At 61.8% G+C, this 42,984-nt stretch carries 45 protein-coding genes and 1 pseudogene; 22 read left to right on the forward strand and 24 right to left on the reverse strand.

Annotation, left to right across the window (positions count from 1 at the left end; all coding sequences use genetic code 11):
* Window positions 1-107: 107 nt before the first annotated feature.
* From DJ74_RS15550 to DJ74_RS19715, 3 genes and pseudogenes are all read right to left on the reverse strand, one after another.
* On the reverse strand, window positions 108-344 hold the full coding sequence (locus tag DJ74_RS15550) for a hypothetical protein (protein ID WP_094524351.1): 237 nt from the start codon (window positions 342-344) through the stop codon (window positions 108-110).
* 376 nt (window positions 345-720) lie between these two features.
* Window positions 721-1,341 carry a bifunctional 2-polyprenyl-6-hydroxyphenol methylase/3-demethylubiquinol 3-O-methyltransferase UbiG gene (locus tag DJ74_RS15555; protein ID WP_094524352.1) on the reverse strand — a complete coding sequence of 207 codons (621 nt, stop codon included), beginning with the start codon at window positions 1,339-1,341 and terminating at the stop codon, window positions 721-723.
* 48 nt (window positions 1,342-1,389) lie between these two features.
* A pseudogene (locus tag DJ74_RS19715) lies at window positions 1,390-1,740 on the reverse strand (BlaI/MecI/CopY family transcriptional regulator); the annotation flags it as partial.
* Window positions 1,741-1,745: 5 nt separating this feature from the next.
* Here DJ74_RS19715 and DJ74_RS15565 point away from each other — a divergent pair.
* Entirely contained in the window at window positions 1,746-2,027 is a 282-nt protein-coding gene (locus DJ74_RS15565; protein ID WP_094527829.1) for a helix-turn-helix transcriptional regulator, read from the forward strand.
* Between the two features lie 518 nt (window positions 2,028-2,545).
* On the opposite strand, the gene DJ74_RS15575 is transcribed toward DJ74_RS15565, so the two are convergent.
* The 3 genes from DJ74_RS15575 to DJ74_RS15585 all read right to left on the reverse strand — a co-directional run bounded on the left by DJ74_RS15575 (window position 2,546) and on the right by DJ74_RS15585 (window position 6,215).
* Window positions 2,546-3,430 carry a ParA family protein gene (locus DJ74_RS15575; protein ID WP_094527831.1) on the reverse strand — a complete coding sequence of 295 codons (885 nt, stop codon included), beginning with the start codon at window positions 3,428-3,430 and terminating at the stop codon, window positions 2,546-2,548.
* A gap of 253 nt (window positions 3,431-3,683) precedes the next feature.
* On the reverse strand, window positions 3,684-4,985 hold the full coding sequence (locus DJ74_RS15580) for a site-specific recombinase (protein ID WP_094527832.1): 1,302 nt from the start codon (window positions 4,983-4,985) through the stop codon (window positions 3,684-3,686).
* A 603-nt stretch (window positions 4,986-5,588) separates the two neighbouring features.
* A complete protein-coding gene (locus tag DJ74_RS15585; protein ID WP_094527833.1) occupies window positions 5,589-6,215 on the reverse strand; it encodes an alpha/beta fold hydrolase in 627 nt (208 codons plus the stop codon).
* A 329-nt stretch (window positions 6,216-6,544) separates the two neighbouring features.
* On the opposite strand from DJ74_RS15585, the gene DJ74_RS15590 reads away from it, so the two are divergent.
* Window positions 6,545-6,856 carry a hypothetical protein gene (locus DJ74_RS15590; protein ID WP_141212727.1) on the forward strand — a complete coding sequence of 104 codons (312 nt, stop codon included), beginning with the start codon at window positions 6,545-6,547 and terminating at the stop codon, window positions 6,854-6,856.
* A gap of 418 nt (window positions 6,857-7,274) precedes the next feature.
* The gene (locus DJ74_RS15595) at window positions 7,275-8,450 is read left to right on the forward strand and encodes a serine hydrolase (protein WP_094527835.1); all 1,176 of its coding nucleotides are present in this window, start codon (window positions 7,275-7,277) and stop codon (window positions 8,448-8,450) included.
* Between the two features lie 86 nt (window positions 8,451-8,536).
* Here DJ74_RS15595 and DJ74_RS15600 read toward each other — a convergent pair whose 3' ends face one another.
* Window positions 8,537-9,337, reverse strand: a complete 801-nt coding sequence (locus DJ74_RS15600) for an alpha/beta fold hydrolase (RefSeq protein ID WP_094527836.1) — start codon at window positions 9,335-9,337, stop codon at window positions 8,537-8,539.
* 195 nt (window positions 9,338-9,532) lie between these two features.
* Between DJ74_RS15600 and DJ74_RS15605 the strand changes: the two genes are divergently transcribed.
* From DJ74_RS15605 to DJ74_RS15615, 3 genes are all read left to right on the forward strand, one after another.
* On the forward strand, window positions 9,533-10,429 hold the full coding sequence (locus tag DJ74_RS15605; protein WP_176451361.1) for a CPBP family intramembrane glutamic endopeptidase: 897 nt from the start codon (window positions 9,533-9,535) through the stop codon (window positions 10,427-10,429).
* A 152-nt stretch (window positions 10,430-10,581) separates the two neighbouring features.
* On the forward strand, window positions 10,582-11,163 hold the full coding sequence (locus DJ74_RS15610) for a flavodoxin domain-containing protein (protein WP_094527838.1): 582 nt from the start codon (window positions 10,582-10,584) through the stop codon (window positions 11,161-11,163).
* A gap of 50 nt (window positions 11,164-11,213) precedes the next feature.
* Window positions 11,214-12,026 carry a hypothetical protein gene (locus DJ74_RS15615; protein WP_254922184.1) on the forward strand — a complete coding sequence of 271 codons (813 nt, stop codon included), beginning with the start codon at window positions 11,214-11,216 and terminating at the stop codon, window positions 12,024-12,026.
* Between the two features lie 31 nt (window positions 12,027-12,057).
* Here the strand turns inward: DJ74_RS15615 and DJ74_RS15620 are convergent, their stop codons facing one another.
* Together DJ74_RS15620 and DJ74_RS15625 are read right to left on the reverse strand one after the other, a co-directional pair.
* The gene (locus DJ74_RS15620) at window positions 12,058-12,957 is read right to left on the reverse strand and encodes a DUF3267 domain-containing protein (protein ID WP_094527840.1); all 900 of its coding nucleotides are present in this window, start codon (window positions 12,955-12,957) and stop codon (window positions 12,058-12,060) included.
* A gap of 501 nt (window positions 12,958-13,458) precedes the next feature.
* Entirely contained in the window at window positions 13,459-14,118 is a 660-nt protein-coding gene (locus DJ74_RS15625; RefSeq protein ID WP_094527841.1) for a hypothetical protein, read from the reverse strand.
* A 663-nt stretch (window positions 14,119-14,781) separates the two neighbouring features.
* Between DJ74_RS15625 and DJ74_RS15630 the strand changes: the two genes are divergently transcribed.
* The 4 genes from DJ74_RS15630 to DJ74_RS19310 all read left to right on the forward strand — a co-directional run bounded on the left by DJ74_RS15630 (window position 14,782) and on the right by DJ74_RS19310 (window position 19,154).
* The gene (locus DJ74_RS15630) at window positions 14,782-15,774 is read left to right on the forward strand and encodes an AAA family ATPase (RefSeq protein WP_094527842.1); all 993 of its coding nucleotides are present in this window, start codon (window positions 14,782-14,784) and stop codon (window positions 15,772-15,774) included.
* A 297-nt stretch (window positions 15,775-16,071) separates the two neighbouring features.
* Window positions 16,072-16,926, forward strand: a complete 855-nt coding sequence (locus DJ74_RS15635; protein ID WP_094527843.1) for a hypothetical protein — start codon at window positions 16,072-16,074, stop codon at window positions 16,924-16,926.
* Between the two features lie 428 nt (window positions 16,927-17,354).
* A complete protein-coding gene (locus DJ74_RS15640; protein WP_176451362.1) occupies window positions 17,355-18,293 on the forward strand; it encodes an ABC transporter substrate-binding protein in 939 nt (312 codons plus the stop codon).
* Between the two features lie 171 nt (window positions 18,294-18,464).
* Window positions 18,465-19,154, forward strand: a complete 690-nt coding sequence (locus tag DJ74_RS19310; RefSeq protein WP_217900341.1) for an ABC transporter permease — start codon at window positions 18,465-18,467, stop codon at window positions 19,152-19,154.
* On the opposite strand, the gene DJ74_RS15650 is transcribed toward DJ74_RS19310, so the two are convergent.
* The 5 genes from DJ74_RS15650 to hypF form a co-directional block, all read right to left on the reverse strand.
* Window positions 19,151-19,387, reverse strand: coding sequence for a hypothetical protein (locus tag DJ74_RS15650; protein WP_094527846.1), 237 nt, complete (start codon window positions 19,385-19,387; stop codon window positions 19,151-19,153). The genes DJ74_RS19310 and DJ74_RS15650 overlap by 4 nt on opposite strands.
* On the reverse strand, window positions 19,350-19,898 hold the full coding sequence (locus tag DJ74_RS15655; RefSeq protein WP_176451364.1) for an ABC transporter ATP-binding protein: 549 nt from the start codon (window positions 19,896-19,898) through the stop codon (window positions 19,350-19,352). Before DJ74_RS15655 ends, DJ74_RS15650 begins: the two co-directional genes overlap by 38 nt.
* Window positions 19,899-19,942: 44 nt before the next feature.
* The gene (locus DJ74_RS15660; protein WP_094527848.1) at window positions 19,943-20,311 is read right to left on the reverse strand and encodes a helix-turn-helix domain-containing protein; all 369 of its coding nucleotides are present in this window, start codon (window positions 20,309-20,311) and stop codon (window positions 19,943-19,945) included.
* 46 nt (window positions 20,312-20,357) lie between these two features.
* A complete protein-coding gene (gene tsaA / locus DJ74_RS15665) occupies window positions 20,358-20,747 on the reverse strand; it encodes a tRNA (N6-threonylcarbamoyladenosine(37)-N6)-methyltransferase TrmO (RefSeq protein ID WP_217900342.1) in 390 nt (129 codons plus the stop codon).
* Between the two features lie 153 nt (window positions 20,748-20,900).
* Complete coding sequence (gene hypF, locus DJ74_RS15670; RefSeq protein WP_094527849.1) at window positions 20,901-23,261, reverse strand: carbamoyltransferase HypF; 2,361 nt, start codon at window positions 23,259-23,261, stop codon at window positions 20,901-20,903.
* A 57-nt stretch (window positions 23,262-23,318) separates the two neighbouring features.
* Between hypF and DJ74_RS15675 the strand changes: the two genes are divergently transcribed.
* From DJ74_RS15675 to DJ74_RS15695, 5 genes are all read left to right on the forward strand, one after another.
* On the forward strand, window positions 23,319-23,687 hold the full coding sequence (locus DJ74_RS15675) for a HypC/HybG/HupF family hydrogenase formation chaperone (RefSeq protein WP_094527850.1): 369 nt from the start codon (window positions 23,319-23,321) through the stop codon (window positions 23,685-23,687).
* Window positions 23,680-24,846: a hydrogenase formation protein HypD gene (hypD, locus tag DJ74_RS15680; RefSeq protein ID WP_094527851.1), complete on the forward strand. Its 1,167-nt coding sequence runs from the start codon at window positions 23,680-23,682 to the stop codon at window positions 24,844-24,846. The genes DJ74_RS15675 and hypD overlap by 8 nt, the downstream gene beginning before the upstream one ends.
* Window positions 24,847-24,872: 26 nt before the next feature.
* On the forward strand, window positions 24,873-25,880 hold the full coding sequence (gene hypE / locus DJ74_RS15685) for a hydrogenase expression/formation protein HypE (RefSeq protein WP_217900343.1): 1,008 nt from the start codon (window positions 24,873-24,875) through the stop codon (window positions 25,878-25,880).
* 136 nt (window positions 25,881-26,016) lie between these two features.
* Window positions 26,017-26,787: an AAA family ATPase gene (locus tag DJ74_RS15690; protein ID WP_176451365.1), complete on the forward strand. Its 771-nt coding sequence runs from the start codon at window positions 26,017-26,019 to the stop codon at window positions 26,785-26,787.
* A gap of 134 nt (window positions 26,788-26,921) precedes the next feature.
* Window positions 26,922-27,263, forward strand: a complete 342-nt coding sequence (locus DJ74_RS15695; RefSeq protein ID WP_217900344.1) for a hypothetical protein — start codon at window positions 26,922-26,924, stop codon at window positions 27,261-27,263.
* Here the strand turns inward: DJ74_RS15695 and DJ74_RS15700 are convergent.
* From DJ74_RS15700 to DJ74_RS15720, 5 genes are all read right to left on the reverse strand, one after another.
* A complete protein-coding gene (locus tag DJ74_RS15700) occupies window positions 27,248-27,925 on the reverse strand; it encodes a hypothetical protein (protein ID WP_094527855.1) in 678 nt (225 codons plus the stop codon). The two genes, DJ74_RS15695 and DJ74_RS15700, sit on opposite strands and share 16 nt — an antisense overlap.
* Before the next feature lie 2 nt (window positions 27,926-27,927).
* Window positions 27,928-29,907, reverse strand: coding sequence for a nickel-dependent hydrogenase large subunit (locus DJ74_RS15705; protein WP_217900345.1), 1,980 nt, complete (start codon window positions 29,905-29,907; stop codon window positions 27,928-27,930).
* 1 nt (window position 29,908) lies between these two features.
* The gene (locus DJ74_RS15710; RefSeq protein ID WP_094527856.1) at window positions 29,909-30,154 is read right to left on the reverse strand and encodes a hypothetical protein; all 246 of its coding nucleotides are present in this window, start codon (window positions 30,152-30,154) and stop codon (window positions 29,909-29,911) included.
* Between the two features lie 9 nt (window positions 30,155-30,163).
* Window positions 30,164-31,243 (reverse strand): hydrogenase small subunit, encoded by a 1,080-nt coding sequence (locus tag DJ74_RS15715; RefSeq protein WP_094527871.1) that lies wholly within the window; start codon window positions 31,241-31,243, stop codon window positions 30,164-30,166.
* Window positions 31,244-31,356: 113 nt separating this feature from the next.
* Window positions 31,357-31,911, reverse strand: a complete 555-nt coding sequence (locus DJ74_RS15720; protein ID WP_254922187.1) for a hydrogenase maturation protease — start codon at window positions 31,909-31,911, stop codon at window positions 31,357-31,359.
* A 102-nt stretch (window positions 31,912-32,013) separates the two neighbouring features.
* On the opposite strand from DJ74_RS15720, the gene DJ74_RS15725 reads away from it, so the two are divergent.
* Together DJ74_RS15725 and DJ74_RS15730 are read left to right on the forward strand one after the other, a co-directional pair.
* The gene (locus DJ74_RS15725; protein ID WP_094527858.1) at window positions 32,014-32,394 is read left to right on the forward strand and encodes a hypothetical protein; all 381 of its coding nucleotides are present in this window, start codon (window positions 32,014-32,016) and stop codon (window positions 32,392-32,394) included.
* 54 nt (window positions 32,395-32,448) lie between these two features.
* Window positions 32,449-33,033: a hypothetical protein gene (locus tag DJ74_RS15730; RefSeq protein WP_094527859.1), complete on the forward strand. Its 585-nt coding sequence runs from the start codon at window positions 32,449-32,451 to the stop codon at window positions 33,031-33,033.
* Between the two features lie 113 nt (window positions 33,034-33,146).
* Here DJ74_RS15730 and DJ74_RS15735 read toward each other — a convergent pair whose 3' ends face one another.
* A complete protein-coding gene (locus tag DJ74_RS15735) occupies window positions 33,147-33,719 on the reverse strand; it encodes a hypothetical protein (RefSeq protein WP_094527860.1) in 573 nt (190 codons plus the stop codon).
* A 429-nt stretch (window positions 33,720-34,148) separates the two neighbouring features.
* Between DJ74_RS15735 and DJ74_RS15740 the strand changes: the two genes are divergently transcribed.
* Window positions 34,149-34,973 (forward strand): IS5 family transposase, encoded by an 825-nt coding sequence (locus tag DJ74_RS15740; protein WP_094527861.1) that lies wholly within the window; start codon window positions 34,149-34,151, stop codon window positions 34,971-34,973.
* Between the two features lie 18 nt (window positions 34,974-34,991).
* On the opposite strand, the gene DJ74_RS15745 is transcribed toward DJ74_RS15740, so the two are convergent.
* Window positions 34,992-35,684 (reverse strand): CPBP family intramembrane glutamic endopeptidase, encoded by a 693-nt coding sequence (locus DJ74_RS15745; protein ID WP_094527862.1) that lies wholly within the window; start codon window positions 35,682-35,684, stop codon window positions 34,992-34,994.
* Window positions 35,685-35,926: 242 nt separating this feature from the next.
* On the opposite strand from DJ74_RS15745, the gene DJ74_RS15750 reads away from it, so the two are divergent.
* From DJ74_RS15750 to DJ74_RS15760, 3 genes are read left to right on the forward strand one after another with little or no spacing between them, the layout of a single operon-like run.
* Window positions 35,927-37,234 carry an MFS transporter gene (locus DJ74_RS15750; protein ID WP_094527863.1) on the forward strand — a complete coding sequence of 436 codons (1,308 nt, stop codon included), beginning with the start codon at window positions 35,927-35,929 and terminating at the stop codon, window positions 37,232-37,234.
* Window positions 37,231-38,103: a hypothetical protein gene (locus DJ74_RS15755; protein ID WP_094527864.1), complete on the forward strand. Its 873-nt coding sequence runs from the start codon at window positions 37,231-37,233 to the stop codon at window positions 38,101-38,103. Before DJ74_RS15750 ends, DJ74_RS15755 begins: the two co-directional genes overlap by 4 nt.
* A 52-nt stretch (window positions 38,104-38,155) precedes the next feature.
* Window positions 38,156-38,926 (forward strand): YqjF family protein, encoded by a 771-nt coding sequence (locus tag DJ74_RS15760; protein ID WP_254922185.1) that lies wholly within the window; start codon window positions 38,156-38,158, stop codon window positions 38,924-38,926.
* A 972-nt stretch (window positions 38,927-39,898) separates the two neighbouring features.
* Here DJ74_RS15760 and DJ74_RS15775 read toward each other — a convergent pair.
* Both DJ74_RS15775 and DJ74_RS15780 read right to left on the reverse strand, forming a co-directional pair.
* Entirely contained in the window at window positions 39,899-40,510 is a 612-nt protein-coding gene (locus DJ74_RS15775; protein WP_176451366.1) for a CPBP family intramembrane glutamic endopeptidase, read from the reverse strand.
* A gap of 171 nt (window positions 40,511-40,681) precedes the next feature.
* Complete coding sequence (locus tag DJ74_RS15780) at window positions 40,682-41,572, reverse strand: CPBP family intramembrane glutamic endopeptidase (protein ID WP_176451367.1); 891 nt, start codon at window positions 41,570-41,572, stop codon at window positions 40,682-40,684.
* Window positions 41,573-41,856: 284 nt separating this feature from the next.
* Between DJ74_RS15780 and DJ74_RS15785 the strand changes: the two genes are divergently transcribed.
* Window positions 41,857-42,660: a CPBP family intramembrane glutamic endopeptidase gene (locus DJ74_RS15785; RefSeq protein ID WP_176451368.1), complete on the forward strand. Its 804-nt coding sequence runs from the start codon at window positions 41,857-41,859 to the stop codon at window positions 42,658-42,660.
* A 94-nt stretch (window positions 42,661-42,754) separates the two neighbouring features.
* Here DJ74_RS15785 and DJ74_RS19455 read toward each other — a convergent pair.
* Window positions 42,755-42,984, reverse strand: a 230-nt coding sequence (locus DJ74_RS19455) for a CPBP family intramembrane metalloprotease (protein WP_141212731.1), incomplete at its 5' end; no start/stop codon positions are given.

A 42,984-nucleotide genomic window follows, 5' to 3' on the forward strand; every position in this document is an offset into this window, starting at 1 on the left:
TCGAGCGTCTAAACAAGGCCCAGGGCGCGAATGTGGCACGTCGCAGTGACGAAATCAGCATAGTTCGATTCGGTCAGTACAGGGAAATCACAAATTACTTGATAAACTTAGTTCGCTGAGTCTGGGTTCCCGTTCGGTCGAAGCACCGTATTAAAGAGAAGCACAAGTCCTGTAAGTACGACTACGCCCCCAATTGAGCGAGCAGCAGTCGATATCCCTGTCGTGTAACCACGTACCGCAACAGCGATATCACCGAGTGCCGCAACTCCAAGCCCGAGCAAAAATACAATTATGAAGAGTAGATAGCGAATCGATTCAAGTAGTTCATCTGTTTTGGAGGGCATCAAAACCAGTTCGAGTGGTGTTTGTGATAACTTTTTTGAAATCGTAAACGACTGATCAGTTCGCAGGCAAGTTCTATCGGTTGGTTCAGGATTCATTTTGAGAAAATAACGCAGTCCCCGTGCTGACTACATCCTCTGTATCTCTCACGCCGATCTTATCAGTTCTTCAGGATTTCAACAGAGCGAAATAATCCAACAAACGCCAACCCGAACTCTGCCACCGGATTTTCGTCACTGGTCGGCTGATTCCAAGACGGTTTCCGCGGTCGCCGTCACCCCGTCTTCTAGTTAACCAACAATTTGGGATAGTCCGGCAAGTTGTTGGTTAAGTTCGGCCATCATCACGGTACATACTCTCTTCTACGGAAATCAGCAGTCAGTTCGACACGCGGAAGGTCCGAGTAGTGTCTCGATTGCCGTGGACGACGTCGACCTCCACGAGATCTAACGAGGTGAAGATGTGATTCCAGTCTCGGTAGTACAGGGGAGTGCCCTCGTCGACGTAGTTCACATCTGGGTCAGACGACGATGAATCACGTATTGGAGCCTCGACCTCCGCTGTAACCAAGATGTTATTCGTCACTCGAGCTACGTCCTCGAAGGCCCACTCAACATCGGGATGGAGGTGTTGGAGCGTTTCGACCGAATACACCGCATCGAACTGTCCGTCGTCGAAGTCTCCGATGATGTCTTCTATCGGCCCGCAGTGAAACGTTCCGTCGGCGGCGAGTGTGGGGTAGGTCTTCCGCATCGTGTCGAATGCCTCGGCGTTGATGTCGACGCCAGAGAGGTTTTCGAAGCCGCCGTTGGCGAGGTGTTTGAGATGACGGCCAGACCCACACCCGAGTTCGAGAACCGTTGCGTCACGAGGGAGGTGTCCGCTGAGAATATCGCGAATTACCGTGCTCGTCTCATTCGGACCGTAATGTGCGTAGTACGCTGGTGAGTATTCGCCCGCCCGGTCTGTCCACGTGTTTCGGACGGAATGAAGATCCACGTGTATCAACACGGGCAACGGTGTAAAACGCCGTCGGACAACGCCTGACTACAGAACGGGCGTATTCCGACCCTCACTATCGATTTGTGAGATCGGCGACGCAGCTACCGAATCGACGAGTGAGTACTCGCGGTCACGACTCGTGCCTTCTGTTTCGAGGAGGTTGTAGTCGGCCATCTTCGAAAGGTAGGTCCGAACGGTGTGCTTCGTCGGCGGGTCGTCGACCGCCTCAGTATAGCGGTCGTGGATCTCGCTTGGTCCGAGCGGGCCGTGGTCGCAAACGATATTGTAGACGACGCGCTGGTATGGGGTAAGTGAATCGAGGCTTTTCTGCTTAATTTGTGCCCGAGCGTCTTCGGCTGCATCGAGGAGGATGTCGTTGGTGATTTCCTCGTGATTAGGACATGTATGATCTTACGGGCTTTCAGCGGGACTTATTGTACGTAATCGCTGGTCTGGATGATCCACATGGGCTTGCGATCAAAGACGAGCTCGAGGACTACTACGAAAAAGAGATCCACCACGGCCGTCTCTATCCGAATCTCGACACGCTTGTTGAGAAAGGGCTCGTGGAAAAGAGTCAGCGCGATCGACGAACCAACGAGCACACGACTACTCGTCGAGGCACCAGAGAGATCGAGGCACGAGCTGAATGGGAAGCCGAGTATATCGACTACGACGGCTGAAACGTCGCTATCGAGAACAACCTGTGCCTGCTACTTTTCCAGAATTGAGTCGAGCTTACTCTTTCTCAAAGAGGCGCCGAAGGCGGCGGGTAGCAGGGTAGTTCACTCCAAGTCGTACCCCCATTCCCGGAGCGTCGCAACGATTTCATCTGTGTGTTGAAGTCCGACAAGTAGCGCAGCTTCACGCAGATCGGCCTTTTTGACTGACTCTCCGAGCTCTGACTCTAGCGTTCGTGTCGTCTCACGCTGGGTGTTGACCGTCGATTGCTGGAGATGAAGTTGGACAGTCTGCTCACGGCCGTCGGTAATACTGCTTCGGGTAAGTACCCAGGGGAGCTCTTGTCGAGACGATCGAGGCTTACTGTCTCTCGTAGTTTGTATCGCAGTATCTGATGTATCACTTTCTGTTGGTTCTGTCGTTCTGTCGGTAGGATCAGCTTCTGAGGTAGCGTCAGCCTCGTTGGTTGTCTCTGTGCTCCCCCAGTCGTCGTCAGCAGCTCCGCTTTTAAATCCCCCCATCACGCGGTCACCTCTTGTTCGTCCTCATCAAGAGCTCCTGGCTCAGGTGGATTCGGCGCCTCAATTCCGCCTTCGCCTTCGATGAATCGGCCAATACGGTCAAACTGCGCAAGCGTCTCTACCTCGTAGTCACGTCGACGATTACGGTGAGTCTGAACGTAGTTGAACGCGGAACACTGCTGACGCCAACAACCCTCCATCAACGACGTTCGGTCTCCGATGACTTCGGGGACCTCATACGGGATTGTTTCGAGCATCTCTTCCTGATCGCGTGTGCCCTTGAATCCGATCGGCACCGCACCTAACACGCCGACATCGATGTTGAGCTGGTCCGCAAAGTTCGTCGCGAGCTCTTCGAGTCCTTCGACGGCAGCTTTCCCCTTTGCCGATGGCTCAATCGGAAGCAGCAGATTCCGCGTTGCATAAATCGCGTTATAGAGATGCGATCCTTCGGTTGCCGGTGGATCGCAGATGAGTATATCGTATTTGTCGGGTACGCCCGCTTCGCCGAGAACCCGTCGCAACTGTGCGTGGACGTTGTATGCGTCACCAAAGTCTTCGGCCTTTTCTTGTTCTCTATCGAGGTGCTGGGTGAGATCAGACAGCGAGTTATGTTCTGGAATGATGTCAATTCCTTCCGCTGTTTCGATGAGATCCTCAAGTGGACCGCGTGGGCTTCCAACCATGTGACGGACTAAGCTATCCGCACTGGCGTCTGCTCGATTGGTGTCAACCCCAAGAAGGCGGCTTAAATCGCCATCTTGTGGGTCAAGAGGGACCACAAGTACGTCGAGGCCCGCTCGTTGGTGAGCAACTGCCGCATTCGCTGCGAGTGAAGTTTTACCGACCCCACCCGCTTCACTGTATACCGTATACGCGAGCATATAGCCATGATTCGGCTCTTAGCTAATGAATGTACGTCAGACACTCATCCAACTATCTAAGATAGCTTACTTAGACAACTAAGAAATCTAAGACACATATCTTAGACATGTGCCTAACTTACTAATCTTAGTTATCTTAGATTGTTTTCTCAGTTCTATGTCTTAGATATCTTTGTGAGACGGCTCAGAACAATATCAAGGCCACGAACAGCAGTTCTTGACTTATTTCTGGTCTTAGTCTCACTGCATACCGCTATCGATCGTTTACCCGCTGATCCGTCTGTGAGAACGCGTCGGTCGCCATGTCGGCGCGTTCAGCGGCCTCGATGTGCTGGTACGCCTCGCGGACCTGTTCCTCACTGTTGTCGAGATATCGCGCAGCAGCGGCGTATCCGAACTGTCGAACAAGCACTTCCCCGACCCCCCGTCGACCACCATGCAGTTCGAGATAATCGCCATCGAAGGAAAGATCGAGATCCGCACGGCGCTCAGCGAGCTCATCATGCGTCCAGAGTCGTTTCATGATGGACCGTGCCCCATCCGTCGTGAGGGGCTTCGGTTCGTTGAGATCGTACTCGGCGGCGGCGATCAGGTCAGGCGTCCCACTGCGGACGCGCTCGATCGCGTCGTCGTCGAGGCCGGCGTCGGCGAGCCCCTCGATGACGTGTGAGGCGAGCGACGGCCGGTGCAGCGTCGTGAACACCGGCCACGACTTGGGCACGTCCAACACCTCGGAGTATCGCTTCAACGGCGTGATGACGGGCTGAGGGAGTGAGGCCGCCTTCCACTCGCGACTCTTCCGGAACACCGTGACGCTGCTGTCCGCAAACGAAACGTCACGCCAGCGAACCCCGTTGCGGCCCTCGTGATCCTCTTTCGGCGCGGAGAGAAACTCCGCGCCGCGGAGGCCGGTGTAGGCGACGACGTACACGAGCGCCTGCTCGCGACAGCGCTGGTATGCCTCGAACCGAGCCCGCTGTTTGGCCTGCCACGCCTCGCTCTCCGGGTCGCCCCGGTCGGCGTGGGGCACCTCGATCGCGCCGAGCGCGTCGAATGCCTCGGAGACGCGACGATCGACGAACTGCGTAATCAGGTCGCGATGGACCGACTCCCACGCCTGCTGGTCACCTGGGCGGCGTCCGTCGTTCTCGGGGAGCGGGTCTTCGGCATCGGACTCGCGGGCGTAGTGCCGCGGGATGTAGCCCTGTGCGTGTGCCCATCCGCACCAAGACGCGACGTGGGCGTAGTAAGTAAGCACGGTCCCGGCGGCGTAGCCGGCGGTCGAGAGGTAGCGCGCGTAGTCTGAGAACACTGTGGTGTCGAGATCCGCGAACCGGATGGTGTCGCTGTCGACAACGCCAGCCCACGACTCGGGCGGGGAGGCGTTTACCGGGTCAGCCGTCTCACCAAGACACCAGCGCCGGAATCGATGCAGCTCGCGCTCGGCGTCGGCACGGTACGCGCCCTGCTCGCCGGCGTCACCCTTCCCCTTGTCCATGAGGTATTTCGTGAATGTGTCGTCGATCGCAGTCTCGACGGAGCGGCGACCCGTCATTGGACTTCCGGAGTGTGAGGGTTGTGTCGTCGGAACGCCGCTCCAGCAGCGGTCGGGCTGGAGCGTCCGTCAGTGGAAGCGTCGGCCATGATTCTGAATCTGCCTCGTTTGGGGCCACGGGTGAGGGTCACTAAGAACTTACTCTGTCTTACTCAACTAAGACAGGGTAAGTGATTTCGGGCGCTATGTGGTTTTGTGAGAGCTAATCCGGTGGTATTGGGTACGAGAGCCATTCTTAGCGGCATAGCTTCATTAGTAAATTGTATATCGCTATATGGATCTTCCGCGGTGGGAAAGTTCCGGAAGTATGCCAATGGAAACCTACAGACGAACTGTTCAATAGAGGTATGGGCGACGAGGCCGAACCACACTTCCGAAACAGTACGAACGTCCGACTCTAGTCCTGCTAGCGAATTTCGATCATACAGCGGCGTTGAATCGTACACCGGCCACTCAACCTGCGATTTTCGAGCAATCCGGCGAAAGACGGAACATCGGGTCTCACGAGTTGGTGCCACTGTGAGATGCTGAACGGAACCCGCTCAAAAACGTCCCTCTCTGTCGTGTAGTCAATCATCAGCAACAGCATCGCCGCAGTGAGTGTTATGCTTTGGACCCAGATTCGTCGGTCACATCGTCGTCACCTGCCCAGACGCGTTCGGTAGCGAACTCTCGGATGATCGCGGTGTACTTGTCGGGACGCTCGATACTACAGGTGCGTCCTGCGTCCGGAACCACGCTGGTCTCAGCCGCCGGGAGCTTCGGTTCGAGTGTTTCGGCGGCGTTGGGATTGAGGCGATCCTCTGCCCCATTGAGGAGGAGTACTGGGTCGTCGAAGCTTCGGAGCTTCGTCAGGAAGTCAAGGCCAGCCAGCGCCATCGCTCCCTGCCCGTAGCCAGCCAGCGAGATTCCACCATCGACGACGGTCGCAACGATATCTGGCGGGAGGGGCCCGTCGGCTCGGTCGGCGATCCGTTCCGTGAGCGCCTCGAGTAACCCCACCGAGGTGGCGAGCATCCCGACGAAGTTCTCCAGATCGCCCATCGCTCGGGCGTACTCTCGACTCGATCCGTCGTGAAACGGAGCCCTGACGGCAACGAGATTAACCGGCAGCTCCTCCTCCAGCCCGAGGAACAGTCGCCGAAATGAGTTCGTGCTGAACCGCCCGAGGTCGAGCGGACGCTCCCCACTGCCGTGGTGATACACGAGCGTCGGATACTCGGATCCCACCACTGCCAGGGCAGATACGCGGTCTCGAACGCCCCGAACGGGGTGTCGACCGCCACGTCGCATCGACCGGCGGTGCTCGGGTCGCCCACATCGGCGATGTCCTCGCCGTATCGTCTACAACGCCGCAGCCAGTATCGCGGGCGTTATCGAACTGACATCTCCTGGATCACAACGAGATCTTCTCTCCCGGATTCCCAAGACTATCCGGCCCAGCCCCCCACTAGGAAGTCATCCGAACGGGAGTGGCCCAAGAATAATATTAAGTACACGAATTATATCATCGTATGAGAGCTCGTCGCCCTATCACCGCGATCGGTGCAGGGATGACAGTGTTCCTCGTCGTTGCGGTGGCTGTCATCGAGCTTCTCGCCTTCGAGTTCTCAGCATTAATCGGGCTTCCGATCGGACTCCTCGCTGGAATAGCTGTCGCCGTCGTAATCCTACTGAAACATAACGATGTCTCCGATGTACTCCGGTGGGTGGCCGCAGCCCTCGCTGGGTTCGGATACGGTATCACAGTCACGTTCGCAGCGACCTACGTCAATCTCGTTGATATCCAGTTCGAGACCAGACTCGCCATCGGCGTATTCGCTGGCGTTCTGGCGTTGGTACTGGCCGTCTTCCAAGGCCGTCAAGGGTAGCCGGGATGGCACAGGGTGAACGCGGGGCCACTCGTACACGTGGACGGTAGTACAAACTGAAAGCCAAGTGTGGACGTGTGGCTAAACCAGTAGGTCCCGGCTCACTCCCGACATTCGACCTGAGAGGAACCTCGAGGCCAACAAAATAGCGGATTTCAGGTGCGTGTGCTCTGTAAACAGGCCGAGTGGGTCCACTCTAGGAGAAAATCACAACGAAGGAAGCGGGAGAGGGAGCGATCTGAGTATTGGTTGACCAGCTGTTTCGTAGTGGTGTCGATGTGGCCGAGGCGAAGTTTCAATGATGAGACCGGGCAAGCGAATATGAGAGCGATGCCGTCATCCCGGACCGACGACGAACACCTGGGCGACACCGACGCCGATCCGTCAGGGACGCGACGGCGTGTCTTGCGAGCCTTAGGTGGACTCGGTGTGGCCGGGCGTCCTCGCCGGAGGCGGCTGGCTGCGACGCACTCAGTACCTCCACGCCGACCGTGACCGCACCAGCCTCGACGGTCAGCCACAAACCGAGCCTCGCGTCACCGGGCCGAACGCCCAGCGCGTTCCATCGAACCGTTACCAGACCGTACTCGACGCGTTCAGTGACCGGCGGAACCAGACTGGGCTCCAGGCGTCCATCCGCTTCGGCGATGGCACCGGCTGGGACGGCGTTGCCGGACACGCCGACCACGACCGGCAGCGACCGCTCGGCGCAGCCCACCACCTCTACATCGGGAGCGTCACCAAACTGCTCACCGCCACACTCGTCCTCCAACATGTCCAACGCGGCGTACTCTCACTCTCAGACTCGATCGAGAAATGGATCGATCTTGTCGAAGACGACGGAATCACCGTTCGAATGCTCCTCAACCACACGAGTGGCATCCCGAACTACACCGAAGATTCCTGGTTTATCACCAGGTACTTCGGCCGCCCGACGAAACGATGGACCCCGACCGAACTCGTCGACATCATCCGCGGGGACAGCCTCCGCTTCCGCCCCGGCACGCGTCACGAGTACTCGAACTCGAACTACATCCTTCTCGGGATCATCCTCGAACGCGTGACCGGAACCACGTACGGCGATCTCCTCAAGCAACTCGTTCGGGACGAACTTGGCTACGACACCACGTACTACCGTGGATATCCCGCGACCGTATCAATAGCGAACGCCTACGACGAATCCATCTTCAAAATCGGCCGCCGTAACCTTACGGGATTTCGTACGTCACTCGAAACAGGCGCGTACGCTGCTGGCGGCATCCTCTCGACGGCTCCGAATGTTGCCAGCGTCGTAAACGACCTCTTCAACGGTCGTATCCTCGATAAATCAACTCTTGATGCGATGCGGACGTTCGTCGACGCCCCCGACGAGGACGTCACGACCCAAGTGGAGTACGGCCTCGGCCTCAGACATCTCCGTATCGACGGCGAAGACCTCTACGGGCACACCGGCACCATCCCCGGGTATTCCGCGATCGCCATGCACCACGACGATCCTGAATACACTATCGCCGTCCTCAGCAACGTCTCCACGATCGACCAGGCAGGAATCTACGACGCTCTTCAACGTATCACCCTCGATGAATACTACTGACCCCCGTCACTGATACTCGGATTGCCCAATACCAGGTGTGGCGTCCGAAACGGAATCGCCCGCTCCCGGGTGGGTGCGGCGCTTGGTTATCCTGAGGCCGTCTCGGTGTTCTTGAGGAAGGTGAGGACGGCGTCGTCGAAGGCCGGCGTGACGGTGAGGTTCGACGGGTCGCTCCCCTCGGCGAGGACCTCGAACGTCGCCCCGTCGATGCCAGCCGCGGTCTCTCGGGCCAGCTCGACGAACCACTTGCCGTTCTCTTGGCCCACGAGCACGAGCGTCGGGACGTCGATCAGGTCGAGTTCGTCACGGCAATCGAGCCGGTTGATTGCGCGTCGTGCCTGCTTGAGGACGCTCGGGTCGGTCTGGAACAGCATCGTCCGGAAGTACTCGCGGAGTTGCTCGTGCTCGGGGGCGTTGAAGTGGGATTCGATGATCTTCCACTGAAACACACCCGGGAGCAATGATAAGCCAACTTCGCTACCTCGCGCATTCAACCGCGCGACTGCCCCGTGCACGCCGCTGAACGTATCCGAGAGGACGAGCGCGTCGACGAGGTCGGGGTGATCGATGGCGAGCCGCTGGGAGAGTACCCCAACCAGGCTCACGCCACAGACCGTGGCACGCTCCACGCCGACCTCGCCGAGGAGCGCTGCGAGATCGGCCGCGGCGTCGTCGATGGCGAATCCCTCGCCGCAATCGGACTCGCCGTGCCCGCGGACATCCGGGACGATGAGGAAGTATCCCTCGTCGGGATACCGGGTGCATTGGGGTCGCCACATGGCGTGATCGGCGCCCAGCCCGTGCACCAATACAAGTGGCCGATCGCTCGGATTCCCATAGACGGTATACGCCAGTTCGACATCCCCGTGCGTGAACGATCGCGTCATGGTACCGAGACGCTGTCAGATCCCGTAAAGTCTCTGCGGACGTCCTCGGAGGGAGTCGTCAAGACCTCCCCCACGGCACATGAGAGCGTCCCTATACGGGAGTGTGACAGATACCTATAGCCGCGACTTGGATGGATTCAGGCTTGGTTTCGGCAGGATTACCGTTAAGTATGATATCTGTCACAAACGTTGATGATGAGCTCCAGTATCCGCGCATGGATCGATCGGCATCGTCTCCTGAGCTTCATCGCAATCGCGTACGCCTTCACCTGGACTATCCAGGGCGCACTCGCGTATTCGGGCATGGAAGCTTCTTGGACGCATTCGATCCTGATCGGCTTCGGCGCGTTCGGCCCGCCGATCGGCGCGGCGGTCGTCATCTGGGCCTCCGGTGGCAGCCTCCGCACCTGGGTCGGCCAGATGTTCAAATGGCGTATCGGCGCGAAATGGTGGGCGCTCGCACTCGGAGTCCCATTCATCATCCTCTCGCTTGGCGTCCTACTGTTCGTCGCCGCCGGTGGCCCGGTCGACCTCACCGACTTCGAATCACCACTCATCTACTTGTTCGCGTTGGCGTGGGGAACCGTCTGGGGTGGCGGCCAAGAAGATCTCGGATGGCGTGGTTTCATGTTGCCCATCCTTCAGGGCTCCTACAGCGCGTTGGTGTCGAGTGCCATCGTGGGCGTCACGTGGGCGGCCTGGCACCTCCCGCTGTTCCTGAACGCTACGACTACTCACGGCGGGTGGCCGCTCTCCCAGCAACTCCTCTGGATGGTCTCCATCTTTGCCGGATCTATCCTCTGGACGTGGATGTACAACAGCACCGGCGGGAGCGTCCTCGCCGTGGCCGTCTTCCATGCCGGGATAAACGCCATGGGAATCTTCCACCCCGCCGATCAGGAGGCGCTTATTCCGGACGGCGCGCCAGACCCCTGGCTGAACCTGCTCGCCGAAGTTACCGGCGCCATTCCCCTCGTGTTGGTCGCGATCCTCTTGGTCGTCGTCTACGGCGCGAACCGCCTCGGGAATCGCGACCCACCAACCCCCCAAGACGCTGGTCTCCCACCGGAGGCCGAATCAGACACCGTCTAGTGAGCACACACCAACGCTGGACTCAGCCTGAGTTCCGAGGTACTACGCCTTGAACCAATGACTCCCCCTGGCCGTGACTCGGACGGGATTGCGGATCTAAACAGAATTTATTGACTGGCGGAGCGAACGCATCTACTGAGGTGTGAGAACACGTGAGTTCTGTTCTGGTACTCTACGGGACGGGCGAAGGCCAGACGGCGAAGATCGCAGAGCGGATCGCGGCCACCATCAGCGAGCGCGGCCACGAGACGAGAGCGATCGACGTGCGTGACCGACCGGACTCGTTCACCCTAGAAGAGTACGATGCCGTCGTCGTGGGCGCGTCGATCCACGTCGGCAAACACCAAGACGAGATCCGTGACTTCGTCACCGAGAATCGAGACGCCCTGTCGGGAATGCCGACCGCGTTCTTCCAGGTCTCACTGTCCTCGGCGAACGAGGAGAAACGCGAAGAAGCTGCGGGGTACGTCGAGTCGTTTATTACAGAAACCCAGTGGCATCCGGATCGGATCGGGCAGTTCGGCGGCGCGCTCCGGTTCTCAGAGTACGGATTCCTGAAGCGCCTCATGATGAAGCAGATCGCAAAAGACCTGCTCACCGAGGAGCGGGAACCGAACGGTGACATCGAGTTCACCGACTGGGATGCGGTTGACGCGTTCGCAGCAGATATCGCCGCGTTCGTCGAAGGCCGCCTCGGTGTCGTCCCCGATACCACCGGGGATCCGGCGGCATGACGGCCTCACAACCCACCCGACGCCTCACTCGGCCGTATGTGGTGTCGTCGATGCTCATCCTCGTGCTTTCGGTTGTAGCGACCGGTGTTGGGCTGTTCGTCCCGGGGTTCTACCGGGACGCCGAGGTCCTCCTCCCACAGCTGTACGGTCAGGATCTACTGACGCTCGTGGTCGCTGTCCCCGTACTCGCCGGCGCTCTGTATTACGCGCACCAGGGGTCACTCCGCGGCTACGTCGTCTGGCTCGGCGTCACTGGCTACCTCCTCTACACGTACGCCTCGTACGCATTCCTCACGGCATTCAACGAACTGTATCTCGTCTACGTTGCGCTGTTCGCGCTGACGCTGTTCACGCTCGTCGGCGGGACCGCTCGCATCGATCCGACAGACCTGAAGGAAGCACTCGACGGTCATCCCGTCCGTGGATACGTCGCCTTCCAGGCACTCGTCGCCGGACTCCTAGCGCTGCTGTGGCTCGCCGAGGTCGGCCCAGCGAGCCTCGCCGGGACCAGACCCCCGAGCATCGCCGAGACGACGCTTCCCGTTCCAGTTATCCAGTCCTTGGATCTCGGCGTCGTCATCCCATCGTTCGCGCTCTCGGCGGCTCTCCTCTGGAAGCAGCGAGCCTGGGGCTACGTCTTCACCGGCATCCTCCTCGTGAAAGGCACTACGCTCGGCCTTGCGGTCCTCGCCATGATCGTTTTCATGCTTCAGGAGGGCCAAACCGTCCCCCTCCCCCAGATCGTGCTGTTCGCTCTCTTGAGCCTCACTGGGCTTGCCCTCGTGACTCGATTCATTCGAGCCATCCCTCACAGTCCCTCCAAAAACCAAGCGCACGCGGGAACTGAAACACGAACAGACTGAACGGGGAGTACAGGGGACTCCCGCACATCCGTCAACGTCGTTCGCTCGCTCGGAGATACGCGTAACAGATTCCGATGATGATGCCGATAGCGAGGATTCCCGTGCCCATCGTGAACTCGACACCGCCGTCGGGCGTTTGGACGAACTCGAGGATCAACAGTGGGGTGTCTGGCACGCCGAGGGTGAATGAATCGAGACCGATTGCAGCCAGGACGAGCGGTCCCAGGATACCCCCACAGACGGCGAGGATCACGATACTGCCTGCGATGCCGACGAGCAGATCCCAGACGACGGTCGCCGGGGCGGTCTCGGTTCGCTCAAGCGACGGAGTTCCGTAGATTTCGAGCCCCGTCGTCGTATCGACCACCGTTACGGCCGGAGGATAGCGCATCAGCGTCAATACCATCCAGAGGTCCCCAACGGCGCCGCCAGCGTTCAGCGCTAACGGCAGGGCAAGCCATGGCCACTCGAACACGAGCATCAACGGTACACCGACCACCGAGAGCAACACAAGTGGGGCGAGTGCGATCGCGATGAACTGATTACGCGAGAACCGCGTCTCAGTCGTTGCGAACGCGTACGGAAAGACGAAGTACGCGACTCCCAGCCCGAATCGCGGCTCCCCGCCGAAGAAACGGATCCCGAAGCCGTGACAGAGTTCATGCGGGACGATCACGAGTAATACCACACCCACGAGGACTCCGATTGTGAGGCCAAGATTCCACCACCCCGTATCGGGTGTCACGACCAGTTCTGTTCCGGCCGCATCACCCGTCACCCCGTAGTACAACAACAGCAGTCCGAAGAGAGCAACCACGAATCCGAGGATGCTGACGACAGTCCACTGGAGGACAAGCGGACGTGACATCCCGTACTCCGCGATCAGGACGTCGTCTGTCTGGTCCTCACCCGGGGATTCACCGGCAGTCATTTTGAGATTCTAACACCACTTTCTCTGGTGCCGCTGACAAAGATGTTGCTCCGGAACGAGGCTGAGTGGCCCGTCAAGCGTAGACTCATGATCTGTAGCAGATTTTTCACGTTCAACCATCGCTGAACAGATAGCCACCCACCTGTGACAGCCAGTAATGAGACACCCACACCACCGGCAGACACAAGAAACGGGTTGATCGTGGGAATCGCAGTCGGCAACACGACGATTGACATCCTCTCCGCCCTGAAGGGCGAAGATTCCCACGGCACTGTACCGCTGGGTTGGGGTGTTTACGGTTTGTAGCTGTCCCGGTGACGGCTACTGGCTGTGTCAATCAGCCGTTACTCCTATCCCGACTTGGGATTCAGAGGTACTTCTTACTGCATCCCGAAATCCACAACAGAAAGGGTGCTTTCTGTGTGGATTCGGGCAATCCCGATATTGTCTGATTAGGTGGGCGGGTAGACCGCCTCGGCTACCTAGTAGTACGACAATCACTCAGTTAAAACACCCGACCAGAAGCTCCTGGTTACTGTAGAGAACTGTCGGATTCATCCCCGCGTTGAAGCGCGAGGCTTTCTCCTTGATTCTCCGTAAAACCGCCGGCAAGACTCCGATTATGATGATAAGATTCCCCGGCTCCGTACCATTGACTGGCGTGTCCGGGAACCCGAAATAGACTACGATAGCAAGGAATGTGGCCCACAGAGCCATCGGAATCGGGGTGAGGAATCCTGCTGTGAGAAGAACAAACGCCTCCGATGTCAACGCGATCCCAATCCACTGGATGACGATTGTCGCCCCACCGAACGAGATGACGACTAGCACTCCGATCATCAACAGAGAGAGAACGAACGATCCAGCGATGAGAGCGACGAACACCTCCCGTTCTCGGTACGGCCCACTCAAGAGGAGTTCGAGCTCGCCCGCAGCCATCCGCTGGCCAACGCCAGTCTGGGTGACGAGAATCGCCAACACAGCGCCGATCATCGCGACGAAGTACGGCCCCTGGATGATCACCATCGAGAGTAGCAGTGCCGTGTCACTCGCCGTCCCTGTGAAGTACTGTTCGGCTTGAGCGGCGAGTGCTTCGCGAGTCGTCTCGGTGAGAATCTCCGGTGAGACGGCCGTGGCGCCAAGTAACCCCAGGAAAAGCACTCCGGCACCAATCGGAAACGCAAACAGCCGCCAGCGACGCCCCCGATAGTGATTTACCGGGACGTCCCGACCACGGGGTCGGCGCGATCCGAAAATAATCTACAATAATCACTATGAGTGCCGTAGAACCTGTTCATACTGTCGGCTGTAATCAATCAAGATATTCGCATCCTGAGATGGCGAATATGTTGAAACAGTTACAGCCGACAGTATCAGTCGCTCTCCGAGGCGGTAACGGGACGTGGCCCAAAGGCTGCAGTTACCCCGACTGATCGTTTGCAGCGTCTTTCAGGGAGGAAGCGATCCGTCACGTGCTACCAACTTATTAAATAGCTGTCGAGATACAGTTCGACTGGGAAAATCTCAGATGAGCTCCCGATGGATGGCCGGGTCCAAACCAAGTGTGGACGGATGTCGCGCTCGTAGCCCGTGGATCGGCCCCGTCGACGCCTGCCGAAGTGGCGGTGAGCGTGCCGGGGACGGTGTCGTTGATGATCCACGAACGGTGATCCAACGGCTGATGACATGCATCTCACACTGGAAGATCGATTTAAGTGAATATCTCCGAACGCGAAGCGGCACCGGATCTCGGCCGAGCGGTCGCCGAAGTGCGGCCGGGTCGGGAACGGTGACACGAACGAGTCGTGGCGGTGATCCCTCGTGATGGAGCGATTTCGTCGACTACTCGATTCGGCAGATGCCAGCGAAGAAGACGTCGAGAAGGGTGGGAGTCCGGAGTTCGTCCGCGAGCACGATCTGACCGAAGTCGACTGGCGGGAGTTCTGGGAGCGGATCTATATCGATGAACAGGATAAAGACAAGATCATCAACTACGGGCTGCTGGAACAGCAGTTGCAGGCCGCCGATTTCGAGCAGATGACGCTCAGCCGTCACGGTGCCGTTCTCCTGTCCGGTCCGCCGGGAACGGGAAAGACGACGCTCGCGAAGGGGGCGGCGGACGAACTTGCGAGAAACCTCGATCGCGACCGTCTCGGTATCGAAGAGGTCATCTTCAAACAGATCGCGGTGCGTCACCTCTTCTCCAGCGACCACGGTGATAGTCCCAAACTGGTCGAGGAAGCCTTCGACGCGGTCGTGGCGGACGCCGAAGGCGGGAATATATACCAGATCGTCCTACTCGACGAGGTCGAGTCGCTCTTTTCGAACCGGCAGGATCTCACCGAGACGGACCCCATGGACGCGATCCGGGCGGTCAACACGGCGCTGGACGCACTCGATACGGTGGCAGAGTTGAACAACGTGTACGTCATCGCGACGTCGAACCAGCCCAACGCCGTCGACAGCGCTTTTCTCGATCGAACGGACGAACAGATCTTCATCGGCAATCCGGCGCCCGAACACCGTCGCAGGATACTTGAGGACATCTTCGCCCGTCTGCGGGAAACGTTCGACACCCAACTCTCGGCGACGGGATCGGAGATGGATCGACTGGTCGAACTGTCCAGCGGGTTTTCCGGCCGGCGGATGCGAAAGAGCGTGTTATCGGCACTCGCGCGGAACCAGTCGACGGTAAAGGATCCGGGCGAACTCTCCGTCGGCCACCTGATCGAGGAGTTCGAGCACAAGAAGTCGATGCTACAAGACGCCGATAACGAGTACGTGCGACTGGGAGGGAACCCCGAGCAGGATCAGTGAACACCCCGGGATGCGAACGGTGGAAGCCCGACACCACCGGGGCCGAGTGCGTGAAACACACTGCGCAAACGGGAAAGAGAGGTCGGTTCCTCGTGTCGGGCCAGTAAAAACTAAGTGATTGTATGATAACAATCCGCACGCACTTCGGGAAACCGAAGTTAGTGCGTCAAACAGGAGTGTGAGCAACGGATGTCTACGAAAACGAACGTCGACACGTCGACCGAAACTGGAACGTGTACTCGAACGGCCGGTGCATGTGCCATCGGTGCAGGCGCGGCGGCGATTACCTGCAAGGCGATGGTACTCGGCTTCCTGGCGAGCGGGGCGGCACTCGTTGGCTTGAGCACGGTCAGTCCCGTCTGGTTGATGACCGGCGTGCTCATCATCGGGGGGGCGTTCGTCTGGAAAGGATTCCGGTGGGCCGGTCGGAGGCCGGCGCTACTTGGGCTCGGGGCGCTGGCGACGATGTGGGCCGGCTACGTCGCTTCGGGGCTGTTCGTCACGTCAACGGCAGTCGGGGGTTCTCGCGAGTTTCTCGGATCGCCCAAGTTCGGGATGTTCCCGGCCGGAGACATCCTGACGAATCCCTTGGGACTGGTGCCGGTGGCCCTTCTGTACATCACTGGGACGGTGCTGTTTTTCGGTGCGGTCTACGATTCGTATCTCCGAGAGTTCGATCTCGGGTCGACGAAGGGGGGCGTCGCAGCCGGCCTCGCCGGCGCCTCGGTCTGTGGTGGCTGTGGTGTGACCGGCCTCGCCGGGGCCGGCATGGTTCTGCTGACCGGATCGTCGGCAACCAACCAGACCAAGTTCCTCGGCGCCGACGGCGTGATGCTGGTCGCCGTGATCGGTATTCTGGCGTACACGCTCTACAGCCGCGCGTGGAAACAGACGGGCGTCGCCCTGCTGGGGCTGGTGGTCGCCTTCTTCATCACAGGAAGCCTGTACGGGTTCCCGGCGAACGGGGGACTACTCGGAATGGCCGGCATGGCGGTCCCCGCCACGCCGATCGGCGAGATGGTGGACACGCTATTCACGTGGACCGGCCTCGGACTCGCGTTCTTCGGCCTCGTCTGGGCCTACTACCCCGACATGGAGCCCGTGCCGCCGGAGTGGAAAGAGCGGGTCGCCCCAACTCGCGCAACGACATAGCCTTCCCTCCCCCAGTCGTCCGGATAGTCACGAGCGGCCTGCCGTCCCGAACTGGTACCCGAGCCGTTCGCCAACTCCGATGCGAACGAACGGTGGATATCGCCGGCCGCTTGCGCCGCGGAAGCGCGAAGCCGGTGGAACGTTTCTACGATTTGCATCGATCGACGCGAACGCCCGCAAGCGTGGCCCGCGTCGAACAATATTCAAGTTTATATATCAAAATTAGTATCGGTCATACGAAGTGGCAAGGTTCGCCGATCCGAAGTTAGTGCGGAAACCCACACCAACGAGATATACACGACAGGATTTCGGACGTAGCAGACTGGCAGACTGACCGGCGACGCGTGCTGAAAACGATATCTGGGCTCGCGGTTACCGGAGGCATCGCTGGGTGTGCCAGTGGGGGCGGCGGAGGCGGAAGCGAAGGCGTGGGCGAGTCACCGGCGGCCACTGATACCCCGACTGCAACGACAACGCCGACACCGATCACGTTCGGGACGCCGAATGCAGCGGCGGCGGGTGTCAGTCCCCGAGTCGTTCGTGATCAGGGGCTGGTATCGGATGACGAGATAGATCTCAGCCTCGAATTCGGTCCACCGCCGGAACTGTTCACGGAGCTCCAAGGACGGGCTATCGAGTCGTCGACCTTCCCCGTCATCTCGGGAGCCCGGCTCGCGAATCAGGGTGGGGACGTGCGTCTCCTTCAGCCCATCGCCCGATCGTTCAATTCGATCATCGCCCGGAAAGGGGTCGGCCTGTCCAGCGTCGAGGATCTCAGGGAAACCACGCTGGGTTCGATGCCCAAAAATACGGCCCCGTTCACGCATTTCGCGCTATTGCTGGCGCTCGAGGGGATGGACCACGAGAACTTCGAGTTCCAGGTTGGTCCGCCACCGGTACTGTTTGGCCAAATGAAAAAGGGGGAACTCGACGCGATAATCGGCGTCGAGCCGTTCTCGACGAGACTCCTGGCCACCGACGAGTATCGGGAGTTCTTCGTGTTCAACGACCGCTGGAACGAGCGACAGGGGACCGATATGCCGCTCGTCGAGGCGGCGACCTACCAGTCCACGATCGATCAAAAGCGGGCCGCGTTCGACACGTTCCTGACTGGTCTGCTCGAAGCGGGACAGTACATTCAGGACAACGAGCGGACGGTATTCGAGAGCTATACCGATATGTTGGGACTGCAGACCGACAGCCAAGTAGACTTAGCCATCGAGCGTATCTCCCCGATCTATCCGACGGAATTCGCGACCGAGCTGCGCGAGTCCGGGAAAGAGGTGGTGCGCCTGGCGGCTGAAGAGGGCCTGCTAGAGTCGGAGCCGGATGTCGACGAGTTGTTCGTCGATCCGCGATCCGGCTGACCGGAACGCGAGTCGATGTCCGATCCCGAACCGAATCGTGACTCCGTGGGGCGACCCCCGGGGTGGCTCCGCGCACTGACGGCTCGATGGTCCACAGTCGCAACGCGGGGGCTTTCGGTCCTCGTCCTCCTCAGGCTCTGGTGGTTCGTGGCTCTCTTTTTCGAGCCGGTCGTGTTTCCAGGTCCGTGGCCGGTGTTGCTGGAGACGGGACACATCATCCGTAACGAGCGGTTCGTCTTTCATCTGTCACGAACGCTGTTTCGGGTCGGCGGGGCGTTCGTCGTCGCGCTTCTGTTGTCCTCGTGCATCGGGATTCTCATGGGCGTGGACGAAACTGCCGAACGGTTCTTCGAAACGTTCGTCCTCGTGGGACTGACAGTCCCTGCGCTCGCCGTCTCGATCATCGTGTTACTCGTGATGGGGTTCACCGAGGTCGCCGGCATCGTCGCCATCGTCATCGTCATCACCCCGCCGATGACCGAGAACGTCTGGGAAGGAACGAAGAATCTCGATGCCGAGTTGATCAAAATGGGTCAGGTGTTCGGTGCTACGCGGCGGATGATGCTCCGTGACGTCGTGCTCTCGCAACGCGCCCCGTACCTCCTCGCGGCAACCCGGTTCGGCTTGGGTATCGGCTGGAAAATCGCCGTCATCGTCGAGTGGATCGGCCTCGGAAACGGGATCGGACAGAAACTCCGCGACTCGTTCGACCTGTTTTCGCTGACGGGCGTCATGGCGTGGACGCTGTCGTTTGTTCTCGTGATGGCCGGGCTGGAGTTTCTGCTCATCAAACGGATCGAGGCCCACCTCACCCGCTGGCAACCCGACGAGATGAATCAGACGTCGCTGTTACAGAGTTAAGTCGGAACACCGAGTGCCTCCAAAATACGGCGCTCGTGTTCGAGCGTCTCCTCGGATTCGGGCTCCCGTGGTTGGTCGCCCTCGATGTCGACCGTCTTCTCGATGACCGTCGGGGTGTCGGAAAGAACGACGACCCGGTCGGAGAAGTACGCGGCTTCGGCTATGTCGTGCGTGACGAGGACGGCGGTGAACCGTTCATCGTCCCAGATATCGACGACGCGCTCCCGGAGCACGCGCCGTGAGTTCGTCGAGACTGCTGAAGGGTTCGTTCATCAACAACACGTCGGGACCGACACAGAACGCGCGAGCGAAGTTCACACGTTGCCGCATTCCGCCGGACAGTGTGGGCGGGTACTGGTTAGCAGTCTCGGAAAGCCCGACGAGCTCGAGCGCGGCACGGGCATCCCGGTCGTGCGCCGCTTCGGGCACACCCAGACCGCGGAGGGCGAACGCCAGATTCTGGCGCACCGTTTGCCAGTCGAGCAGGGTCGGCTCCTGAAACACGACGCCGATCTGGACATCGGATCGCGATGGAGTGATCTGGACCGTACCGGCGTCGGGAGCGATCCAGTCGGCGATGATATTGAGTAGCGTGCTCTTGCCACACCCCGACGGGCCGACGATACTGAGAAACTCTCCGTCCCGGATGTCGAGGGAGATCCCGTCGAGGACGCGCAGGGATCCACCCTCCGTCGGGTACGATTTCTCGATGCCGTCCAGCCGGATCCGGTGTCGTCGTGCCATCATGGGTCTCCTACGGGTAGCTGTCCGGTCCACTCGGTGACCGCTTACTCCGTGTTAGTGGGCACGCCGTCGCTGGTCGCCCACTCCAGCAGGGGTCGAAGCCGTTGCTCGAACGCCTGGCCATCGGCGGTGAGCGAGTACTCGACGTGGGGCGGGACGCGGTCGTAACTCCGCCGTTGGAGGAGGCCAACCTCGGTCAGTTCGCGCAGCCGGTTCGCGAGGACAGAGGAACTGTTCACATCGAGCACGTCGGCGATTTCCGAGTGGCGCTTGGCACCGTCGTTTGCGAGCAGACCGATGATCGCAAGCGCGTGTTTCCGGCTCGCGACGTCCAGCAACTCGTCAATAGGGCAGTAGCAGGTCATCCCTGTCGAGACGTTCGGCGTACAGCACCCACACCCGTTTTCTGCCATACCCGAACGTAGGGGACCCAGCTAAAAAGTGGATTGGCAACTCGACCTACCGTTCCGTCTGGAGGCTGGGTTTCAGATCGAGGACCGGCGAGCCGTCTACTGCGTCGAGACCACCGACTTCGAGCCGTTGTCCGTCGACATCGTACACCGTACACACGCAGATACTCAGCGGGTTCGGCCGATTCGGTGAGCGGCGGGCGAAGGCTCCGGGCCCGTCCGACTCCGTGCCACTCGTCCGGTCAGCCAAGTGAGCCCAGTAGACGACCGTTATGCGAATCGCGTCGGCGATGCCAGCCAGCGCGTCGGCGTACTCGTCGAAAATCTCTATCTCGGCGTCGGCGTCGTCGGCGAACCCTTGGTGGGGCGCAGCATCCGGCGTGTCGTACGGCGTGTGTGCCACGCCGACCGGGCGTAGTGTCAGGTCACCGTTGTCCATCGAGTCGGTGTTCGCTCACGACGAACAAAGGCACACCGGATGCCGGCGGGAGGAGGTCGACCGGGCAACGTGGCAGGCTTCGGGATGACAAGGCGACCGCGAACGGTGCACTCTGGATCGGCCACGCTGCCGTTCGGAGCGGCAGGACGACGGTTACGAGTCCACGTCGCCATCTCGCACCGTCGCGGTCGCCACGCCAGTCTGTCCGTACGCAACCCCGCCATCACCCGGTGGGACGGCGTCGTTGTCCAGATACGCGAGGCCGGCGTCCCGGACCCGCTGACGGATTCGGCGACTGATCGCGTCGTTGTACGCCACCCCGCCGGTAAATCCGACGGCTTCGATGCCGCGTTCGGCCGCAGCGTCGACGGCCAGGTCCGCCAAGCCGTCGGCCAGGATCCGCTGAGCGGTCGCGCCCACGTCCGTCGCGTGCGTGCCGTCCCGCCGCAGTTCCACGAGCAGTTCGGCCACCCGCGGCGTGTCGACGACCGGTCGGCCGTCGGCCGTCGTGTACGGCACCGTGACGTCGCGAGGTGTGCCGTCGGTCGCAGCCGCCTCCAGACGCATCGCGGGTTCGCCCTCGTACGTTCGCTCGTGACAGATGTCGGCGAGTGCGGCGACCGCGTCCAGAAACCGACCGGCGCTCGTCGTCACGGGCGTATTGACGTCGGCCTCGAGTTGCTGTTCGATGACGCGCGGTTCGTCTGCGTTCGGGGGCGACCAGTCAAGAGCGTCGACGAGCGCCTGAATATCGACGCCTTCCCGATCGTACAGGAGGCCGACGAGCGACCGGACGGGGAACTCGGTCGCCCGGTCCCCACCGGGCATCGGGACGGGAGCGAGCCCAGCCACCCGGTCCGCGTCGGTGAGGGTCGCGTCGAGCACTTCGCCTCCCCAGACGGTTCCGTCCGGCCCGTACCCGACGCCGTCGGCAGTGATACACACCGCGCGTGGACAGTCGTGTTCCATGAGCACGCTGGCGGCGTGAGCGTGATGATGCTGCACGGCGACGGTCCGGTCCGCGGTGCGGTCAGCCGCGTACTCCGTGGTTCGAAACGACGGGTGCGCGTCGTGGGCGACGACCGACGGACGCTCGGTGCCGGTGAGCGCGAGCAAGTGGTCGATCGCCGCCTGCAGAAATCGGAACGTTTCGCGGTCGGTCACGGCCCCGACGTGCTGTGTGAGGTAACACTCGTCGCCGGAGAGTACGGCCGCGGTGACGTCTCGCTCCGGTCCGACGGCGAGCACGTCCGCGTCGTCGGGTGTCGGGGCTGCAACGGGCAGCGGGGCGTGCCCGCGCGACCGTCTGAGCAACGTCCGACTCCCACCGACGGATCTGACGACCGAGTCGTCACACCGCTGCACGATCCGGCGAGTGTGGAGTAGCGACCCGTCCGCCACGTCCCACAACTGTTCGACAATCGCTCGATTCGAGGACTGCATCGGCAATCCGGAACGGTTGGCCGACGTCACGACGATCGGGTCGTCGACGCGATCGAACAGAAGGTGGTGGACGCCGCTGTACGGCAGCATGACGCCGACGGTGTGGAGCCCGGGTGCAAGGTTCGACGCGAGGGCGTCCCCACACCGGTCGAGAACGACGATGGGTCGGCGCGCGGATCGAAGCCACTCGCGTTCGGTCGACGAGGCGGACGCTACCGTCGCGACGTCGTCCATCGACGGGACCATGACCGCGAACGGTTTCGCCGGCCGCCCAGTTCGGTCCCGGAGCGTCGAGACGACGTCCGGACGGGTTGCGTCGCAGGCGAGGTGCGCGCCGCCGATGCCTTTGACCGCGACGATTCCTCCCTCGTCGAGTGTCCGGGCCGCGGCGTCGAGCGACTGGCCGTCGCCCTCGACGAGTGACGACCCCTGCGGGAGCGGGTCGACGCCGGTCCGCTCGCCGACGGCTGGGGGGTCGACACTGCGGTCGTGTGGCTGAAAAGCCAACTGCGGCCCACAGGACGGGCAGGCGATGGCTTGGGCGTGGTACCGTCGGTCCGAGGGGGAGGCGTACGCGTCGTCACAGTCCGAGCAGAGCGGGAACGCCGCCATCGACGTCGTCTCGCGGTCGTACGGCAACTCCTCGATCACGGTGAACCGGGGACCACAGTCCACGCAGGCCGTCGCCCAGTAGTCGTGAAACCGCGACGACGGATCCCGGATGTCGGCTAAACAGGCCTCACAGACGGCCGTGTCCGGAGGAACGGTGCCGCCACCGGTGCCCCGGTCTTCGGAGTCCGCGATCGAGAACGACTCGTAGCTGTACTCGGTCACGGGTTCTGTATCGACAGTGACCCTTTCGACCGTAGCGAGCGGTGGGGGGTTCGCCTCAAGCTCTCGGAGGAAGGCGTCGATCTGGTCATCGGGGCCTTCGAGCGTCACGCTGACACCGGCGTCCCCGAGATTGCGCACGCAGCCCCGCAGTTCGAGATCGACTGCAGTGCGGTAGACGAACGGTCGGAATCCGACGCTCTGGACAACGCCGTCTACCTGTACGTGAGCGCGTTTCATCGCCGGAATCAGGGGACGCAAAGTTATAAATGAATGTGTGACTAGTTGTCAGCAACTATGTGCCTCGGAGTGCCCGGGCAGGTCACACAGGTCGACGGCCTCACTGCCGACGTCGACTTCTGGGGCGTCGAGAAGGAAGTCCGGCTGGACACAGTAGACGAACCGGTCGAACCTGGCGACTACATCCTCAACCACGTCGGGTTCGCGATCCGTCGAATTCCCGAGTCGGAGATCGACGAGACGCTGACGCTCTACGAGTCGATGATGGGTGGCGGCTCTGACGACATGCTCAGGGAGGACCTCATGGACGAGGTCGCAGCCGGCTCGACGTCGTCGAAGCCGAGCGGTTCCCCGGTAGACGAGGAGGAGCGGGCCGACGCCGAGGACGCCGAGGATCTGCTCGAGGAGCTTGATATCGATGTCTGATCGCGAACCGATCCCGGGTGGGCCGACGGGCGACGTGACGAGTCCGGAAACTGGCGAGAACGCGCTCGAGTTCCGCGACCCGGAGAAGGCAGATGCGCTTGCTCGACGGGCCGAGGAACTCGTCGCGGACATCGACTCGGACGCGGTCAGCGTCATGCACGTCTGTGGGAGCCACGAGCAGTCCATCGCCAAGTTCGGCCTTCGGAGTATGCTCCCCGAGGGGCTCGACCTCCGGATGGGCCCGGGCTGTCCGGTCTGTGTCACTGACATGCCCGAGGTCGACGAGGCGGTCGCGATCGCCAACGCAGGGGTGACCATCGCAACCTACGGCGACATGCTCCACGTCCCCGGCACGTCCGTCTCGTTGAGCGACGCCCGGGCTGCGGGGGCCGACGTCGAGGTCGTCTACAGCGCCGCCGAGGCGGCCGAGATTGCCAGGGAGCGTGACGACGACGTCGTCTTCTTCGCCACGGGGTTCGAAACGACGGCAGCACCGACGGCGGCGGTCGTCAGGGATGATCCGCCGGAGAACTTCTGGGTCCTGAGTGCTCACAAGTACGTCCCCCCCGCCATGGAGGTCGTCGCCGCGATGCCCGATACCGACGTCGATGGGTTCCTCGCGGCGGGCAACGCAGCCACGATCACGGGCTGGGGGTTGTTTGAGGACCTCGTCAAGGAGACCGACACGCCGATCACCGTGGGCGGGTTCGAGCCACTCGACATCCTCGCGGGCCTCGTTGCACTGTTGCGGGACATCCGCGACGGGGAAGTGACGGTCCGGAACGCCTACCCGCGGTGTGTCACCGAAGAGGGCAACCAGCCGGCCCAGCGACAGCTGTGGGATGTCTTCACGACCGAGAGCGGCGAGTGGCGCGGTATCGCACACATCCCCGAGGCGAACCTCATCTTGCGCGACGAGTACGCACACGTAAACGCCCGCGAACAGTTCGACATCGACACCGCCTCACTCGCGGCCGACGGATCCTCGCTCGTCGACGACTGCATCTGTGGCGACATCATGGCCGGGCGTTCGGACCCGACGGACTGTGGAATGTTCGGCGAGGAGTGTACTCCGGAGGATCCTGTCGGCGCCTGCATGGTTTCGAGCGAGGGGACCTGCAAGATCTGGCACGAGTACGGTGGCCGTCCAGACCTATGACTGACGGCGGTCTCGAGTCGGAGGGTGTGGTCACTCTCGAACAGGGGGCCGGCGGCAAGGCGATGCGCGATCTCGTGGCCGATGTCCTCACTACCGGCTTCCCCGAAGACTCCCTGGACGTCGGGCGCGACGCGATGGACGACGGCGCCGTCGTCCCGGTCGGTGACCGACACGTCGTCTTCACGACCGACAGTCACGTCGTCCAGCCACCCTTCTTTCCCGGCGGCGACATCGGCCGGCTGGCCGTCTCGGGGACGGTAAACGACCTCGCGGTCATGGGTGCCACGGACGTCCGGGCACTCTCGAATGCAGTCGTGGTCGAGGCCGGCTACCCCGAGTCGGCTCTCGAACGGATCGCCGATTCGATGGCCCGGACGTGCCGCGAGGCCGACACGACGATCGTCACCGGTGATACCAAAGTGATGGGTCACGGCGACCTCGACGGCGTCGTCCTCACCACGACCGGTGTCGGGGTGGCCGACCAGGTCGTCGGCGACGACGGCCTCTCGCCAGACGACGTGCTCGTGATCACCGGCGAGGTCGGACGCCACGGTGTCGCGCTGCTCGCAGAGCGCGAGGGTATCGACTTCGGGACCACGCTGGAATCGGACGTCCGGCCGATCAACGGCGTCGTCGAGCGGGCGCTGTCGGCCGCGGAGGGGGACGTGACCGCGATGAAGGACCCAACGCGGATGGGGCTGGCCGGAGCGGCGAGCGAGATGGCGATGAAAAGCGGCGTCGGAATCGAACTCAGAGAGGATCGCATCCCGGTTCCCTCGGACGTGAAGGGGGCCAGCGAGATGCTCGGTCTCAACCCCCTCCAGATCGCGAACGAGGGGATCGCCCTGCTCGGTGTCGCCCCGACCGCGGCGGAGGACGTGCTCACAGCCCTGCGGTCCCACCCCGACGGCGAGGAGGCGGCCGCGATCGGGAAAGCGATCGACAACGAACACGGGCGCGTCCTCCTGGATACGGGGCTGGGGACCCGGTACCTGCGCGAACCTGCGACCGAACCGGCCCCGCGTATCTGCTGACGGATTCGGACGGTCATTGTCCGTGGCGAGATACCAGCGCCCCGCGAGAGGCCAGCAGGGGATGTGGTGCAGACATGTGGCGAGACGGCACCCCAACGGCGAACACTTTTTATCCAGCAGTATAACTATACCCCCGATGAAAGTCGCTGTCTCCGGCAAGGGCGGCTCCGGGAAGACGACCATCTCCGGGACACTCTCGCGTGCACTCGCATCGGAGGGGTACGACGTCCTCGCGATCGACGACGACGAGAACCCGAACCTGGCGCTGACCGTCGGCGTCCCCCGCGAACAGCCGGTCCCGCCAGTTCCCAACGACCTCCTTGAACGCGTCGAGTTACCGAACGGGGAGACGGAACTGGAGTTGAGCAAGTCCCCCGAGGAGATCATCGAGCAACACGGCACGGACGCCCCGGACGGGATCCAGCTCCTGAAGATGGGCGAAGTGGACCACGCCGGAAGCGGGTGTATGTGCCGCGCTCACTCGACCGCCCGGGAAGTGCTCTCGGGAGTCGTCGAGACGCGCGACGAGGTGACAGTCATGGACATGGTCGCCGGCGTCGAGCACCTCGGGCGGGGGACCACCAAGGACGTAGACGTGCTGCTCGTCGTAGTCGAGCCGTACTACAAGTCCCTGGAGACCGGCCGTCGCACCCGGGACCTGGCCGCGGAACTCGACATCCCCGAGGTACAGGTGGTCGCGAACAAGGTGCGCGACGACGCCGACCGCGAGGCCATCGAGGAGTTCTGTGCCGACAACGACCTCACGATCACGTCCGTCGTGCCCTACGACGACGCCATCAGGCGCGCCGACCAGGAGGGAACGGCCCCATACGACTACGACCCGGAAGGCCCAGCCGTCACCGCTGTCGCCGAACTGGCCGACGACCTCCTGTCGAGACACCACTGACGCCACAGCACGGCCCAGAGCAAAACAGGACAGGAGAACACAGCACAGAACCGAACCGGTCCGGGTCCCCGACCCATATCGACGCACGGATCGGTACCGACGCTCTCGCACGAATGTCTCAGGGTTCGACGGACATGACGCTCGTGCTCCGGTCTGCAGCACTGGCAGAACTCGACGACCCGCCAGCGGCGGTCGCGGACGCGAGGACCTGGACCCGGTACGTCGGGATTGTCGCCGACGGCTCGCCCGACGCACTCCTCGCCGCGCTCGCCCGTCGGGACGTGGAGGTCGACTTCGTCGGCGAGGACCCGATCGCCGACCTCGCGACGGTCCGCCAGCGATTCCCAACCGAGCGACACGTCTTCGTCGGCCGATCGGACGAGGACCGGCGCACTGCGCAGTCGCTCGGACTCGAGTTTCTCCCGCTCGCCGAGGCGGCGACCGAGGCCGGGTGGGCGCGTCAGTCCACCGAGTAGTCCCGTTCGAGGCAGTCGAGCACCGTCTCGAGGAGGGTGTCGAAGCGGTCGGCGACCGCCGGGCTGAACTCCTCGACGCTGAACCCCCAGGAGTCGTAGGACGGTTCGATGTCGACGACCGTCGAGCCGGCGGGGAACTCGCCGAGCGCCTTCGTCGTGATTACGACGTTCTCGACGGTGTTACTTCCCATCGCACACTCCGCGAGCCGGTCGACGATGTCGCTCTCCGGAACCGGAACGTCGGCGGTCGGATAGGTGCGTATCCGGCCGGGGTCCTCCGAGGAGGTCCCGGTGTTCAGTCCGTCGCCCCGCTTGCGCGCTCCCACGACCACGACGGTGTCGTACTCGCCGACAGTGATCGTCTGGTACGCCGCGATCGGGGTGTGGCTGCAGTCCGCGACGGCGACGTCGGGCAGGTCACAGGTCGCGAACCGATCGGCGACGACGTTACCGACCGCGAGGTCGCTCAGGTAGGGATACCCGACCCCGACGACCAGTTGCGACGCACTCTGCTCGCCCGCGATCAGCCCGGCGGTCGTCCCGTACGACCGTCCCTTGCTGTGACCGTGCCCGCTCCCGGGGCGGGACTGCTCGCTGACGGACTCGCCGCGCTCGGCGGCGGCCTGTGGATCGAGCGGCCGAGAGCCGTCGCCCTCGCCCATGGTTAGTCGTCGGCGAGCATCTCCCGGAGCGTGACCTCCGCCGGCTTGCTCTCCGAGTCGGTCGAACAGCCACAGGTCGTCATCGTAACGTTCTCGCTGATGACGTCGTCACCGCCGGCCGTGTACATGTGGACGGTACAGGGCATACACGGATCGAAACTCCGGACCCCCCGCAGAATGTCTATCGCGGAGAAGTCCTCCTCGTCGTCGAACTCCTCGAGGATCGGAGTGTTCATCGCTCCGACCTCGAAGGGGCCGGACTGTCCGAACGGCCCGGTCGGCGAGGAGTTCCACGTGCTCGGCGTGACGATCTGGTAGTTGTCGATGACACCGTCCTCGAGCGTGAGGTGGTGGGTGAGGAAGCCGCGCCCGGCCTCCCAGAAGCCGACACCCCGGTGTGTGCCGCGCTTGGGGATCGAGAACTCGGTGTGGACGGCGTCCTCGCCCTGTTTCAACAACTCGAGGGCCTCGATGAAGCCGGTGTAGCAGACGAGTGCGTGGTGGGCCAGCGCGTAGGCCTTCCCGCGGAGACGCTCGGCGGCGTTGAGGCGATCCGGAACGTCCCACCGGAGTGTCATCTCCTCGAGATCGGCCTCGGGCAGGTCGAACTCGATGCCGTCGCCGGTCGGCCGGATGAAGGGGTTGTCGACCTCCTCGGCGAGCGCGGTGGTCCACAGGCGGGCGTGGGGACAACATTCCATCGTGTGGCGGTCCCACCGCGGGGCTGTGCCCCACGTGTAGCGCTCCCGCCAAGACTTGCCCTCGGGTTTGGGCCGCGTCTCCTTGTTCCAGGGGTGGTACGGACTGAGCGGGTCGCCCGCCGGGGACGTCTCGAACGGCACCGCCTCGTCGGTCCAGTCCTCGTAGTAGGCGTGGTCGACGAACTCCTCCATCCCCATGTCGATCTCGGTCAGGTCGGTCGTCACCAGCTCGCCCTCGACGATGACGCCCGGAGTCGCGAGGCGGGCGTTCCCCCACTCGTCTGCGTCCTCGTACCGGGAGTTGTAGACGTCGGGGTCGTCGTACACGCCAGTCCCGATCATGTTCTTCGGGTGTTCGCCGACGTGCTCGAAGCCGGGTTGTTCTTCGAGCATGAAGTCCATGAGGTCGTCCCACAGGAAGGCCACCCGCTTAGCCCAGTCGAACATGTCGTCCAGCCGGGTATAGAACTGGGTGAACGAGGACCGCGAGAGGGTCGTCGTCACGCCCCCCGGCGCGATGGTCGACGGGTGCGGGTACTTGCCGAGCATGAGCGACGCCATCTGGCGGGCCTTGCGCGTCCGCTCGAGTGCCGAAAGGTACAGCTCGCCCTCGAGCGGGTCCAGCCCCTCCATGATCTCGCCGACCGTCTCGTAGCCGTGGATGTCGGCGTGGGGTGCCGCCGTCTCCCGGGCCGTCGCGAGCAGGTCGGGGTTGGTGTCCGCCATCATCGCTGCCGAGTAGTCCGGCCCCGCGAGCAGGTGCAGGTGCAGGGAGTTGTCGTAGAGGAAGGCGGCGGCCTGCCCCATGTTCCGCGTCCAGACGCCCATCGGCGGCGGTTCGACCGGCAGTGCCATCTCCAGCGCCATCGACGAACAGATGGAGTGGACGGCCCCACAGACGCCACACGCCCGACTCGAGAGATCGATGGCGTCCCGCGGATCGCGGCCCTCGAGAATGATCTCGTAGCCCCGAAACAGCGTCGCCTGTGCGTGTGCCTCGCGGACAGTCCGTTCTTCCAGGTCGACGTTGGCGTGGAACGCGAGGGAACCAGCGACCCTCGTGACGGGATCGATGTCGATATCGTGGAGTTGCTGGCCGCCCTCGCCGTCGGCCTCTTCGAGGCCGGCACCGTCGGGGCGCACCGAGTCTGGCTCGTCACCGGTCATCTCGGCGACCCGCTCGGCCGTCGAGCGGTGGGTCTCCTCGACGCGGAAGGTCTCGCCTTCGGCCGTCCGGTACGATCCGTCGTCGGCCCGCGTTATCGGCAGGTTCTCGAACATGTCAGTGTATCCGTGTCACGGAGTCGGCGTCCGCGTCGTCGGTTCGCGCCCCGCTACCAGTTTCGATTCGCTCTACCGCACGGTCGGGTAACTCCTCGACGATCGCCCCGAACCGCTCCTCGGGGCTCAGATCGTCGTCGGGAGCGGACACGTCCTCGAGGAACTCCGCCCCGCCCTCCTCGACGGAGTCGGACAGGTGGGCGTTGCCCGCAGCGTCGAACTCGACCGGGAACTTGTCCAGGCACATGGCTGCCGATCAGTCGTCTCCGGTCCCCCGTCCGGGCCGCCGTTCGAGGCCACGCTCGGGGTCGTAGTTCGATCCTCTCTTGAGTTGCCACTGGTACATCCGCTCGACGACCCCGGGTTCGCCCCACCGGGTCGATTTATCGAGCTTCTCCATTGAACTCCGGCGCAAACGTGACATGATCCCGCCCAGAATCGAGGAACTGACCGTCGAGATCTTCGATCCCGGGGGCTTCTTGAAAAACGGCGTGAACTTATCCGGGAAGCCGGGCATCGTGCAGCCGATACACTTGCCGCCCACGTTCATACACCCGCCGACCCCGTCGAGGTTCCGGCGGGAGGGCATATTACACTTGACTGTCGGTCCCCAACAGCCCTTGCTGACGAGACACTTCTCACTGCCGTACTCCTCGGCGAAGTCACCCTCCTCGTAGTAGGCTCCGCGATTGCAATTTCTGTGGACCGTCTCGCCGAAGAGCCACTTCGGACGCCCGAGCTCGTCCAGTTCGGGCGGCGGACCGAATCCTGCGACGTGCAAGAGAAGGTGGGCGACCGTCTCGATGAAGTTGTCCCCGACGGGGGCACACCCCGGGACGTTGATCACCGGTAAGTCGAGTTGACTCCGGTAGTCCCGGCCCAGGTAGTCCATCGTCCCCATAGCATCTGTGACGTTCCCCTGGGCCGCGGGGACGCCGCCCCACGTCGCACACGTCCCGATCGCAACGACAGCAGCGGCCCCGGGGGCGAGTCGATCAAGCCAGTCGACCGTCTTGACCGGTTCACCATTCTCGTTTTTCCCCATCGACACCCAGTAGCCGTCGCCCTCAATGAGGCGTTCGTTCGGAACGCTCCCCTCGACGACGACTATGTACGGGTCGCGTTCGCCGGCCACGGCGTCCCGCATCCCGTCGACGTACGCCTTCCCGGATTCGAAGGCGAGTTCGTGGTGGTGGAGGTTGACCTGTGGCAGATGTGGGACGTGGCCACGGAGAAGGTCCTCAATCGGTGGATCGGTCGCCCCGAGCGTCGCGATCGAACAGCCGTCACAGGCCTCGCCGGGGAGCCAGAACACGTCGATCTCCTCGAACTCCATCGGTTCGGACGCCGTCTCGGCCTCCGGGATCGTGCCACCTGTACTCATGGGCACCCGTTTGTGTTTCTACGGTATTAAACGTGTATGCCCCAGCAGAACGGCAGAGGGCACCCTCACTGGTCAAGGAGTTCGTCGACGATCCGCTCGACCTGATCGGCGGCGACCGGCACCGCCTCTCGGACGGGCGGGCTCAGTCGGTCGGCGAGTTCGTCGGTGTCGGTCGGCTCACAGCCGACCAGGACGACGACGTCCGGCAACACGCCCAATGCCTCGCCCAGCACGAGTATCTTCGACGGGTCGGTCTGGTGCATGTCGGCGGCGAAGCTCGCCACCTCGCGCTCGGAGTACTGGTCGATGTCGGGGACCGACGCTCGCTTGACGGTGACGGTCCCGGGGTCCTCGCCCGTCTCCATCGCATCGACGAGGACGAACGCGTCGTACCCGTCGAGCAACTCCTGGGCCATGCTGACGCCGGAGATTCCGACTTCGACGACATCGACCGACGGCGGAAAGTCCCGGTCACGGAGCGCATCCGCCACTGCCACGCCGAATCCATCGTCGCCGCGCAGCAGATTCCCCATACATGCGACCAGTATCTCCATGCCGGGTCTATCGGCCCAGCCGACTCTTGACTCTTGCCCCGTCGCACCGACACACTCGTCGATCACCAACCGGAGCACTGTCCTGGCGGGACGCGACTCCGACAGACCTCCCGGTTGGACGCGACCCCGACGGTAGTTTTTTGCACGTTCCGGCCGGTATCAGCCGGTATGGATTCCGAGTCGGATGGCGGTTCGCTAGACGCCGTCGTGCTCCGCGACGAGATTCTCGAGGCGACGTACTGGATGCTGAACGAGGAGGGGATCTCGACCACGATCGAACCGGCGGATCTCGCCCCGTTTCTCGATGCGGCCGACGACGACGTCGATCTGGCGTTCGACCGGCTCGCCGACGACGGCCTGCTCGACCGCGAGCCCGACGGCTACGCGCTGACCGACCGGGGCGAGTACGAGGCCAAGCGACGCTTCGCCGACACGTTCGGTCACGTCGAGGAGAGCCACTCACACGTCGAGTGTGGCCCAGACTGCTGGTGTCACGACCCCGAGGCCGACGAGGATGACGTCTGCCAGACCGCACCGGCGCCGGAGTGAGCCAGCCGGCGTGACGGGACCCGTACCGCGGCCGTGGCCGGGGTGTCGACCGGAATGAGCGGGTCGGAGGTCCTCTACGAACTCCCGCAGTTCCGCGACCGACTCCGGAGTGAGGGGGCTCTGCGCGTCTCCGAGGCTGTCGAGCACGACGTAAGCGGGGTGGTCTACCACCACCGTGGTGCGCGGGTCCCGGGCCACGAGGCAACATTCGTCTGGGAAGGTGGCCGGTTCAGTCTCGAAATCGACGCCGTCGGCGACCGACACGCGTGGGTTGTCTTCGAGGACGACGCCGGCTGGGACGTGTTCGTCGGCCGGCTCGCCGGAGACCCGCCGTTCGTCGCGTGGATGTGTGACGGCGAGTTCGAGACCGAGGAGGCCGACCTGGTGTCGGAGAAGACCGAGGCGATCGGCTACGGCCGGTTCTCCTTCGGGTGTTACCTGCACGGCGAGTCGACGTGGCGCCAGAAGGCCCGGCGAGCGTCGATGTCGACGGCACCCTTCTTCCTCAACAGGCCCGACGGACGAACCGTGGTGCCCGATGGGTCCGCGACGCCCGACGGCGCGGTTCCACCCGAACTACGCGGCGAGGACCCACCGGCACACCTCGGGCTCCAGCGCGTGAGCATCGGCCACGAGTGAGAACAGCCCGGAGACTGCCAGAGCGGACCCTCAGGTTCGTCGCCCGCTCCCCGACCGCGGCCCGACTCCGGGGTAACGACGTCGAACGCGCTACCCGTCTCCCAGTCAGGTGTTCACTCGAGGAACGAGTCCAGTTCCTCGAGTGCGTACTCGCGCAACTCGACAGTCCGGTCGGCCAGTTGGTCGAACGTCTCGACCGGGGCGCCGATTCTGAGTTTCAACCAGACGTCGCCGTCCGCCTCGACGAACGACAGCGTCTCCACGTGTGGCGTCGGATTGTCGAACTCCGACGCGGCGAAGGCCTGGATCTCCTGTTCCAGTTCGGCCTCGAACGCGGCGGGGACGATGTCCGCAGCCTCTTCGGGGAGGCGCAGTTCGTCGGGCAGGCGTGCGCACATCTCGAGAGCCGAGACGTACGCCTCGGTCTCCGTCCCGCCGAGACGCGTCGATCCCGGCGTCCGTGCGTCGTTCGGTCTGCCTGCCGTCACGTCCTGCTGGACCTCATGGGGTGGGTCCCGACCACCGGTCTCGAATTCGGGAATGTCGTCCATCGACGGCTTCTCCCAGGTCGGGTCTTTTGGCTCGACCGTCCCCGCATACGAGACGTCGATGTTGGTTTTTTGCTCGTCCTCAGGGTGGTCCGCGTCCGAGGTGTCCGCGTCGGCATCGTCATCTCGGTCAGTCATCGATTCCCCCTTCGTGAATGACGAATATGAGTCTGTGGTCCGTACTTGATCTCGAAGCAGCCTGCTCGCAGGAGGTCAACGAGATCCTTGACGGTGATGTCCCTCTGACCGATCTTCGCGAGCTGGCACTTATCCTGGCATATCATCAGCCCGAATTGCTTGCCCAGGCTGCGAGAGAATGGGGCGCTGAAAGCGCGTAGACTGTTTCTCTCTATCCAGTCGTCGGCGTTAACCGAGGTTCCTCGATTCTAAGGCGAACACTCAATTACTCATGACATCGAATACCACACAGGATGGCGGGGTTCCGCCAGGCGGGGAACGAGCGGGTCAACGTTTTCGAGGTTGATGAGACTGCTCTGTTGAATAGCGATTTTATCGGTCGATATCACGGGTTTAGAAGGGTGAAGTCGAGGAATTCGATCCTGTCCAATGGAAATCGATATCCTCGACTTCGTGGAAGAGTGTCGGCACCTGGCTAAACAAGCGTTGGGGAAGCACGCGGGCGAGCCCGCCAGCGGCGGGTTCGCCCGCTGGAAGCACGTCGCCATTCACTGTTTTCGGCGTGAAGAGGGCCATAGCTTCCGTGAAACCGAAAACCGGCTGGAGTACATGACCGAATTGCTGGAGGTACTCGATCTTGAGGACGGAGATATCCCTGACTTCACTACACTCAACAAGTCGTTCGATCGGTTCAAAATGTGGGTCTGGCGGGCGTTGCTGCGCGTTTCAGCGCAGCAACACCCGCAGTCTGATTACGTCGCCCTCGACAGCACGTTCTTCGACCGTGGCCACGCTTCCGCGTACTACCGTACTCGGTCTGATCGGTCGGTAGAAACACTCAAAGTGACGACGCTGTCTGATACAGAGTCACTTGCCGTTCTCGATGTGCAGTGTCACGCCCTATGGAGGCATGATACGAGGACTGGTCCGCAGATCGTCCGCCGGAACGCGGACGATCTGCACACTGTCGCCGCCGATAACGGGTTCCAAGACTGGCACACCGAATACGACATTGCTGCGCACGATCTTGACTATCTCGTTCACTACCGTGGTTCGTCACTGATGGCAACCGCGAACAACGCGCTCATCCGGTCAAAACGATACTCTCAGCGCTGGATGGCAGAAACATCCTACTCGACAACGAAGCGCTCGCTCGGCGACGCCGTGCGAGCGCTGGACTGGTATCGACAGTTCCGTGAAATCGTCCTAATGTTCGCCATTACTAACATAGAATCGCTCTGTGAGCCGCTCTAACCATGACTCAGCATCTATTCAACAGAGCACTGTTTTGTAAAACAAATAGCCGAACACCAATCCCGCTACTGTCGTCGTCAAAACGAGGCTGACGGCTTCAGTCACGGCAGCTCCCATGGTGAGATCACCCGTAATCAGACTCTTTACCGGCCAGACTGCATGCCAGAGGTCGAACAGGGCGGCCTGGAGAAGGTTCGCCCATCGGAAGGACAACGAACACATGAAGTGAGGGAGCATGACGCCCCGAAAGAGCCCCTCCTCCATGAAGGAGTTCACCACATTTCCAAGGAGGAGAAACACCGTAAAGACGACGCCACCTTCCAGCCCGGTTTTGGGATCGATAGCGACAAACACAATACCCGGCGACTGGTCAGCCCCGCCAAGAGCGACGTACTGAAGCCCGAATGCGGCCACGAAGATAACACTAGTTCCGACACCGCCGATCAGGAGTACCTCGTTGATATCACGACGATGGAGACCAATTGAGGTAATCGTCTTTCCAACGGCCCAGATGTAACCGAGTACGAGGAGAAACCCCAGGAGTTTCGAGAGGATGATCTCTCCGAGGAGTTCGTCTAAACCGAGAACGAATATGTCGATTATCCGGAAGAGAAATGCTACCAGTAAGAGCGAAATTGAGACGATAAACGGGTGTTGCTGGGAGATTCTGTACAGCTGTAATTCCCTCGCGCCGTTCCAAAGACCGATCATATTTGGCGATTCTCACCCTGTCTTGAGATTGACCATTGTTCCGCTCCTATGAAAGATATTGCTGATAGAGAGCATTCTGGCAGCAGGACCGTGTCCTTATGGTTATTCTGTTGGGGTCGCTCCAACTTCGCCTTGTTGGCTCCGGGCTGAGTCATAGGTGAGTCATAGGTATTCCAGTAGGCAAAGATGCCGACACCGTTTTTAATAGATGTCCGTACACAGGACGTGTCAGGGAAGTTCGAATGGAATTCGTGACGTACGTCCGGAAAAGGCGGTGGACGACGGTGTCCGGGTACGTGCTGTTCGTCGCGTTGATGGTCGCCGGCTACTACTACAACATCACCTTCGTTCAGCTGGGACTCATCGATCTCGGGACACGCCTCGTCGGGATGTCCGAGACTGCCGTCTCGATGTGGATGGCGGCGCTGGCGCTCGTGACGCTCGCCGTCGCGGCCGTGACCGGCGTGACGATGGACCGCCGCGGCTGGAGCACGGATCTCCGAACGAAGCTCCAACTCCTGTTCGGTGTCGTCTGCCTCCAGTTCGCGCTCACGCTTGTCGCACCGATGGTTCGGACCGTTCCCGCGTTTGGCGCGTGGATCGTCCTCGCGTCGCTCGGGCTCGGGGTCGGGTTTCCGGTCTCGTTCTCGCTTGCGATCGACCTCGTTCCTGTGCCGGACCGCGGGTACGTCGCCGCGGCGATCACGGCGATCGCGTACTTTTTCGCGAATGCGATTCCGCTCTCCTGGTCAGTCGATGTCTTCAGCCAACTGATGGTTGCTGCGATGGCGCCGGGCATTCTTGTCCTGGGCGTCCTGTCGTTCGCCAGCTTCGACCGTCTCGATGCAATTCTCGACATCCTCGGCGAACAACAGGAGAGATACGGCACCGGTCGGTTCTGTCACGGAACCATGGTTCGGGCGCGGAGTCTGGCCTTCGTCGTCCCGGTCGTCTTGATGTTCGGCGTCTTCTTCATCGACAGCCTCGGGTTCCTCCGGATCATCGACACGCCGTCGCTCTTGCTGAGTTCCTGGCAGTCGCCCGACCTCTCGACGCGGCTGTTCATCGCCGTCGCACACGTCGTCGGCGCCGTGATGGCCGGCGTCATCTACGCGAACTACTCGCTTTCGCGCGTCTTCCTCTGGACGTTCGCGCTGTTCGCCCTCACGCACGTCATGTACACGTCCGACCTGCGAATCGCCGAGGTGTTCCCCACGCTCGCCGGCGGCGGAGCCTCTCCCCTGAATCCCGCCCTGTACGCGATCGCCGTGAGCTTCTACACGACGCTGAACTTCGCGCTCTGGCCCGACCTTTCGACGCCAGATACGATCGGTACCCACTCTGCGATCGGGATCGGCGTCGCCGGGTGGCTCGCTACGTTCTCGAGTACCGCGCTCGCGCTGTACTTCCAGGCAGTCGATCTCAGACTGCTCTCGCACCTGAACGTGGTGCAGGCGCTCTCCTTGCTCCTCTTGTTCGGGCTCGCGGTCGGCCTGTACGCCAGACGGATGGTCGAACTCGCTCGCGAGCACGGAGGTGTGAATGTATGAGTCCAACAGAAGCCATCCCGCTGCTCATCGTCGTCCTCCTCATGATCTCCATCGGTGGGGGAGACGTCCAGGAGATGTCCGTGACGTTCCAGGGCGACAACGGTGTCGACTCCCTTGCGGATGTCCACGTCGTCGCCGGCGGGACCACCACAGTCCCTGAAAACGTGACTGTCGACGGCGACATCTATATTATCGGTGGGACCGCAGCCATCGACGGCACTGTCGACGGGGATATGACGCTCCTCGACGGGAATCTCTCAATAGATGACGGCGCGACCGTGACCGGAACCCTCCAGACCTATTCGGGATCCGCTGCGGTCAGTTCGGACGCGTCGGTCGGGCAGCTCTCGCGATTCGAGGCACCTACCCCGTCGAGTTCGCCCGCACAGCGGGTCGGAGCCTTCCTCCTGCAGTTCCTCGTCCTCGGTGCGTTCGGGTGGTGGCTCGTCAAGCGGCATCCACTCCTCTTCGAGAACGTCGGCGCAGCCATCACCGAACACGCGCTCGTCAGCGGCGTCGTCGGCAGCCTCGGTGCAACGACCCTCCTCGTCCTCTTCGTCTACATGGCATTTACCCTCATCCTACTCCCGCTTGCAATCGTCGGGCTGTTCGCCGAGTTCCTCATCATCCTCTACGGCCAAGCAGTGTTCGGGTACCTCATCGGGACGCGCCTCCCGATCGAGCGCGATGGCGTCGCGACGCTCGCCGGGATCGCCGCGTTCCTGCTCGTCCTCGAGCTCCTCGGGGTCGTGCCGTACCTCGGCGGGGTCGCACAACTGGCCGTCGCTGTCGTCGGGTTCGGCGCCGTCCTCAACACGTACTTCGGCCTCCAGCGGTTCGAGCCTGTCACCATCCCGGGAGGAACGTAACCATGCACTCAGCACTCCACGATCCGAGTATCCGAACCGAGGTGGCCAATCGATGGTAACCACATTCCACATTGGCTGGCGACACGTTCTGTTCGCGAACTGGCCCGTCGACTCCGACCTCCTCAACCCGCACCTCCCGTCGACGCTTACGATCGATACGTGCGACGGCGACGCGTGGCTCTCCGTCGTGCCATTCACGAACGTCGACGTCCGCCCGACGTGGGCCCCCGAAGGCTGGGGGCTCCCACTCCCGGAACTCAACCTCCGGACATACGTGTCCCACGACGGCCACAGCGGAGTGTACTTCTTCAGCCTCGACGCCCAGGGTATCCTCAGCGTCGTCGGCGCCCGCCTATTCCATCACCTCACGTACTACGCCCGCTGTTCGCTCACTGAAGCTGATGGCGATATCCGGTTCCAGAGCAGGCGATTTCACCCCGGCGCTCGCCCCGTTCACTTCGCCGCGACATATGGTCCATCCAGTCCGGAACTCGACGTACAGTCAGACTCGCTCGAAGAGTTCCTCACCGAGCGCTACCGATACTACACAGAGGCACAAGACGGCTCGCTGCGGTACGCAGCCATCGACCACGAGCCGTGGCCGCTGTACGAGGCCGACCCGACGATCGAAACTAAGACGCTGTTCGAGGCTAATGGGTTCGCCCACCCCGAGACCGAGCCCGTGCACTACTACAGTCCCTCGTATCACGATCGTCCCCGCGAGTGCGTCGACGCTGGAGACTGTCTCGCCCTCCTTGATGACAATGGTTCCGGAGGCCCCCTGAACGGACTAGGCTGCCACGACACTCGTTGCTGTCGATAGGAGCAGCATCACGACGAGGAGGACCACGATGCACCGGCGCTCCGCTGTTCCGAATGATATACACATACGATTAATGTCAACTTAATTGCTTAAAAATATAATGTGAGTCAGAGGCGCTGGAGTTCCCCTTCAGATCCAATCATGGAGGTGACCTCTTCTTCCGGGCGATGGCCGACGTTGAACACAGTCAATTCGAGGACGCCGACGACCTAGGGCCAGTTCTCGTGGGTTGTCTCTGACGAGTTTGCGGGAGAGCACCTCATTGCGGTCGCCTGCCGAACCTCATACAAGGCCATGCAAAATGGCGTGACATAGACATATGTCAGGAGTACCAACTGTATGCGGCATCATGGCGAGGATTCGGACTGCTCGTAGCGCCACCACTCAGTACTGTTGGCGAAAGTGGAGTTACAATCTTAGGCTTGTAATGAGCGCAGGCAGGTCGCTGAAGACGACTCCGACCAATCGGCCACCAGAGCATCGATCACGGTTTCCGTCGCGGTGGAGAGACGGTCACATCGATGGGAATGCCCAAGAAACGGGGGAAGCGGGAAGAGTACTAAATGACTGTGACGTTCAGACCAGACTCCAGCAGTATGACGGGCCTGTTCTGCTCGTGAACGGTGAAGAGGATACGCTCAATGTCCCGAACGCGAAACAGTTCGCGGCTGAACTGTCGAATGTAGTATCTGGGGTGATCGCTGACGCCGGCCACCTGTGTAATCTGCAGGCCCCCTCGGCCTACACAGAACATATTCGTGGTTTCATTCGAGTGTATTGTACGTCCCGGTCGGGCTGAGGTGGTACAAGACAAGAACACTAGAGCGGCTGCAAGCAGCGAGCGACAGGCGGCAGCTGACCGACTGCTGATAGACAATCTCGCGTACCGGAAGAAACCGGGGGCCGCCCGTTATGTCTGTCGAGATCTCGCCGAGCCAAGGCCCCGGGAGATCAATGTGGGAGATGTGACCCTCACCCGATCAGGCCATGTGCGATGCCCGGAACCAAGAGCCGGCCGCGTCGCTTCCGAAGCCAGCCGTACACGAGGCCGCCGGCAAACGCGGTCAGGAACAGGTACCACGCAGTAAGCGGGTAGTACCCCACGTGTGCGATGGAAAACACACCGGCTTGGACGACAACCGCCGGCCACTCTCCAAAACGATGCCCGATGGTCGTCTGAAGGAACCCCCGGAAGAGTGTCTCTTCCTGAAAGGCAGCGACCGCGAAGCCGAAGGCGTACAGGAGCAGTGTCCCGACCAGCGATGGAGCTTCTGCAACCGGAGCGTCCTGAGGCGGTCCGAACGTCGACTGAAGGCCCAGTGTGAGCCCTAACATCACGAGGAGAGCGAGAATGAATCCGACGATACCCCAGAGGAGATCTCTGCGGACGTGATCGCGGTCAATCCACCACGCGACGATATCGACACCGACCCATCGTGTGAACCCCAGATATACGAGTCCGACTGACCCGACGAGGACCGAGACGAGAATTAATGCCCCGAATTGGATCGGTTCGTTGAGGGTCGGTTGTGACCAGAACGGTCCCCACAGAATCGCCCGCATACCGATGAACGCGACGATCAAGACGAATCCACGACGAAGTTGCTGTCCGCTGAACGAGTCATCGATAGATTCGGTCGATGGGGCCGGTTCATTGTCTCGTTGTTCAGTAGACATGGGCTATTGTCTCATCGCGGGCGGTGTGCCTGTATCGTACTTCCGTTCGGAGATCGGGTTGCGGGAACAGAGCATATCTCATCCCCATGGCGACAGCGGTTCCCCGGTCGTGATCTCGTTCGCAGCGACGAATCGGTCGTGGACGACACAAACGAGAGTCAGGAGAAACGCGGCAGCGATGCCGACCACGCCGACCGGGCCGATAAGGAGATTCCCTGCGCCAGTGAGATACACGAGCGACAGCGCGCCCAGTCCGTTGAACGCGCCGTGAAAGAACGTTGCGGCCAGTACGGATTCAGCCCGGACGGTCAGGTACGTGTACACCGGCGTCATCGCGACCATTGCACCAGTCATGATAAAGACGCCTGCGACCGGTGCGTCGGGGAAGTTGTGTCCCTGGAGGATGATCGGTGCGTGCCAGACCCCCCAAATCACACCCGTTATGCCCGAAACCTTCCAGAATCCGAGCGGTGACAACTCATCGAGGAGGAGGCCACGCCAGCCGAGTTCCTCCCCGAGGGCGGCGAGCGCGTTAATCGTGAGCCCCGCGATTAGTCCCTGAAGGACGAGCAACAGGACCGGTGGGAGCGGCGTCGCCGTCAGCTGGGCGACGGCGGCGTCAGCCTGTTGCTGTGTGAGGCCCAGATCGAGGAGGTATGCACCGTAGTCGGTGGTAAACGAGACGTCCGGTAAGAGTACCCCGATCCCGACCATTCCAGCGATGAGCGCGATCGGTGTCACCCACGCGACTCCAACCCACCGAAGTCGTCCGAGTCGTAGTCCACATCCCGTCCGAATCGACTCGCCGGACCGCCACTGGACCACGATCGCGGCGATCGCGGGCGCCCACATGAACGTGAGCGTCACCAGCGCGATCCCGCCGAGCGTTCCGAGGTCAACCGCTGCGAGATAGAGCACAGCCGCACTCGTCCAAGAGATGCCGAACGCGAGCGCGAGAAACGTGCTCACCTTTCGTCTGTCGACCTGCAGCGAATGTGTCTCCGAAACCCGGGTAGCCACCGCTGAGCCGGGGCTATCTTCCGGATTCACAGCTGGATCGTGTGAATCAGAGCTCATAGTTAGTGTTGGCTGAGAGGGGTTATATAGCCAATTCGTGTTTCTCAGACCCGAGGACGTGGATATATCTTCATCACATCTGAACGAGAATCTCACGACGGGAAGTGGTACGAATGGGTGCTGAGAATCAAGAGCGTCAGGGCCTAAAACCTGGCAGACTTCACGACAACTGGTGGGTGTTCATCTCCTTCACGCTACTCACCTACCTCTTCTCGTGGGGGATCTGGACCGTAATGGCTTCGGGAGTGTTTCCGCAATCGTTCGACGCAATACTGGGTAGACTCGGCGGGTTCGGCCCGCTCGTCGGTGCGCTCGGCGTGCTCTGGCTTTCGGACTGGAGCGTTCGCAAGTGGTTCACGTCGAACGTGACGGTTCGGCTGCCGTTGCGCTGGTACGGATACGCGCTCTTCGTGCCGCTGCTCTTGGTCGGTGGTGGTGGACTCGTTCACGCCACGCTGTTCGGGGAGACGATAGGGTTGGACTCGCTCCCCCCGTTCTGGGTCTACCCAATCAATCTCCTCATCGTCTTTTTCATCGGTGGCGGGCAAGAGGAGTTGGGCTGGCGCGGATTCGCGCTCCCCGCGGCACAAGATCAGCTGTCCGCGTTCTCGTCGAGTCTCCTCGTGGGAGTGATCTGGGCAGGCTGGCATCTCCCCCTGTTCGTGCTGCCAAACACGCCCCAGGGAGACCTTCCGTTTCTCCCATATCTGCTCGCAGTGGTCGGGCTGTCGGTCGTGTCCACGTGGCTGTACAACGGCAGCGGCGGGAGCGTCCTGATACCAATGCTGTTTCACGGCGGGATCAACCCCATCGGGGCGTACTTCCCGACCGGCGGTGTTGATGCGGTAACAACTCTCTCCGGCTACGGTTCCTACGCCCTCGTCGTGGTCGCGTTTGCGGTCGTTCTCGCGATCGGGACCGGAGGTACCGACCTCGCCGGACGGTCGCGAGTTACGCTCGCCGACATCGTCGCTCGTTGAGCGACGAGAAGCGATCGTGGCGCCCGCTCACCGGCACCTCCATACCCGATACAAGGAAGGCGAGTGAACAGTGATACACGGATCGCTCGTCCGGTTACTGCAGGATGGTACTGATTACGGTCGCGAGATTGTTCGAGAGATAGTGCCCGAGTATCGGTGCGGCGAGCGTCCGTGACTTCATGTAAAGCAATCCGAGGAGGAATCCCGTCGCGGTCTGTGCAGTCAGTCGGAAAGTGGCCACGAGTGGATCACTGCCGCTTGCCACCCAGAATGGTCCGAAGAAGTCGTTCGGGATGTGACTGATCTGCTCTGTTGAATCCGCAG

The organism is Halorubrum sp. Ea8 (assembly GCF_002252925.1).
Taxonomy (GTDB): domain Archaea; phylum Halobacteriota; class Halobacteria; order Halobacteriales; family Haloferacaceae; genus Halorubrum.

Bases quoted from the DNA above. Each gene is read 5' to 3' on its own strand.
- DJ74_RS15550 (WP_094524351.1), bottom strand. From the start codon at position 344: ATGCCCTCCAAAACAGATGAACTACTTGAATCGATTCGCTATCTACTC.
- DJ74_RS15565 (WP_094527829.1), top strand. From the start codon at position 1,746: ATGTATGATCTTACGGGCTTTCAGCGGGACTTATTGTACGTAATCGCT.
- DJ74_RS15575 (WP_094527831.1), bottom strand. From the start codon at position 3,430: ATGCTCGCGTATACGGTATACAGTGAAGCGGGTGGGGTCGGTAAAACT.
- DJ74_RS15580 (WP_094527832.1), bottom strand. From the start codon at position 4,985: ATGACGGGTCGCCGCTCCGTCGAGACTGCGATCGACGACACATTCACG.
- DJ74_RS15600 (WP_094527836.1), bottom strand. From the start codon at position 9,337: ATGACGCGATCGTTCACGCACGGGGATGTCGAACTGGCGTATACCGTC.
- DJ74_RS15605 (WP_176451361.1), top strand. From the start codon at position 9,533: ATGAGCTCCAGTATCCGCGCATGGATCGATCGGCATCGTCTCCTGAGC.
- DJ74_RS15615 (WP_254922184.1), top strand. From the start codon at position 11,214: ATGCTCATCCTCGTGCTTTCGGTTGTAGCGACCGGTGTTGGGCTGTTC.
- DJ74_RS15620 (WP_094527840.1), bottom strand. From the start codon at position 12,957: ATGACTGCCGGTGAATCCCCGGGTGAGGACCAGACAGACGACGTCCTG.
- DJ74_RS15630 (WP_094527842.1), top strand. From the start codon at position 14,782: ATGGAGCGATTTCGTCGACTACTCGATTCGGCAGATGCCAGCGAAGAA.
- DJ74_RS15635 (WP_094527843.1), top strand. From the start codon at position 16,072: ATGGTACTCGGCTTCCTGGCGAGCGGGGCGGCACTCGTTGGCTTGAGC.
- DJ74_RS15655 (WP_176451364.1), bottom strand. From the start codon at position 19,898: ATGGCACGACGACACCGGATCCGGCTGGACGGCATCGAGAAATCGTAC.
- DJ74_RS15660 (WP_094527848.1), bottom strand. From the start codon at position 20,311: ATGGCAGAAAACGGGTGTGGGTGCTGTACGCCGAACGTCTCGACAGGG.
- tsaA (WP_217900342.1), bottom strand. From the start codon at position 20,747: ATGGACAACGGTGACCTGACACTACGCCCGGTCGGCGTGGCACACACG.
- hypF (WP_094527849.1), bottom strand. From the start codon at position 23,261: ATGAAACGCGCTCACGTACAGGTAGACGGCGTTGTCCAGAGCGTCGGA.
- DJ74_RS15675 (WP_094527850.1), top strand. From the start codon at position 23,319: ATGTGCCTCGGAGTGCCCGGGCAGGTCACACAGGTCGACGGCCTCACT.
- hypD (WP_094527851.1), top strand. From the start codon at position 23,680: ATGTCTGATCGCGAACCGATCCCGGGTGGGCCGACGGGCGACGTGACG.
- DJ74_RS15690 (WP_176451365.1), top strand. From the start codon at position 26,017: ATGAAAGTCGCTGTCTCCGGCAAGGGCGGCTCCGGGAAGACGACCATC.
- DJ74_RS15695 (WP_217900344.1), top strand. From the start codon at position 26,922: ATGACGCTCGTGCTCCGGTCTGCAGCACTGGCAGAACTCGACGACCCG.
- DJ74_RS15700 (WP_094527855.1), bottom strand. From the start codon at position 27,925: ATGGGCGAGGGCGACGGCTCTCGGCCGCTCGATCCACAGGCCGCCGCC.
- DJ74_RS15705 (WP_217900345.1), bottom strand. From the start codon at position 29,907: ATGTTCGAGAACCTGCCGATAACGCGGGCCGACGACGGATCGTACCGG.
- DJ74_RS15710 (WP_094527856.1), bottom strand. From the start codon at position 30,154: ATGTGCCTGGACAAGTTCCCGGTCGAGTTCGACGCTGCGGGCAACGCC.
- DJ74_RS15715 (WP_094527871.1), bottom strand. From the start codon at position 31,243: ATGGAGTTCGAGGAGATCGACGTGTTCTGGCTCCCCGGCGAGGCCTGT.
- DJ74_RS15725 (WP_094527858.1), top strand. From the start codon at position 32,014: ATGGATTCCGAGTCGGATGGCGGTTCGCTAGACGCCGTCGTGCTCCGC.
- DJ74_RS15730 (WP_094527859.1), top strand. From the start codon at position 32,449: ATGAGCGGGTCGGAGGTCCTCTACGAACTCCCGCAGTTCCGCGACCGA.
- DJ74_RS15735 (WP_094527860.1), bottom strand. From the start codon at position 33,719: ATGACTGACCGAGATGACGATGCCGACGCGGACACCTCGGACGCGGAC.
- DJ74_RS15740 (WP_094527861.1), top strand. From the start codon at position 34,149: ATGGAAATCGATATCCTCGACTTCGTGGAAGAGTGTCGGCACCTGGCT.
- DJ74_RS15745 (WP_094527862.1), bottom strand. From the start codon at position 35,684: ATGATCGGTCTTTGGAACGGCGCGAGGGAATTACAGCTGTACAGAATC.
- DJ74_RS15750 (WP_094527863.1), top strand. From the start codon at position 35,927: ATGGAATTCGTGACGTACGTCCGGAAAAGGCGGTGGACGACGGTGTCC.
- DJ74_RS15755 (WP_094527864.1), top strand. From the start codon at position 37,231: ATGAGTCCAACAGAAGCCATCCCGCTGCTCATCGTCGTCCTCCTCATG.
- DJ74_RS15760 (WP_254922185.1), top strand. From the start codon at position 38,156: ATGGTAACCACATTCCACATTGGCTGGCGACACGTTCTGTTCGCGAAC.